The sequence below is a fragment of the Streptomyces lunaelactis genome, from assembly GCF_003054555.1.
GTDB lineage: Bacteria > Actinomycetota > Actinomycetes > Streptomycetales > Streptomycetaceae > Streptomyces > Streptomyces lunaelactis.
The window spans coordinates 7,913,012-7,969,717 of sequence record NZ_CP026304.1 but is presented as its reverse complement, the minus strand read 5'-3'; the positions used below and the strand labels follow the sequence as shown (position 1 = coordinate 7,969,717).

General features: G+C 70.4%; 51 protein-coding genes and 1 pseudogene (1 of these 52 running past the window's edge). 32 read left to right on the top strand and 20 right to left on the bottom strand.

Annotated elements, in window-relative coordinates:
- Positions 1-26: 26 nt before the first annotated feature.
- A complete protein-coding gene (locus SLUN_RS36425) occupies positions 27-203 on the top strand; it encodes a hypothetical protein (RefSeq protein ID WP_371413889.1) in 177 nt (58 codons plus the stop codon).
- A gap of 31 nt (positions 204-234) precedes the next feature.
- On the opposite strand, the gene SLUN_RS36420 is transcribed toward SLUN_RS36425, so the two are convergent.
- Entirely contained in the window at positions 235-1,545 is a 1,311-nt protein-coding gene (locus SLUN_RS36420) for a helix-turn-helix domain-containing protein (RefSeq protein ID WP_108154134.1), read from the bottom strand.
- 177 nt (positions 1,546-1,722) lie between these two features.
- Here SLUN_RS36420 and SLUN_RS36415 point away from each other — a divergent pair, with 177 nt between their 5' ends.
- The 6 genes from SLUN_RS36415 to SLUN_RS36390 all read left to right on the top strand — a co-directional run bounded on the left by SLUN_RS36415 (position 1,723) and on the right by SLUN_RS36390 (position 7,662).
- Positions 1,723-2,325, top strand: coding sequence for a hypothetical protein (locus SLUN_RS36415; RefSeq protein WP_108154133.1), 603 nt, complete (start codon positions 1,723-1,725; stop codon positions 2,323-2,325).
- A gap of 219 nt (positions 2,326-2,544) precedes the next feature.
- Positions 2,545-3,219 carry an alpha/beta fold hydrolase gene (locus SLUN_RS36410; protein ID WP_108154132.1) on the top strand — a complete coding sequence of 225 codons (675 nt, stop codon included), beginning with the start codon at positions 2,545-2,547 and terminating at the stop codon, positions 3,217-3,219.
- Positions 3,220-3,449: 230 nt separating this feature from the next.
- Complete coding sequence (locus tag SLUN_RS36405; protein ID WP_108154131.1) at positions 3,450-5,084, top strand: serine/threonine-protein kinase; 1,635 nt, start codon at positions 3,450-3,452, stop codon at positions 5,082-5,084.
- Positions 5,081-5,806, top strand: coding sequence for a hypothetical protein (locus tag SLUN_RS36400; RefSeq protein WP_108154130.1), 726 nt, complete (start codon positions 5,081-5,083; stop codon positions 5,804-5,806). Before SLUN_RS36405 ends, SLUN_RS36400 begins: the two co-directional genes overlap by 4 nt.
- 140 nt (positions 5,807-5,946) lie before the next feature.
- The gene (locus tag SLUN_RS36395) at positions 5,947-7,179 is read left to right on the top strand and encodes a DUF4032 domain-containing protein (protein WP_108154129.1); all 1,233 of its coding nucleotides are present in this window, start codon (positions 5,947-5,949) and stop codon (positions 7,177-7,179) included.
- A gap of 51 nt (positions 7,180-7,230) precedes the next feature.
- Positions 7,231-7,662 carry a protein-tyrosine phosphatase family protein gene (locus tag SLUN_RS36390; RefSeq protein WP_175314316.1) on the top strand — a complete coding sequence of 144 codons (432 nt, stop codon included), beginning with the start codon at positions 7,231-7,233 and terminating at the stop codon, positions 7,660-7,662.
- 46 nt (positions 7,663-7,708) lie between these two features.
- Here SLUN_RS36390 and SLUN_RS36385 read toward each other — a convergent pair whose 3' ends face one another.
- Positions 7,709-9,199, bottom strand: coding sequence for a UDP-N-acetylmuramoyl-L-alanyl-D-glutamate--2,6-diaminopimelate ligase (locus SLUN_RS36385; RefSeq protein ID WP_108154127.1), 1,491 nt, complete (start codon positions 9,197-9,199; stop codon positions 7,709-7,711).
- Positions 9,200-9,735: 536 nt separating this feature from the next.
- Here SLUN_RS36385 and SLUN_RS42500 point away from each other — a divergent pair.
- The 7 genes from SLUN_RS42500 (at position 9,736) to SLUN_RS36350 (ending at position 17,128) form a co-directional block, all read left to right on the top strand.
- Positions 9,736-10,080, top strand: a complete 345-nt coding sequence (locus tag SLUN_RS42500) for a PKD domain-containing protein (protein WP_371413888.1) — start codon at positions 9,736-9,738, stop codon at positions 10,078-10,080.
- Between the two features lie 123 nt (positions 10,081-10,203).
- Positions 10,204-11,214, top strand: a complete 1,011-nt coding sequence (locus tag SLUN_RS36375) for an SPFH domain-containing protein (protein WP_108154125.1) — start codon at positions 10,204-10,206, stop codon at positions 11,212-11,214.
- Positions 11,211-12,110 (top strand): NAD(+)/NADH kinase, encoded by a 900-nt coding sequence (locus SLUN_RS36370; RefSeq protein WP_108154124.1) that lies wholly within the window; start codon positions 11,211-11,213, stop codon positions 12,108-12,110. Before SLUN_RS36375 ends, SLUN_RS36370 begins: the two co-directional genes overlap by 4 nt.
- Positions 12,111-12,291: 181 nt before the next feature.
- On the top strand, positions 12,292-13,041 hold the full coding sequence (locus tag SLUN_RS36365; RefSeq protein ID WP_159100413.1) for a hypothetical protein: 750 nt from the start codon (positions 12,292-12,294) through the stop codon (positions 13,039-13,041).
- Positions 13,038-13,793 (top strand): two-component system response regulator CseB, encoded by a 756-nt coding sequence (gene cseB, locus SLUN_RS36360; RefSeq protein ID WP_108154122.1) that lies wholly within the window; start codon positions 13,038-13,040, stop codon positions 13,791-13,793. Before SLUN_RS36365 ends, cseB begins: the two co-directional genes overlap by 4 nt.
- A gap of 2 nt (positions 13,794-13,795) precedes the next feature.
- Positions 13,796-15,073, top strand: a complete 1,278-nt coding sequence (locus SLUN_RS36355) for an ATP-binding protein (RefSeq protein ID WP_108154121.1) — start codon at positions 13,796-13,798, stop codon at positions 15,071-15,073.
- A 324-nt stretch (positions 15,074-15,397) separates the two neighbouring features.
- On the top strand, positions 15,398-17,128 hold the full coding sequence (locus tag SLUN_RS36350; RefSeq protein ID WP_257153864.1) for a transglycosylase domain-containing protein: 1,731 nt from the start codon (positions 15,398-15,400) through the stop codon (positions 17,126-17,128).
- A 101-nt stretch (positions 17,129-17,229) separates the two neighbouring features.
- On the opposite strand, the gene SLUN_RS36345 is transcribed toward SLUN_RS36350, so the two are convergent.
- From SLUN_RS36345 to SLUN_RS36335, 3 genes are read right to left on the bottom strand one after another with little or no spacing between them, the layout of a single operon-like run.
- Positions 17,230-18,066: an amino acid ABC transporter ATP-binding protein gene (locus SLUN_RS36345; RefSeq protein ID WP_108154120.1), complete on the bottom strand. Its 837-nt coding sequence runs from the start codon at positions 18,064-18,066 to the stop codon at positions 17,230-17,232.
- 7 nt (positions 18,067-18,073) lie between these two features.
- Positions 18,074-18,874, bottom strand: a complete 801-nt coding sequence (locus SLUN_RS36340) for an amino acid ABC transporter permease (RefSeq protein ID WP_108154119.1) — start codon at positions 18,872-18,874, stop codon at positions 18,074-18,076.
- Positions 18,871-19,638, bottom strand: a complete 768-nt coding sequence (locus SLUN_RS36335; protein ID WP_108154118.1) for an ABC transporter substrate-binding protein — start codon at positions 19,636-19,638, stop codon at positions 18,871-18,873. The genes SLUN_RS36340 and SLUN_RS36335 overlap by 4 nt, the downstream gene beginning before the upstream one ends.
- A 503-nt stretch (positions 19,639-20,141) precedes the next feature.
- On the opposite strand from SLUN_RS36335, the gene SLUN_RS36330 reads away from it, so the two are divergent.
- The 6 genes from SLUN_RS36330 (at position 20,142) to SLUN_RS36305 (ending at position 26,968) form a co-directional block, all read left to right on the top strand.
- Positions 20,142-21,386, top strand: coding sequence for a glycoside hydrolase family 16 protein (locus SLUN_RS36330; protein ID WP_108154117.1), 1,245 nt, complete (start codon positions 20,142-20,144; stop codon positions 21,384-21,386).
- A gap of 176 nt (positions 21,387-21,562) precedes the next feature.
- A complete protein-coding gene (locus tag SLUN_RS36325; protein ID WP_108155145.1) occupies positions 21,563-23,722 on the top strand; it encodes an RICIN domain-containing protein in 2,160 nt (719 codons plus the stop codon).
- A gap of 121 nt (positions 23,723-23,843) precedes the next feature.
- Entirely contained in the window at positions 23,844-24,191 is a 348-nt protein-coding gene (locus tag SLUN_RS36320; protein WP_371413887.1) for a DMT family transporter, read from the top strand.
- Between the two features lie 184 nt (positions 24,192-24,375).
- Positions 24,376-24,774 carry a DUF485 domain-containing protein gene (locus tag SLUN_RS36315; RefSeq protein WP_257153863.1) on the top strand — a complete coding sequence of 133 codons (399 nt, stop codon included), beginning with the start codon at positions 24,376-24,378 and terminating at the stop codon, positions 24,772-24,774.
- Positions 24,771-26,390, top strand: a complete 1,620-nt coding sequence (locus SLUN_RS36310) for a sodium/solute symporter (protein WP_108154115.1) — start codon at positions 24,771-24,773, stop codon at positions 26,388-26,390. Before SLUN_RS36315 ends, SLUN_RS36310 begins: the two co-directional genes overlap by 4 nt.
- Before the next feature lie 65 nt (positions 26,391-26,455).
- Positions 26,456-26,968, top strand: coding sequence for an SRPBCC family protein (locus tag SLUN_RS36305; RefSeq protein WP_108154114.1), 513 nt, complete (start codon positions 26,456-26,458; stop codon positions 26,966-26,968).
- Positions 26,969-26,984: 16 nt separating this feature from the next.
- Here SLUN_RS36305 and SLUN_RS36300 read toward each other — a convergent pair whose 3' ends face one another.
- From SLUN_RS36300 to SLUN_RS36265, 7 genes are all read right to left on the bottom strand, one after another.
- The gene (locus SLUN_RS36300) at positions 26,985-27,899 is read right to left on the bottom strand and encodes a LysR family transcriptional regulator (protein WP_108154113.1); all 915 of its coding nucleotides are present in this window, start codon (positions 27,897-27,899) and stop codon (positions 26,985-26,987) included.
- Positions 27,896-29,077 carry a glycine C-acetyltransferase gene (locus SLUN_RS36295; RefSeq protein WP_108154112.1) on the bottom strand — a complete coding sequence of 394 codons (1,182 nt, stop codon included), beginning with the start codon at positions 29,075-29,077 and terminating at the stop codon, positions 27,896-27,898. The genes SLUN_RS36300 and SLUN_RS36295 overlap by 4 nt, the downstream gene beginning before the upstream one ends.
- A 71-nt stretch (positions 29,078-29,148) precedes the next feature.
- The gene (gene tdh, locus SLUN_RS36290; RefSeq protein ID WP_108154111.1) at positions 29,149-30,177 is read right to left on the bottom strand and encodes an L-threonine 3-dehydrogenase; all 1,029 of its coding nucleotides are present in this window, start codon (positions 30,175-30,177) and stop codon (positions 29,149-29,151) included.
- 273 nt (positions 30,178-30,450) lie between these two features.
- Positions 30,451-30,978 (bottom strand): response regulator, encoded by a 528-nt coding sequence (locus SLUN_RS36285; protein ID WP_254710301.1) that lies wholly within the window; start codon positions 30,976-30,978, stop codon positions 30,451-30,453.
- 425 nt (positions 30,979-31,403) lie between these two features.
- Positions 31,404-32,291, bottom strand: a complete 888-nt coding sequence (locus tag SLUN_RS36275) for a DUF6397 family protein (protein WP_108154109.1) — start codon at positions 32,289-32,291, stop codon at positions 31,404-31,406.
- 118 nt (positions 32,292-32,409) lie between these two features.
- Complete coding sequence (locus SLUN_RS36270; RefSeq protein ID WP_108154108.1) at positions 32,410-32,814, bottom strand: roadblock/LC7 domain-containing protein; 405 nt, start codon at positions 32,812-32,814, stop codon at positions 32,410-32,412.
- A 96-nt stretch (positions 32,815-32,910) separates the two neighbouring features.
- Positions 32,911-33,534 (bottom strand): GTP-binding protein, encoded by a 624-nt coding sequence (locus SLUN_RS36265; protein ID WP_108154107.1) that lies wholly within the window; start codon positions 33,532-33,534, stop codon positions 32,911-32,913.
- Between the two features lie 304 nt (positions 33,535-33,838).
- Here SLUN_RS36265 and SLUN_RS36260 point away from each other — a divergent pair, with 304 nt between their 5' ends.
- Positions 33,839-34,405, top strand: a complete 567-nt coding sequence (locus tag SLUN_RS36260; RefSeq protein ID WP_108154106.1) for a GNAT family N-acetyltransferase — start codon at positions 33,839-33,841, stop codon at positions 34,403-34,405.
- 11 nt (positions 34,406-34,416) lie between these two features.
- On the opposite strand, the gene SLUN_RS36255 is transcribed toward SLUN_RS36260, so the two are convergent.
- The 4 genes from SLUN_RS36255 to SLUN_RS36240 all read right to left on the bottom strand — a co-directional run bounded on the left by SLUN_RS36255 (position 34,417) and on the right by SLUN_RS36240 (position 38,627).
- Positions 34,417-34,818, bottom strand: a complete 402-nt coding sequence (locus SLUN_RS36255; RefSeq protein WP_108155143.1) for a DUF742 domain-containing protein — start codon at positions 34,816-34,818, stop codon at positions 34,417-34,419.
- 5 nt (positions 34,819-34,823) lie between these two features.
- Positions 34,824-35,243: a roadblock/LC7 domain-containing protein gene (locus SLUN_RS36250; protein WP_108154105.1), complete on the bottom strand. Its 420-nt coding sequence runs from the start codon at positions 35,241-35,243 to the stop codon at positions 34,824-34,826.
- On the bottom strand, positions 35,240-37,510 hold the full coding sequence (locus SLUN_RS36245) for a sensor histidine kinase (RefSeq protein WP_108155142.1): 2,271 nt from the start codon (positions 37,508-37,510) through the stop codon (positions 35,240-35,242). The genes SLUN_RS36250 and SLUN_RS36245 overlap by 4 nt, the downstream gene beginning before the upstream one ends.
- A gap of 262 nt (positions 37,511-37,772) precedes the next feature.
- A complete protein-coding gene (locus SLUN_RS36240; protein ID WP_108154104.1) occupies positions 37,773-38,627 on the bottom strand; it encodes an MHYT domain-containing protein in 855 nt (284 codons plus the stop codon).
- Positions 38,628-38,777: 150 nt separating this feature from the next.
- Here SLUN_RS36240 and SLUN_RS36235 point away from each other — a divergent pair, with 150 nt between their 5' ends.
- The 3 genes from SLUN_RS36235 to SLUN_RS36225 all read left to right on the top strand — a co-directional run bounded on the left by SLUN_RS36235 (position 38,778) and on the right by SLUN_RS36225 (position 40,782).
- Positions 38,778-39,377: a class I SAM-dependent methyltransferase gene (locus tag SLUN_RS36235; protein ID WP_108154103.1), complete on the top strand. Its 600-nt coding sequence runs from the start codon at positions 38,778-38,780 to the stop codon at positions 39,375-39,377.
- A gap of 105 nt (positions 39,378-39,482) precedes the next feature.
- Positions 39,483-39,779, top strand: a complete 297-nt coding sequence (locus SLUN_RS36230) for a hypothetical protein (protein WP_108154102.1) — start codon at positions 39,483-39,485, stop codon at positions 39,777-39,779.
- A gap of 148 nt (positions 39,780-39,927) precedes the next feature.
- Positions 39,928-40,782, top strand: a complete 855-nt coding sequence (locus SLUN_RS36225; protein WP_108154101.1) for a hypothetical protein — start codon at positions 39,928-39,930, stop codon at positions 40,780-40,782.
- A 262-nt stretch (positions 40,783-41,044) separates the two neighbouring features.
- Here SLUN_RS36225 and SLUN_RS36220 read toward each other — a convergent pair whose 3' ends face one another.
- From SLUN_RS36220 to SLUN_RS36210, 3 genes are all read right to left on the bottom strand, one after another.
- Positions 41,045-41,587, bottom strand: a complete 543-nt coding sequence (locus tag SLUN_RS36220; RefSeq protein WP_108154100.1) for an MOSC domain-containing protein — start codon at positions 41,585-41,587, stop codon at positions 41,045-41,047.
- Positions 41,588-41,686: 99 nt separating this feature from the next.
- Positions 41,687-41,869 (bottom strand): tail-anchor membrane protein, encoded by a 183-nt coding sequence (locus SLUN_RS36215; RefSeq protein WP_108154099.1) that lies wholly within the window; start codon positions 41,867-41,869, stop codon positions 41,687-41,689.
- A gap of 68 nt (positions 41,870-41,937) precedes the next feature.
- Positions 41,938-43,032 carry a fatty acid desaturase family protein gene (locus SLUN_RS36210; RefSeq protein ID WP_108154098.1) on the bottom strand — a complete coding sequence of 365 codons (1,095 nt, stop codon included), beginning with the start codon at positions 43,030-43,032 and terminating at the stop codon, positions 41,938-41,940.
- A gap of 161 nt (positions 43,033-43,193) precedes the next feature.
- Between SLUN_RS36210 and SLUN_RS36205 the strand changes: the two genes are divergently transcribed.
- From SLUN_RS36205 to exaC, 8 genes and pseudogenes are all read left to right on the top strand, one after another.
- On the top strand, positions 43,194-46,307 hold the full coding sequence (locus SLUN_RS36205; protein ID WP_217505165.1) for an SCO1167/SCO6262 family helicase: 3,114 nt from the start codon (positions 43,194-43,196) through the stop codon (positions 46,305-46,307).
- Positions 46,304-47,587: an SWIM zinc finger family protein gene (locus tag SLUN_RS36200; protein WP_108154097.1), complete on the top strand. Its 1,284-nt coding sequence runs from the start codon at positions 46,304-46,306 to the stop codon at positions 47,585-47,587. The genes SLUN_RS36205 and SLUN_RS36200 overlap by 4 nt, the downstream gene beginning before the upstream one ends.
- Before the next feature lie 184 nt (positions 47,588-47,771).
- Positions 47,772-48,353, top strand: coding sequence for an N-acetylmuramoyl-L-alanine amidase (locus SLUN_RS36195; protein WP_108154096.1), 582 nt, complete (start codon positions 47,772-47,774; stop codon positions 48,351-48,353).
- Positions 48,354-48,380: 27 nt separating this feature from the next.
- Positions 48,381-49,663 (top strand): annotated as a pseudogene (locus SLUN_RS36190) (winged helix-turn-helix domain-containing protein).
- A gap of 211 nt (positions 49,664-49,874) precedes the next feature.
- Positions 49,875-51,344, top strand: coding sequence for an aldehyde dehydrogenase family protein (locus tag SLUN_RS36185; protein WP_108154095.1), 1,470 nt, complete (start codon positions 49,875-49,877; stop codon positions 51,342-51,344).
- Positions 51,341-52,936 (top strand): APC family permease, encoded by a 1,596-nt coding sequence (locus SLUN_RS36180; protein ID WP_108154094.1) that lies wholly within the window; start codon positions 51,341-51,343, stop codon positions 52,934-52,936. The genes SLUN_RS36185 and SLUN_RS36180 overlap by 4 nt, the downstream gene beginning before the upstream one ends.
- A 32-nt stretch (positions 52,937-52,968) precedes the next feature.
- The gene (locus tag SLUN_RS36175; protein ID WP_108154093.1) at positions 52,969-54,531 is read left to right on the top strand and encodes a GMC family oxidoreductase; all 1,563 of its coding nucleotides are present in this window, start codon (positions 52,969-52,971) and stop codon (positions 54,529-54,531) included.
- 99 nt (positions 54,532-54,630) lie between these two features.
- The gene (exaC, locus tag SLUN_RS36170; protein ID WP_108155140.1) at positions 54,631-56,154 is read left to right on the top strand and encodes an acetaldehyde dehydrogenase ExaC; all 1,524 of its coding nucleotides are present in this window, start codon (positions 54,631-54,633) and stop codon (positions 56,152-56,154) included.
- 127 nt (positions 56,155-56,281) lie between these two features.
- On the opposite strand, the gene SLUN_RS36165 is transcribed toward exaC, so the two are convergent.
- Positions 56,282-56,706, bottom strand: partial view of a hypothetical protein gene (locus SLUN_RS36165; protein WP_108154092.1) — the 3' portion only. The gene runs 205 nt beyond the window's last position; only the last 425 of its 630 coding nucleotides appear in the window; the start codon falls outside the window, past its right edge — the gene reads right to left on this strand; it ends in the stop codon at positions 56,282-56,284.

The following is a 56,706-nucleotide window of genomic DNA, read 5'->3' as shown; positions in this document are numbered from 1 at the left end:
TCGACACCTGGGAACTCGACCCCGCCGTGCAGAACGCCGTCGCCGAACGCTGGAGCACCGCCACCAGCGACACCATCACCGAACTCGCCGACCTCGACTGGTTCAGCGACGAAGTCCGCCGCCTCTACGGCTTCTCCGTCCGCGGCTTCGACTACACCGCCGCCGTCGAAACCGACGTCCCCTGGCCCACTCTCACCATCTGACCCGCGCCCGACTTGCATATAGACCGGGTGGCTAGGCGGCCGGGTTCCAACGACCGGAGCCGGTGCCGTAGTCGAAGACGGGCCGGTCCTGAATTCCGCTCGTACGGAAGGGCTGTCCGCTGTCGTCGATCCGTACGGTGCCCGAGCGGTCGCCGCTGCTCCACTCCAACTCCAGGTACCAGTCGCAGTCACAGCCGACCGTACGGCCGGTGACCAGCAGCGTCTCGGGGTCGGTCGCCGAGACCTTGTACGGAAAGGAGACAGCAGGGATCGGCTCACCGGCGTCGTTGCCCGCCATCGAGCGTGCGATCGGTCGGGGCTTGTCGAGGTCGACGTCGAACAGGCGGGGCGTGAGCGCCCCGCCGCACCCGAGGTTCATGCGGAAGGCGTTGTGCTTCGGTGGCGCCCGCCTCGCCGTCACCCGGACGTGCATCGCCTCGAGGACCACCGCCTTGTCGCTCTTGCCCTGCACGGTGATCCGCACTCCGGTATCGGCGCCGTGGACCGCACCGACCGAGCGCGCCCAAGGCTCGGCGTCCGCTTCGGCAGGCGGCGGAGGCACGTGGGCGGGGCCGCGGTTGACGAGGTAGGTGTGGCCGCACCCGTTCTGCCAGATGTGGTCGTTCGTGCTCCAAGTGAACGGCAACCGGCTCCGCTCAGGCTCCGAGGGGGCGGTGGAACGGCCGGAAGCGGTTGCTTCGGGCGGGCGCTGACCGTGGTCGGTGGATACGCGAGGTCCGTCGCCGGGAGCGGAGGCCGTGGCGTCGGGAGACGCGGGCGCGGTGGAACGGGAGCCGTCGGGGTGGGGCTGGGAAGAGTCGTTGGCTCCGCCGCCGAACTGCTCCGCCGCGGACTGCCGCCTGTCCGCTGCCGAAGGGAAGTTCTCAGCGAAGGCGATGAGCAGGACTAACGCGAGGACGGCCGCGGCCAGGACGGTGGCGTACGCCCAGCGGCGTCCCCGCCGTCCGGGCTCGTCGGGTTCCGCCAACGGCTCAGGGGCGGGTGCCGGATCGGCTTCGGGGGCCTCGCCCGGGACGGCCGTGACCTCCCGGCCTGCCGCCCCGGCACCGCTCTCCTGACGCCTGCCGCGATCCGCGTCCGCCCTCACCCACAGCCGGTGCAGCGCGGTGAGTTCCTCACCCTGGCATCCGCAGAGGCGTGCCAGCCGTTCCACCGGCGTGTACTCCACCGGCACCGTCTGCCCGGAGCAGTACCGATGCAGCGTCGACGCGCTGACGCCGACGCGGCGCGCCAGCGCGCCGTAACTGCGGCCGGATCCGTCCCGAAGCTCGCTCAACCGTCGCGCGAACGCTTCCGTCTCGGTCTCTCGCGGTGTGCTCAAGCGCTCCAACTCCCCCCGGCCGTCCCAGGACGGCGTCCCACCCCACTGATAAACCCCACGTCAACCGGGGTGGAATGGTTCCACCGTCCCTGAAGGGCGTGGAGTGCTTGCCGCCGCCCACCGGCGCGCCGAAGCTGGTGATCGCTCAGCCAGCCACGAACCGGGGGAAGCCCTTACATGAACAAGATCCGCACCGCTGTCGTGACCGCGGCAGCCGTGGGCATGACCATCGCCTCGCTCGGCTCGGCCACGGCCGCCGCCCCCGTGGCGCCGAAGTTCCTCTCGGCGTCGCAACTGCCGGCCTCGATCAGTCCCTGGCACGCCGATCCGGTGAAGCAGGGGCTGCCCGACTCCGGCTCGCCGTGCACGGCGGGGATCGCGCCCAAGACTTCCACCGCCTACCGCGACTTCAGGACGGAGCTGGACACCAGCGCCCGTCAGACGACGACGGTCGCACCCAGCACGGCCAAGGCGAAGGCGCTCGCCTCCAGGCTCCGCGCCTCGATCGAGGGCTGCCTCGACCGGCTGAAGGACACCCACCCGGGGCTCGAGGGCGAGGCTTTCTACCACGGCAGGATCAACGTCGAGGAGGGAGCGCACGTCTACAGCATCGACACCGCCGACCCCGACGTCGGCTCAACCGACATCGGCCTCTACTCGGTCGGCCGTGACGGCCGGACGGTGACGGTCATCGAGTGGGGGCAGTTGGGCGACCTCGACGGCGCGCCGCTGAAGGGCTTCAAGAAGACCACGGGCGTCGCGGTCGCCAAGCTCTACTGAGCCGGGCACCACACCGCAGACCTGCCGGTCGGCCGGGCGCCCGCGCTCGGTCCGACGGGCAGTACGGGGGAACGGGGGAACGGGGGAAGCGGGGATACGGGGGAGCGGCGGGCTCCGGGTCGGACACTCCGGCCCGGAGCCCGTTCACTGTCACCATCGCCCGGGAGAGTGAGGTATCCCAGTACTCGCGGAGTAGCCGACAGGACGAAGGCGGTTTGAATGGCAACCTATGTGCTCATCCCCGGCGCTGACGGTCGCGCTTGGTACTGGCACCGGCTCGTCCCCGAGTTGCGCGGGCGCGGACACGAGGTGGTGGCCGTCGACCTGCCTCAGGACAACTCCGCCGGGCTCTCCGAGTACGCCGACTCCGTCGTCCGAGCGATCGGCGATCACCGCGACTTGGTACTTGTCGCGCAGTCGCTCGCCGGCTTCACCGCGCCACTGGTCTGCGAGAGGGTGGCGGTCGATCAGCTGATTCTCGTCAACGCCATGGTGCCGGCCTACGGCGAGACGGCGGGGCAGTGGTGGGACAACACGGGCCAGGCCGCGGCGCGCGCGGCGTACGCCGTGCAGGAGGGACGCGCTCCGGACGCCGAGTTCGATGTGCTGGTCGACTTCTTCCACGATGTGCCGCCGGAGGTGACCGACGAGGCGATGGCGCAGGGCGAGTCCGGCCCCTCGGAGGCCCTGTTCACGCAGCCGTGGCCGCAGCGCGAGTGGCCGAAGGTCCCCACGCGGTTCCTGCAGGGCCGTGAGGACCGGTTCTTCCCCCTTGAGTTCCAGCGCCGGATCGTGAAGGAGCGGCTGGGAATCACCGTCGAGGAACTCCCCGGTGGACACCTCGTCGCGCTCAGCCGGCCGTCGGAGCTGGCCGATCTGATCTGCCGCCGGTGACTGACACGGTGACCGACTGAGGCACCGGCTCACCCGCGCAGCCCAGCAGCTGGCTCTCCGGCGGGAACCAGTCGTGACGGAAATGTGTCTGCCATGGGGACAGCATGTGGGCTACGGTGCGGCCGTCGTGCACAACGACCGCGCACGGATACCCGCGGCAGAGCGGTCGGGCCATCCGTCGGTGGCGGCGCTGACGCCTGCTGGGAACCGCGCAGGACCTAGGGGGCGGGATGAACACGTGGTCGGTGCCGGGGTACACGGAATCCCGGGAGTTGGGCTCCGGCGGCAGCGGGCGTGTCGTCCTGGCCGTCCACGACGCGACCGGCGTGCCGGTGGCCGTCAAATACCTCAGCGAGCGGCTGCGCACGGATTCCGGCTTCGTACAGGAGTTCCGCGCGGAGGCACGTCTGCTCGGCGGACTCGATTCGCCGTATGTGGTCGGGCTGTACGAATACGTCGAAGCGCCGCTGGGCGCCGCCATCGTGATGGAGCTGGTCGACGGGATCGCCCTGCGCACCCTGCTGCGACGCGAGGGAGCCACCGGCCCCGAAGCGGCGCTGGTGGTGCTCAAGGGCTCGCTGCTGGGACTGGCTGCCGCGCACCGGGCGGGTGTGGTCCACCGCGACTACAAGCCCGAGAACGTGCTGGTCGCGGCCGACGGCTCGTCCAAGCTCGTCGACTTCGGCATCGCGGCGGGCCGCGGCACCACACCGGGCGTCGCCGGCACTCCCGCGTACATGGCCCCGGAACAGTGGAACGGCGAGCCCGCCTCCCCGGCCGCCGACGTCTACGCGGCGACAGCGACGTTCTACGAGTGCCTGACCGGCCGCAAGCCGTTCTCGGGCGAGAACTTCGCCGAGCTGGCTCTCCAGCACATCAGCGCGCCGGTTCCCGAGGAGGCGGCGCCGGAACCGGTGCGCCCGTTGATCCGGCGCGGTATGGCGAAGGCCCCGCTGGAGCGGCCCGAGAACGCCGCGGCCTTCGTGGCCGAGCTTGAGGAGATCGCCGGGGCGGCGTACGGCCCGGACTGGGAGGAGCGGGGCCAGCGGAAGCTCGCCGCGCTCGCCGCACTCCTGCCGCTGCTCTTCCCGTCCGCCGCGGGCCAGGCCTCCGGCACCACCGAGCTGGCCACGACGGCACTGGGCGGCGGAGGCAGCGGCGGAGGCTGGGCAGGCAGCTGGAGTCCGGGCCTGCGGGGCGTGCTGGCAACCCTCGCCGCGCTGGTTCTGGCGGTGGTCGTCGCTGTTGCGGCGGGGGCGAGCGGAGGCAGCCCGCAGCGCACGACGGCCCAGGCCCTCGCCACCACCAGCGCGGAACCGGGCGCGGTCGACGACCCGGACGGCGCCGCGTCCGCCGGCCCGTCCACCTCCGGGAGTCCGTCACCGACCGGGAGCGTCCCGGCCGGCAATTCCCCTTCTCCGTCCGACACTTCTGTTCCTTCGGGCAGCGCGACCGCCGCGCCCCCCGTATCCTCCGAGCCCCCACCCACCTCTCCCCCGGCTTCCCCACCCACTACCGAACCCAGCCCTCCCACCACGGCTCCCGTCAGGGTGAGGTCCGTATCCGTCTCGAGCCTGCAGCAGATCAATGCGACGGTCGCCACCGCCTCCATCGACGTCGCCACGGACGGGACCGGTCCGGTGACCGTCGTCATCGCATGGTTCACCAGCAACGCCAAGGGTGAACCGGGCGCCCCGGACGGCTCGCAGACCTTCGAGCGGAGCGGCGCGACGCAGTACACGATCACGCTGGACCACACCTTCCAGGGGAAGGGCTGCTACTGGGGCGTACGGGCGACGACGAACCCCACCGCCCCGAATCCCAGTTCGCAGCAGATCCAGGCCAGGCGGTGCCCCATCGGATGAACGATCCCCGGGTCCCTTACGACGACGGGCGGCGGACCCCGCGCCCGGACGAGGCCGAGAACGAGGGGTACAGCGCGACCGCGCTCGGCAGCCACTGGTTCGAGCGGCCGGAGCCGGAGCCCGCGCCCGAAACAACCGTCCCGGTGCGGGGCGGTCAGCCGGTGAGCGTGGCACCGGACCGCGTGGAGGGCGAGGTGCTCCGCTTCGGCCCGGGAGTGACCGCGGTCGTACGGAACCGGAACCGTGGCAACAGCACGACCGCAGCCGAACTCTGGCACGGCACGTTGCCTGGGCAGCCCGCCGAGCCGCAGCAGGCCCGCGAACCCCGCAGCGGAGGACTCCGCCGGTACGCCCTGGCCGCCATCGTGCTGCTGGCGGTGCTGGCCTTCCTCGCCTGGCAGCGTCACGGGCCCGGCCTGGCCGTGGAGGATGTCGCCGTGCAGAGCGCTCCGGAGGGGCCCGGATGTGACGGCACGGCGGATGTCGTGGCTGTACTGGAGACCAACGGACGGCCCGGCACTGTGACGTATCGCTGGGTGCGCAGCGACGGCACCACCTCGGAGGTGCTGCGGGAGAAGATGACGCGCGGGCAGGAACAGGCACGCCTGCATCTGCTCTGGACCTTCCACGGCCGGGGCGCATACCGGGCCAGTGCGGAACTGCGGATCACCTCGCCGTCCCGGCACACGGTCGCGACGCGTTTCACGTACAGGTGCGTCTGAACCGCGGCCAGGTGCGTCTGAACCGCAGCGCCGCCTGAACCGCAGTGCGGCCATGCCGGTCGCCGCCCAGGGCGCCCGATGAGGTGCGCGACCTCATACGTCACACTGGTGGCCCGTCACCGTCCGACGCGAGGCGATCGATGGCTTTGCAGATCAGCGCCACCAACCCCGAACACCCCGCGCTCCTTCTCGAACTTCCGTGGCACCTGCCGCTCGAGGAATGGCCGGAGAAGTACCTCGTGGCGCTGCCGCGCGGCATCTCCCGGCACGTGGTGCGCTATGCCCGGGCCGGGGCCGACGTGGTCGCCGTCAAGGAGCTCGCCGAGCGGCCGGCGGTACGCGAGTACGAGCTGCTGCGCACCCTCGACCGGCTCGGCATCCCGGCGGTGGATCCCCTCGCGGTCGTTACCGGGCGCACCGACAGCGACGGCGGGCCGCTGGAGCCGGTGCTGATCACCCGGCATCTCAACGGTTCCCTGCCCTATCGGTCGATGTTCGAGACCACGCTGCGGCCCACCACGATGCACCGCCTCATGGACGCGCTCGCCGTACTGTTGGTCCGGCTGCATCTGGCCGGCTTCGCCTGGGGCGACTGCTCGCTGTCCAACACGCTCTTCCGCCGCGACGCCGGCGCCTACGCCGCTTACCTGGTCGATGCCGAGACCGGGGAGCTGCACCCCCAACTCACCACCGGGCAGCGCGCGTACGACATCGAGCTCGCCCGGGTGAACATCAGCGGCGAGCTGCTGGACCTGGAGGCGGCCGGCGCACTCCATCCGTCGGTGGATCCGATCGCCTTCGGCACCGAGATCTGCCGGCGCTACCAGGACCTGTGGGAGGAGCTGACCCGCACGTCCGTCTACCCGGCGGGCAAGTACCACTACATCGACCGCCGTATCCGCCGGCTCAACGACCTCGGTTTCGACGTCGCCGAGATGCAGATCCAGCACTCCTCGAGCGGCGACACCGTCACCTTCGTACCGAAGGTCGTCGATGCGGGCCATCATCAGCGCCAACTCCTGCGTCTGACCGGCCTCGACACCGAGGAGAACCAGGCCCGGCGCCTTCTCAACGACCTCGAGAGCTGGATGGCCACACAGGACGACTACGCACCGGGCGACCCGCTCGGCGCGCGCACGGAGGTGCTGGCCCACCGCTGGGTCCGGGAGGTCTTCCGGCCCACCGTACGAGCCGTGCCTCAGCACCTGCGGGGCTCGATGGATCCGGCCGAGCTCTATCACGAGCTGCTCGAGCACCGGTGGTATCTGTCCGAACGCGCACAGCACGACATCGGTCTGGATGCGGCCGTCAAGGATTTCACCGCCCGCATCCTCCCTCGCCCTGACCCGGAAGCGGCGCCCGTCCAGAGCTGATCCGCCCGCGCACCCGCGGGACACGCGATCGTGGGGCATACGGTGAGCCATGTGAGCGAGACCTGGAATCCGGCCGACACGGGCGTCCTGCGGCTTCCCTCCGGACGCCTCGTCCGAGGCCGTGCGCTGCGCCGGCCGCTGCCGGCCGGAGCGACGCCGTCCTTCGCCGTATATCTGCTGGGCAAGCGGCCCCCCGAGGTCTCGTGGGAGGCACGATGGCTGCGCTGGCCGGACTTCCGGCTCCCCAGCAGCCACGCACAGGCCCGGGCCGTTCTCGGCGAGGCGTGGGCGCGTGCCGGGGACGAACGCGTCGAGATCGCCTGCGGCGGCGGCCGTGGCAGGAGCGGCACAGCCCTGGCCTGCCTGGCCGTGCTCGACGGAGTACCGGCCGGCCAGGCGGTTGACTTCGTGCGTCGGCACTACGACCGCCACGCCGTCGAGACCCCCTGGCAACGGCGCTACGTGCGCCGTTTCGTCCCCTGACGAGACCTCGCCTTCCTCCCGCAGGGGCAGGCCGCGCGGCGTGTAACTACTCCTGGGCGGCGGCGAGTTCGCGCACCGTTGCCATATCGCTGAACGGCAGCAGCTGCTCGCCGACGATCTGGTACGGCTCACTCCCCTTCCCCGCGACCAGGACGATGTCGTCCCGCCCGGCGGTGGACAGGGCCAGAGCGATGGCCTGTCGGCGGTCGGCGCACCGCTCGAAGCGGGCGCCGCTCGACACCAGGCCCGGTGTGATCTGGTCCAGGATCGCCTCGGGGTCTTCGTTCCGAGGGTTGTCGGAGGTCAGGACGACCAGGTCGGAGTGGATACCGGCGATCTCCCCCATCTGTGTGCGCTTGGTGGTGTCCCGGTCGCCGCCACAGCCGAAGACGGTGATGACCTCGCCGGCGGCGAATTCCCGGACGGCGGTGAGGACCTTGTCCAGCGAGTCGGGCGAATGCGCGTAATCCACGATCACAGACGTACCGCGGGGGGTCTGGAAGCGTTCGAACCGCCCCGGGACCGGCGGCATCCGGTCGAGCGCGGCGACCAGCCCCGCCAGGTCGTGCCCCAGAAGGTGGCAGGCCGCCACCGTGGCGAGGGCATTGGCCACCGAGAACCGCCCGGGGACGGGGATCGCCGCCGGGTACTTGTGTCCGTCGTGGTGCAGGGTGAAGCGCGTACCGAAGGCGTCCATGCTCAGGTCGCTCGCCCGGTAGTCCGCCTCGGCGTCCAGGGCGTACGTGGTGACCTCGCCGGGCATCATCGCCCCGATTCCGGCTCCCACCGGGTCGTCCGCGTTGACCACCGCGCGCCGGCACAGCCCCTGGAACAGGCGCAGCTTGGCGTCCCGGTAGTTCTCCATGGTGCCGTGGTCGTCCAGGTGGTCCTGGGTGAGGTTGGTGAAGATGCCGACGTCGATGAAAGCGTGGTCCACCCGGTGGTTCAGCAGGCCCATCGACGTGGCCTCCAGGACCACTGTGCTCACCTCGCCGTCGCGCATCTGTCCCAGCAGGTACTGGAAGTCCGGCGACTCCGGTGTGGTCAGTACTGATCTCGGCATGGGGATCAGTGCGTCGCCGATCCGGTTGCCGGCCGTCCCGATCACGCCCACCCGTGCGCCTTCGGCGAGCCGCAGCACGGACTCCACCATGTACGAGACCGAGGTCTTCCCGTTGGTGCCGGTGACGGCCACCATGTCCATGTCCCGACCGGGCTCGCCGTAGTAGCGGGAGGTGACGACCGCGGCCGCCGTCCGCGTATCGGGCACCCGTACGACACACACGCCGGTGTCCGCCGCCCACACCGAGGCCGGGAGATCGGGCGCCGCGGCGTCTACGAGCACCGCCACGGCGCCGCGCGCCAGGGCCGGACCGACGGCTTCGGGACCGCCCTCACGGTGCCCCGGCACCGCGATGAACAGGGAGCCCGGCGAGACGCGGTGCGCGTCGAAGCACGCTCCCGCGGTGATCTGTGTATGCGGATCGCCCAGAAGAACCTCGTGGTCGTGCCCGGCCAGCAACTCGGTCAACTTCACAGGGGTCCTCTCGAGGGTGCGGCCCCGCCGGACGTCCGGACGTCGCCGAAGACGGCGACGGCACGCCGAGGAGCCGCGGGAATGGTGCGGGAGCGTGCAGGCAGTGCTGGACAGGGAGGTGCGGGACAGGCAGCTCAGTGGTGCGGCGCCCGGCGACCGCAGGATGCGGACGAACCGGAGAAACCGGAAAAGAGAGACGGCGCGGGCGGGGCGGCAGAGCTCCGCAGGCGGAAAGCAGAGCTCCGCGGGCGGAAAAGAGGACCGGACTCGGATCCGTCAGGAAATGGTTAGCCGTGACCGTGCAGCGCACGGCAGCGGGTCCGTGGCGCGATGGGGCACAGCGCGCGCGGGACGCCTCTCAGGCACTCCCTCACCGCATATGTGCAACCCATGGGTGGAGTGTACGTCCCGCAGGGCAGCACTGATCCCGCCCCGGGGGGACCGGCGCACCCCAGTCTTGAGCAGAGCAGAGCCCAGGGCCCACCGCTATCTGCGGGAGACCTCACGGGCGCCCGGGCGGGACTTCATCATGGGCAATGTGCGCCGGTCGACCCGCTGCGCCTCGTGCGCGTTCCGCGCTGCACGCTCCGGCACGGTCGGCAGCGGCGACCGATCCATCGTCGCGCGCGCTGCTGAACGTACCGACGGAGGCGCAGACAGGAGGTCCGGTGCGCCTGAGCGCGACCGTGGACGGCGAGCAGCCACCCGGCGGATACCGCTATCGCCGGCACTTCGGCGACGGCACGCAGCTCGAGACGAGTGAGGCGACCACCACCCACGTCTTCGACCGGGAAGGGCCCTGTCTGCCACGCCTGGTGATGACCGGTCAGGACGGCCGGCAGGTCCTGACCGAGGCGGCGGAAGCCGTCACCGTGGACTGACAGCCCCGCGAGAGGGGCGGTTCGGGGGCGGCTCGCACGGTGCGAGCCGCCCCGCTTTCGTCGCATTGACGATAACCACTGGTTCCCTATATCGTCTGACTGACGAAAAAGGGGGACGCTGTCATGGCCGACATCATCAGGCGCTTCGGCTGGCGCCATCTACGTTCCGCACCCACCGCCCACATCCGCCACTTCAAGCGCGGGCGGCTCGTTCACGACGGACCCGGGCTGAGCTTCTGGTTCCAGCCGCTGACCGCCGCACTCTCCGAAGTACCGGTCGACGACCGGGAACTCGCCATGGCCTTCCATGCCCGTACGTCCGACTTCCAGGACGTCAGCGTGCAGGCCACCGTGACGTACCGGATCAGCGAACCGGCCACCGCCGCCGCCCGCCTGGACTTCTCCGTCGACCCGGACACCGGCGTCTGGCGCGGCGCCCCGCTGGAGCAGCTCTCCACCCTGCTCACCGAAACCGCCCAGCAGCACGCGCTCGACGTTCTGGCCCGCACGCCGCTCTCGGCCGCTCTGACCGACGGTGTCGCGGCGGTACGGGAGCGGATCTCCGGCGGTCTCGCGGCGGAGCCACGACTGCCCGCCACCGGTATCGAGGTGGTGGCCGTACGCGTGGTCGCCCTCCGCCCCGAGCCCGAGGTCGAGCGGGCGCTGCGCACGCCCGCGCGGGAGCAGATCCAGCAGGAGGCGGACCGGGCTACGTACGAGCGGCGGGCCGTGGCCGTGGAGCGGGAGCGGACCATCGCCGAGAACGAGCTCGCCAGTCAGATCGAACTGGCGCGCCGCGAGGAGCAGTTGGTCGAGCAGCGCGGCACCAACGCCCGCCGCGAGGCCGAGGAGAACGCGGCGTCGGACGCCGTACGGGCCGAGGCCGAAGCCACCCGCACGGTGCGGCTGGCGCATGCCGAGGCCGAGGCCGCCCGCGAGGTCGGCGAGGCGCGGGCCCAGGCGCAGGCCGCCTGGCTGCGAGTGCACTCCGAGGCGGCCCCCGCCACGCTGCACGCGCTGGCCGCCACGCGGGTCGCCGAGAATCTGCCCCGCATCAACAGCCTCACCCTCTCCCCCGACGTCCTCACCGGGCTGCTCGCCAAACTCGGACGGGCCGACGGGGAGCGGTCGTGAGCCTCGCGCCGCGCGCGGTGCTGGTACACCGCGCCACCGAGTACGAGGAGCTGCTCGCCCGGCACGGCACCCATGGCCAGGCAGCCTTCTTCCTCTCCTCCCGCGGCCGGAGCATCCAGGAGGTGACCGAGCGGCATCACCGCACCCGGCGGGCGCTCGCCGATGTGGCGGCGGCGGTGCCGCTCCAGTGGCGTGGGACCCGGGTGGAACGCGCGGACCTCGACCGCTTCCTCTTCGGCCCCGAGGACGTGGTGGTCGTGGTGGGCCAGGACGGTCTGGTGGCCAACGCCGCCAAGTATCTGTCGGGCCAGCCGGTGGTCGGGATCGACACCGATCCCGGCCGTAACCCGGGCGTCCTGGTGCGCCACCTGGCGGCCGACGCGGCCAAACTCCTCCCGGCGGCCGCCTCCCGCCGGGGAACCATCGACGAACTCACCATGGTGGAGGCCGTCGCCGACGACACCCAGCGGCTGCTCGCCCTCAACGAGATCTACCTCGGCCCGCCCGGCCACCAGACCGCCCGCTACCGCCTCGGTCCCGACGGCGAAGCGGCGCCCGCCGAGGCGCAGGCCTCCTCCGGCGTCCTGGTCGGCACGGGCACCGGCGCCACCGGCTGGCTGCGCTCCCTGTGGCAGCAGCGCGGCAGTTCCCTGGGGCTGCCCGGCCCGGCCGAACCTCAACTGATCTGGTTCGTACGGGAGGCCTGGCCCTCCCCCACCACCGGCACCTCGTTCGTGGAGGGGGCGCTGACGGACTCGCAACGGCTGCGGCTGACCGTCGAGTCGGACCGGCTGGTCGCCTTCGGCGACGGGATGGAGACCGACGCGCTGCACCTCACCTGGGGTCAGACGGTCCGCCTCGGCATCGCGGACATGGCGCTGCGGCTGCTCAGTTGACCCCCTGCTGCCGCTGAGCCGGGCTCAGCGGCACCAGCGGGCCCGCAGCCGGTGGTCCTTACGAACCCCTGGCGACCGGTGGCCGTGAACCCCCCGGGAGGCGTCCCGCGGCCGCCGGTACGCTGATGTGCCTATGTCCCGCATCCCCCACACGGGCCCCCCTCACCACAGGCGCCCCATCGTGGCCGCCCTCACCGCCCTCACCGCCGGCGCGGCGCTGACCGGGCTCGCCGGCTGCGCGTCGGAGACCGGCACCCGGGACGGCGGCGTCGCACCGAGCCTGTCACCGCCGGTCAGCGCACAGCCGCTGTGGCCGCAGTACGCCCCACCGACCCCGCCCGCAGGGGACGAGACCAGCCCCACCGACAAGCGGTATCTGACGGTCGAAGGCATCACCGTGCCCGCGGGCGGGCTGAAAAAGGTGCCGGTGAAGCAACTGCTGCAGCACGACCCCAATGTGCCGAAACTCGTACTGGCCGCGATGGAGGACTGTCCCGGCAGCCGCTGCGGGCTGCGCCGGCCCGTCTACCGGGACCTGACCGGGGACGGCCGGGACGAACTGATCGTCGCGCTGGACGAGGAGTCGGCCGGGCTGACACTGATTCAGGTCTACTGGACGCGTGACGGCACCGTCCGGCCGGTGCTGATCAGCTGGGGGCCGCTCGGGCTCACCGGCGAAACCTTCGGGCACGACCTGCTGCTCACCTCGACGGGTGACGACGGCCTGTACACCACGCGCTACCGGTGGAACGGCGCGGTGATGGCCGCCGGCGCCCCGCAGGGCGGGAACGGCGACACGGCGGGCACGGGCCGGGCGCAGGCCCCTGACCCGAGTTCGGACGCGGATGCGGACCCGGGCGCGGCACCGTCGTCCACGCTCCCTCAGACCCCGCCCGCGCAGACCCCACGCCCGCAGACGAGGACCCCATGACCCCCGCACCGCCGACGATCCCGTCCTTCGCCCCGCCCGGCTCCGCGGCCGAGGCGCATCTGCTGCTCGTCGAGGACGACGAGGTCATCCGCAACACCGTCCGTATGCTGCTTGAGCGCTACGGCTTCACCGTGTCCACCGCCGCCGACGGTCTCACCGGCCTGGAGATCTTCCGCGAAACGAGCCCGGACCTGCTGCTGCTCGATGTGATGCTGCCCGAACTGGACGGCATCGGCCTGTGCCGCAGAATCCGCGAACTGAGCCTCGCGCCGATCCTGATGATGTCCGCCCGTGGCGATGCCCTCGACGTCGTGTCCGGACTCGAGGCCGGCGCCGACGACTACGTGATCAAGCCGTGCGAGAGCGCGGTACTCGTCGCCCGCATCCGCTCCCTGCTGCGCCGCGCCTCCTTCACCCCCGCCCCCGGAACGGGGACAGGCACCGGCTCCGGGACGGCGGACGGCCCGAGCACCATCGCCTTCGGCGACCTGACCATCGACACCCGCGGCATGGAAGTACGCCTCGCCGGCCGCGTGCTCGCCCTGACCCCGACCGAACTGCGGATGCTGCTCGAGTTCGCCGCCTCACCCGGCGTCGTCCTGGAACGCAGGACCCTGCTCAGCCGGGTGTGGGACCACGCCTGGCACGGCGACACCCGCGTGGTGGACCTCCATGTGCAGCGCCTCCGGGCGAAGATCGGCGCCGAACGGATCGAAACGGTCCGCGGCTTCGGCTACAAGCTGCGGCGCTGACCATGCCGCTGAGATGGCGGATCGCCGCCCTGGTCGCCGTGGCCATCTGCGCCGTCGCCGCGGCCGTCGGTGTCCTCGTCCACCACGCCTCCCGCGACCGCGAGCTCTCCCAGGCCCGCGACAGCGCCCGAACCACCCTCGACCGGGCCGCAGTCACCTATGCCCGCACCGGTGCCGTACAGGGCACGGGCGCCGCCCTGGACGCGCCCGACGTGCCCGACGGCCTGCAGGGGATCGTGAAAAAAGGGCGCTGGGGAACGGAGTTCACCGCCGGCCCGGACGGACCCGCGATGTGGGCGGCGCGCCCCGCCGGGAAGCGGGTACTGTCCGTCCGCGTCGACATGACCACCACGATGCGGGACATCAGCGCCCTCGACACGAGCATCGCCTGGGCCGGAGTGATCACGACCGCGGTGGTGCTCCCGCTCGGCGTCCTGACCGCCGGACGGATGAGCCGTCGGCTGCGTACGGCCGCGGGCACCGCCCGGCGTATCGCGGCCGGAGACCTGGACGCCCGCATCCGTACCGCTTCCCGGCCCCGCGACGAGATCGCCGAGATATCCGCGGCCGTCGACACGATGGCCGGCGCCCTCCAGGAACGACTGCGCGGCGAACAGCGCTTCACCGCCGATGTGGCCCACGAACTGCGTACGCCGCTGATGGGCCTGGTCACGGCCGCCGAACTGCTCCCCGATGGGGAGGCGGCCGGCTATGTCCGCGACCGCGTACGGGTGCTCGCCGCCCTGGTCGAGGAGCTGCTGGAGATCTCCCGGCTGGACGCCGGAGCGGAACAGGCCGATCTCTCCCCGTGCCCGATCGTCTCCCTGGTCGAGGAGATCGTCACCCGCGCCGGCCTCTCCGTACAACTGACTGCCGCTGAGCCACCCACAGCGGGCAGGGCGGCGGTATGGACGGATCCGCGCCGCGTGGAACGCATCCTCACCAACCTGATCGTCAACGCACACCGGCACGGCCGCCCTCCGGTCACCGTCACGGTGGCCTCGGACGGCCGGACCGTGACCGTACGCGACCACGGCCCCGGCTATCCGGACACCCTGCTCACACGCGGGCCGCAGCGATTCCGGACCGGCGCCCGAGCCCGAGGCACCGGCCACGGGCTGGGACTGACCATCGCGCTCGGCCAGGCCCATGTCATCGGCGCAACCCTCGAGTTCGGCAACGCGCCCGGCGGCGGCGCCGTCGCCGTCCTCCAACTCCCCATCTCCGGACCGGAGGCAGCGCCCGGCACGGATCAGGAGCACGGTCCGATACACGACTGATACAACTCCGCGTCACAGCCGATGTCTTCCTTCGGGCCGACGAAGATCTTCGGCGCTGAGGATGGCGCCATGCGTATCAGGCACAGTCCCGACCGGACGGCAGAACAGCTAACAGCACGTTGGTCCTCCGGGGCCGACGAGGTCGGTGAGGCCGGCGCGGCGAGAGAAGCGGAGGGGAACGGCGGCAACAGGGCTCGCAGCGGCGGGTTCGGACGGCTGGGACGGTTCGGACGGTTCGGACCGCGCAGGCCCCGGAAGTCCGGAAAGCCCGGGAAGCGAACGGGACTTCGCCGCCTGTTCAGCTGGCGGAAGGTACTCGCCGGCGTGATCGCACTGTGCGCCCTGGTGACGGGCTCCTTCACCGTTCTCTACTTCGCCATCGACATCCCCCGGGCCAACGACCTGGCGAAGGCGCAGAGCAATGTCTACCTGTTCAGCGACGGCAGCCGCCTCGCCCGCACCGGCGAGATCAACCGGGAGACCGTCCCGCTCGGCCGGGTGCCCGAGGGCGTGCGGCACGCGTTCGTCGCGGCGGAGAACAAGGACTTCTACAGCGACTCCGGCGTCTCCCTGAGCGGCACTGCCCGCGGCATCCTCAGCACGCTGACCGGCCAGGGCACGCAGGGCGGTTCGACCATCACCCAGCAGTACGTCAAGAACTACTACCTCAGCCAGGAACAGACCGTCACCCGCAAGGTGAAGGAACTGGTGATCTCCCTCAAGGTCGACCGGCACAACTCCAAGGACGACATCCTCGCCGGATACCTGAACAGCAGCTACTACGGCAGGCTCGCGTACGGCATCCAGGCCGCCGCCCGCGCGTATTACGGCAAGGAGGTCGAGGACCTCACCGTCGAGCAGGGCGCCTACCTCGCCGCACTGCTGCAGGCACCCAGCCAGTACGACTGGGCCATCGCCGCCCCCGCGGCCAAAAAGCTGGTCCAGCAGCGCTGGGGCTACGTCCTGGACAACATGGTCAAGGAGGGGTGGCTCGACAAGGACGCACGGCAGCAGATGCGTTTCCCGGTGCCGGTGACCGGCCGGCTCGGCGCGGGACTCGCCGGGCAGACCGGCTATCTGGTGGACGCCGCACGGCGGGAACTGACGGCCTCGGGCATCAGCGAGCAGGAACTGGCCGGTGGCGGCTGGCGGATCACCCTCACCATCGAACCGGACAAACAGAAGGCACTGGAGCAGGCGGTCAAGGCCGCCGACGGCGACACCGGCCCGAAGGCGCCGTCCGGCGCGGCGGAGCCGGATCCGGACCGGCAGACCGGAGCGGTCTCGGTCGATCCCCGCAACGGCCACATCGTGGCGCTCTATGGCGGCCGCGACTACACCAGCCACTACCTCAGCAACGCGACCCGCGCCGACTACCAGGCCGGCCCCACCTTCGAACCGGTCTCGTACGCCGCCTCGATGGAAGCCAAGCAGGACAGCGGCAAAGAGTCCGGCCCGGCGCAGATCAGGCGGACCGCCGCGGACCTCGGCATCGACCCCGACGCAGCCGGCTTCTCCACGCCGGGCGCCACATCGCTGGGACTCATGGGGGTCAGTCCGATGGAAATGGCGGGTGTCTACGCCTCCTTCAAGCATGCGGGCAAGAAGGTCACCCCCTCGATCGTGAAGTCCGCGCGGCGCGACGACGCGAGCACCCACCTGGCCGGCGCGGTGGGCGGGCAGGCCATCGACCCCAGGACCGCCGAACTGGTCTCCTCGTACCTCACCTTCTCGCCGGGCGGAACCGCCGACCGGCGCGACGGCTTCAGCTCGGTGGCACCCGGCAGCAGCAAGCAGAACGTGACAGCGGCCTCCGGGCGCTCCGACGACAGGAAGGCCGAGTGGTTCATCGGCGCCGGCCCGGAACTGGTCACGACGATCGCCCTCTTCGGTGAGGACGCCAAGTCCAAGAAGCAGGTCACCCTGAGGAACGCCGACAAGGGCAACTCCGAGAGGATCTGGACCCAGTACACCCAGCAGGCACTCGGCGACCGGTTCGCTCCCGAGCCGGAGGTCACGCCCGGAAGCGAGGACGAGACGGCCGGCGGCTACTGACAGCAATGAGCCGAGTCCGGCGACCCTTCGATGCTCACGGGGCCGCGAACCCGATACTGCTGGAGGCACCGGGCCGCCCGCGCGGCCCGCAGGAAGAGCCCCTACGTCTTGTCCGTCCCGGAATCGTCGGCCGCGGCATCGGAGCCCGGCTTGTCCGTGGCGGCCGGGTCAAGGATGCGGGTCAGGAAGTTCCGGGTCCGCTCGTGCTGGGGAGCACCCACCACTTGAGCGGCCGGGCCCTGTTCGACGATCACTCCGCCGTCCATGAACACCACCCGGTCTGCGACCTCCCGGGCGAAGCTCATCTCATGGGTGACGACCATCATCGTCATGCCCTCCGCGGCCAGCAGTCGCATCACCGCCAGCACCTCCCCCACCAGCTCGGGGTCGAGTGCCGAGGTCGGCTCGTCGAAGAGCATCACTTCCGGGCCCATGCTCAGCGCCCGCGCGATCGCCACCCGCTGCTGCTGTCCCCCGGAGAGCTGCGCGGGGTACGCGTCCGCCTTGTCGGACAGCCCGACGCGTTCCAGGTTCTCCCGGGCGACCGCCGCCGCGCGTGACTTGTTCCGGCGCAGCACCCGCCGCTGGGGCAGCGTGAGGTTCTCGGTCACATTCACATGGGGGAAGAGGTTGAACTGCTGGAAGACCATGCCGATCCGGCGGCGTACCGCGTCGATGTCGACATCGAGGTCGGTGACTTCCGTGCCGCCGACGAAGACCTGGCCCGCGGAGGGCTCCTCCAGCAGGTTCACACAGCGCAGCAATGTCGACTTGCCCGAGCCGGAAGGGCCGATCACGCAGACCACCTCGCCCCGTGCCACCTCCAGGTCGATGCCGCGCAGCACCTCGTTGTCCCCGAAGGACTTGTGCAGGCCCCGGATCTCGATCTCCGGCCCGCCGGCTCCCGTGCTCTCCACTGTCTCCGCCTTCTGTGACATCTCGTCCTCACCTGGCCTTGTCGGCGCGGGCCTCGAGGCGGCGCACCACGAAGCTGAGCGGCACGGTCACCAGCAGATAGCAGAGCCCCGCCACCAGGATCGGCGTCGAGTTCGCGGTCTGACTCGCCAGGTCCCGGCCGAACTTGGTCAGTTCCCGTTCCTCCAGCGTCACGCCGAGGAACAGCACCAGCGACGAGTCCTTGAAGAGCAGCACCATCTCATTCGTCAGCGGCGGAATCACGATCCGGAACGCCTGCGGAATGATCACCGACACCATCGCCCTGGCCCGGGAGAAGCCCAGCGAGCGGGCCGCCTCCATCTGCCCCTTGGGCACGGCCTGGATACCCGCGCGGATCGTCTCCGCCATATACGCCGCGGCGACCAGGCCGAGACCGAGAGCGACCTTCCCGTACGTACCGCCCGGGATCTGCGTACCGGGGAACGCCAGCGGCACCGCCACACCGACGAAGATGAAGATCAGCAGGGCGGGCAGCCCACGGAAGAGCTCGATGTAGACGCTGGCGACCCAGCGGTAGGGAGCCACCGACGACAGCCGCATCAGCGCGACGATCAGGCCCAGCACCAGCCCGAAGATGAAGCCGGAGAGCGTGTACACCACCGTGTTGCGCAGCGCGATGGTGATGATGTCCGGGAAGAGCTCCTTGGCAAGGTCCTTCTGCGCGAACTGGTTCTGCAGGCGGTCCCAGTCGGCCAGCACGCCGACCAGGACGAGCACCGCCACGAACACCGCGTACTGGACGCCCTGCCAGACGCGGCGCCGCTGCCGCCTCGTGAGCCGGGACGTCACGACTTCGCCTGAGGCAGCGGACCGATCCACTGCTTGTACAGCTTGTCGTACGTGCCGTCCGCCTTGGCGTCCTTGATCGCCTTGTCGATCGCCGCGAGCAGCTTGCTGTTGCCCTTCTTCACCGAGAAACCGTACTGCTCACCGGTGTCGATGTTCTGGCCGAGGACGAATTCGGCCGAGTTCGCCTTGTCCTTCAACCAGCCCTGGACGACGGGGTAGTCGATGACGACAGCGTCGACCTGCCCGGTCCGCAACCCGTTGAGCACCGCGTCAGAGCTCTCGAACGCGACGGGGTCGAAGCCCTGGCTCTTGGCGTAGCTCTCGCCGGTGGTCTCCGCCTGGGCGCCGAGCTTCTTCTTCTGCGACTTGACGTCTGCGAGCGACGTCACGCCGCTCTTCTTCGTGGCCAGCAGCGCCTGCGTGGCGTCGAAGTAGGGGACGGAGAAGTCGACGTTCTTCTTGCGCTCGTCGGTGATCGTCATGCCGGCGGCGGCCAGGTCGCACGCGCCGGAGTTCAGGAACGCACCGGTCTTGAAGTTCTCGAAGGGGGTGTCGAGGATCGTCTGCTCGACCTTGAGGTTCTTCGCCACCAGGTCGATGAGGGACACGTCGAAGCCGACGACCTTGCCGTCCTGCTCGAACTGGAACGGCGGGTAGGGCAGGTGGGTGCAGGTCGTCAGCTTGCCCTTGGCGACAACGGGAACGCCTCCCGCCGCCTCAGCGGGACCGTCGTCACCGGAGGAACAGCCGACGGCGAGGAACATCCCGGCAGCAACTGCACCGGCGGTGATGACGCGGGCCCGGCGGGAAGAGCGAGTGCGACGAGCACCGACCGACCACAACACAGCTGACCTCCATCAGAGTGGGAGCGGGCGGTGGAGAGATACGGAACCGCCCGCCGAGATCGTAAGCCACCACGGCCGTGGCACGACGACGCTGTCCACGATGCGTACCGGCGCCCCGCCGGCACCGCACAGCCCCCCATCGCTTTGACTCCTGTTCACCGCATCCGCTTCCCCGCGCCCTCGCGCGAGAAGAGTCGTCGCGCCGTTCTCGCACGCCAGACGATGTGCCAGGACCCCAAAGACCAGTGGTACATACCAAGGCCTTGACAGGGTCTTAGTTCACTTCTTAAATCACGTAGTGAACTAAGTACCCCCCACCTCAGTCGGCGCATCATCCGCACACCCCACTTGCGCCCCTCGTCTGTCATATTCATGACAGACCCCCTTCCTCCCTCATGCACCGCATACCGGAAGGGAGAGTCATGGACTCCCCGCGCTTCTCACGGCGCTTGCTGCTGTCTGTTCTGTCCGTTCTCACACTCGCGTCGCTGACCACAGGCCCTGCGAGCGGCAGCGAACCAGCACCCGCCGCCGCGCCCGCCGCCGTGACGTTCGCCGACGACTTCGACGGTCCCGCGGGATCCGCCGTCGACGGCGGAAAATGGCAGATCGAGACGGGCGACAACGTCAACAACCACGAGCGGCAGTACTACACGGCAGGCAATCGCAACGCCGCTCTCGACGGCCAGGGCCACCTGGTCATCACCGCCCGCCGGGAGAACCCGGACAACTACCAGTGCTGGTACGGCAGATGTGAGTACACCGCCGCCCGGCTGAACACCGCCGGCAAGTTCACCCAGACATACGGACATGTCGAGGCCAGGCTGAAGGTGCCGCGCGGCCAGGGCATGTGGCCGGCCTTCTGGATGCTGGGCAATGACATCGGGCAGGTCGGCTGGCCCAACTCCGGCGAGATCGACGTCATGGAGAACGTCGGCTTCGAGCCCTCCACCGTGCACGGCACCCTGCACGGGCCGGGATACTCCGGCTCCGGCGGCATCGGCGCCGGGTACACCCTGCCCGGCGGTCAGGCGTTCGCGGACGCCTTCCACACCTTCGCCGTCGACTGGGCACCCGACTCGGTCACCTGGTCCGTGGACGGCAACGTGTACCAGCGCCGCACCCCCGCCGACCTCGGCGGCAAGCAGTGGGTGTTCAACAAGCCGTTCTTCCTGATCCTCAACCTCGCCGTCGGCGGCTACTGGCCCGGCGACCCCGACGGCAGCACCGTCTTCCCCCAGCAACTCGTCGTCGACCATGTGCGGGTCAGCACGAGTGACAGCCCCGGTACAGGCAGGGCCATCACCGGTCTCGGCGGTAAGTGCGTGGATGTCGCCGGAGCGAACAGCGCCAACGGCACAGCCGTACAGCTCTACGACTGCAACAGCACCGCCGCCCAGCAATGGAGCGTCGGTACGGACGGCACGATCCGGGCTCTGGGCAAGTGCCTCGACGTCACTTCCGGCGGTACGGCCGACGGCACCACGGTCCAGCTGTGGGACTGCAACGGCTCGGCCGCCCAGCGCTGGAGCGTCAGCGCCGCACACGACATCGTCAACCCGCAGGCGAACAAGTGCCTGGACGCCACCGGCAACAGCTCGGCCAACGGCACCCGCCTGCAGATCTGGACCTGCACCGGAGCCGCCAACCAGAAGTGGACGGTGTAAGGCTGATGAATACGCAACTCCTGCGCAGACCCGCCCTGCTGAGCGTGCTGGGCACCGCGGCCGCCGCGGCTCTCCTCACCTTGCGAACGCCCAGAGCGGGCCGCCACAGCTCGTCGCCGTCCCGCCGCAGACGGCCCCTGATCGCGGCATTCGTGGTCGTGGCGTCGGCCGGCTCGATGCTGGCCGCCGTCCCCACCCAGGCGAGAACCCCGGACTCCGGGACGGCGGCCGTCGCCAAGGCCGCCGCGCTGCCGACCAGTTGGGCCACCGTGGTCAACAGCGGCAGCGGCAAGTGTCTGGACGCGCGCTCGGCCGCGACGGTGAACGGCACCGCCGTCCAGCAGTACACGTGCAACAGGTCCACCGCCCAGCAGTGGAGCTTCACCGACACCGGCGACGGCTATGTGCGGATCAACAACCGCAATGACGCGGGCCAGGTCGTGGACGTGAGCGATGTGTCCACCGCCGACAACGCCGCCGTGCACCTGTGGTCGTACGGCGGCGGCAACAACCAGCAGTGGCAGGCAGTGGACGAGGGCGGTGGCGCGTACCACTTCATCAACCGCAACAGCGGCAAGTGCCTGGACGTCCCCTCCGCCTCGACGGCCGACAGCGTCCAGCTGGTGCAGTACACCTGCAACGGCTCGGCGGCCCAGCGCTTCCAGGTCGCGCCGGTGACCACCGCTCCCGGTGATGTGGACCTCGGCCCGAACGTGGTCGTCTTCGACCCGTCGATGCCGTCCGCGACCATCCAGAGCCGGCTGAACTCGATCTTCCAGCAGCAGGAGCAGAACCAGTTCGGCTCCCAGCGCTACGCCGTGATGTTCAAGCCGGGCACCTACAGCAACGACGTCAACGTCGGCTTCTACACCCAGGTCCTGGGCCTCGGCCAGTCGCCCGACTCGGTGACGATCAACGGCGCGGTACACGTCGAGGCCGACTGGTTCCCGCCGCAGAACGCCACCCAGAACTTCTGGCGCGGCGCGGAGAACCTGTCGGTGAACCCGACCGGCGGCACCGACCGCTGGGCGGTCTCGCAGGCGTCCGCGTACCGCCGGATGCACGTCCGCGGCAATCTGGCGCTGGACGACGGCGGCTGGGCCAGCGGCGGCTTTACGGCCGATACCAAGATCGACGGTCAGGTGCGGTCCGGTACCCAGCAGCAGTGGATCACGCGTAACTCCACGCTCGGCAGCTGGACCGGCTCCAACTGGAACATGGTCTTCGTCGGCAGTCAGGGCGTCCCCGCCACCAGCTTCCCCAGCCCGCCCTACACGGCCGTGAACCAGACCCCCACGGTCCGTGAGAAGCCCTTCCTGTACGTGGACAGCGCCGGCGCCTACCAGGTGTTCGTGCCGTCCGTGCGGGCCAACTCCACCGGTACGACGTGGGCCGGCGGCGCCGCGGCCGGCACCTCGCTCGGCATGGACTCGTTCTTCATCGTGCGGGCCGGCACCACCGCCGCGCAGATCAACGCCGCGCTGGCCGAGGGCAAGAACCTGCTGGTCACCCCCGGCGTCCACCACCTGAACCAGACCCTGCAGGTGACCCGTCCCGACACCGTGATCCTGGGCCTCGGCCTCGCCACCTTCGTCCCGGACAACGGCATCACGGCGATGCGGGTCGCGGACGTCGACGGCGTCAAGGTCGCCGGCCTCCTCTTCGACGCCGGTCCGGTCAATTCGCCGACCCTGGTGGAGATCGGCCCGTCCGCCTCCTCCGCCGGCCACGCGGCCAACCCGACCTCGCTGCACGACGTCTACTTCCGGGTCGGCGGCCAGACGGTCGGCAAGGCCACCACGAGCCTGGTCGTCAACAGCGACAACGTCATCGGCGACCACATGTGGATCTGGCGCGGTGACCACGGCAACCCGGGCACGATCGGCTGGACCGTCAATACCGGCGATACGGGCCTGATCGTCAACGGCGACAACGTGACCATGTACGGCCTGTTCGTCGAGCACTACCAGAAGCACCAGACGATCTGGAACGGCAACGGCGGCAGAACGTACTTCTACCAGAACGAGATGCCCTACGACCCGCCCAACCAGGCCGCCTGGATGAACGGCTCCACCCAGGGCTATGCCGCGTACAAGGTCGCAGGCTCGGTCACCAGCCACCAGGCGTTCGGCCTCGGCAGCTACTGCTTCTTCAACGTGAATCCGAGCGTCGCCGCCGAGCGCGCCTTCGAGGCCCCCGACAACCCGAACGTGCGCTTCCAGAGCATGGTGACCGTCTCCCTCGGCGGTACCGGAACGATCCGCCATGTCATCAACGGACGGGGCGGGCCCTCCAACTCGTCCACCAATGTGGCGAACCTGGTGAGTCACCCGTGAGGCAGCTCGGAGCACGACTGCTCGTGCTGCTCGCGATGCTGCCGGGAACCAGCGCCGTCCCCGCCCATGCGGGCAGAGAGGACTGACCAGCTGGGGCGCGCTCGCCATTCTCGCGGCGGCGGTGAGCTACGCCGTCGCCTTCGCCTACATGGGACGCAAGCTCACCGGGAAGGGCACCGCCCCCACGCATATTCTGGGGATCTTCGGTACTGGATTCACCTTTGCCCTCAACTACCGGCTCATCGCGGATGAAGGGGCGACAAACGCCGCCACCGTCGTATACCTGCTCCCCGTGGTCTCCATCACGCTCGGGGCGATCGCGCTCGGCGAACAGCTCACTTTCCGTGTCGTCGCGGGCATGGTCGTGGTGCTTGTGGGAGTCGGTCTGACACGGTGGCAAAAGCGGACATCGTCGCCGTCGGCACAGGTCACGACGGAGGCGTCGCCGAACGGGCAATCGGTTGTGTGACGGAGCGGCGCCTCGCTCGCTGCCGGCGCCGTATCTCGGGGGGTCCGGACCCGTCCGGACGAGGCAACTGACCGACCGGACAGTCGTGCAACAATGCACCGGCTGCGCTTACCCGTGAGTAACGTAGCCGCTCCGCGAGCATGTCCTGCCCAGCCGTCCGCGAAGGCATTCGAGGAACCCCGCCGTGTCGTACTACCCCTCACAGCCCTCATATCCCGAGCAGCCAGGACAACCCCACCACTCCTGGCAGGAGCCCCCGCCGCCGTCCCCCGCACCGCCGGCCGACCCCCGCCGGGAGATACGCGCGCTCAGTGACGCCTACCGGCGGCTGCGCAGAGTCGCCAGCCTGACGGCCCTCGGCTACTTCGTGCTGTTCCTCTTCCTCTCCGCGTACGCGCCGGGGCTGATGACCAGCAGGATCACCGGCGGTCTCAGCATCGCCCTGCTGCTCGGCCTGCTCCAGCTCCCGGTGACCCTCATGGCCGTCGCCGCGTACGAGAGGTCCGCGCGGCGCCGGGTGGACCCGCTCGCCGAGGCCGTCCGCGCACTGTCCGACCAGAGCCCGCAGGGAGCACGCCGATGACCGGATTCGGCTCCGAGGCCCAGACGATGTCCCTGGTCGCCTTTATCGCGGTGACGACGGTGACCCTGCTGCTGTGTGTGATGACCGGGCCCGACCGCGAGGACCTGGACGAGTTCTACACCGGCTACCGCTCACTGACCCCGATGCAGAGCGGCCTCGCCATCGCCGGCGACTACATATCGGCCGCGAGCGTGCTCGGCACCATCGGCGTCATCTCGCTGGTCGGCCAGGACGGACTCGTACTCGCCCTGAGCACCGCACTCTCGCTGGTGCTGCTGATGTTCCTGCTGGCCGAACCCCTGCGCAACGCGGGCCGGTTCACGATGGGCGACGTGCTCACCCGCCGCACCCCGAGTCCCGCCGTCCGCATCACGGCGTGCATCGTCACACTCCTCGCGCTCTTCCCTCTGCTGATCTTCCAGCTCGCGGGCGCGGGCGATCTGCTGGCCTTCGTCCTCGGCATGGACTCCCCCGGGTTCAAGACCGTCTCCATCGTGCTGCTCGGCCTACTGATGATCATCTACGCGGCCATCGGCGGCATGAAGGGCACCGCCTTCATCCAGATCGTCAAGACCGTGGTGCTGCTCGCCGCGGCCGTCGCCATCGCCTCGCTCATCCTGAACCGCTTCGACTTCAGCATCCCCTCGCTGCTGGACGCCGCGGCAGCCGGCAGCGGTCTGGGCGACGCGTATCTCGCGCCGGGGCTCCAATTCGGCGGCGACGGGCTCGACATGATCAGCGCCCAGCTGACCGTCGTACTCGGCGCGGCCTGCCTCCCGCACATCACCATGCGTATGTTCAGCTCCCGCAGCGCGCCGGCGGTACGGCGCTCCATGTCCTGGGCCGTCTCCACCGTCGTGGTGATGGCGGTGCTCAGTGCCGTGATCGGCTTCGGCGCGGCCGCGATCGTCGGGCACCAGCAGATCAGCGCCGGTGATCCGCAGGGCAAGATCTCGATCCTGCTGGTCAGCCAGGCGATCATGGGCACCGAAGTCTCCACATTCGAGACGCTGTTGTTCACGGCGATGGCCACCGCGATCTTCCTGACGCTGCTGGCCTCCGTCGCCGGCATCACGCTCGCCTGCGCCAACACCCTCGCCCACGACCTGATCACGCACGGTCTGCGCCGCAAGCAGGCCCTGCGCGACAGCACCGAGATGACGGTCGCCCGTGCGACGGCCGCGGCGGTCGGTCTCGCCGCGATCCTCCTCGCGGCGGCCTCCCGGCACGTGAATCTGCAGGCGATGGTCACGCTGTCGTTCTGCCTGGGCGCGTCGGCGGTCGCACCCGCGCTCGTCTACAGCCTCTTCTGGCGCCGGTACAACCGCACCGGGCTGCTGAGCACCCTCATCGGCGGCACGCTCAGTGTCGTCATACTCATCACCGGCACCACGCTCGTCTCCGGATCCCCTCAAGCCATCTTCCCGGACGACGACTTCACCTGGTTCCCGTACACCACCACGGGCCTGGTCTCCATCCCGGCCGGATTCCTCGCGGGCTGGCTCGGCACGGTGGCCGGCCGCAACAGCGCGAGGGCGCGCCAGCAGCAGGAGTACGCCTACGAGGCGGTCGAGGCGTCCATCCTGGCGGATGCCGCACGGCCTCCGGGTCAGTAACCAATGACGGCGGCGTCGAGCCGGCATCGACAACGTCCCGCACCCAAGGATCGGATTCGTACCCCATGGCACGTACCTTCTCGGTTGTGGACAGCATCGTCATCGACGCCGCCCCCTCAACGATCTACGAACAGGTCAGCAATCCCGCGCTGATGGGCCGCTGGAGTCCGGAGAACCGCGGCGCGACCGTGCGCGACGGCGGTGAACAGGCGTACGTCGGGATGGTCTTCGACGGCTACAACAAGCGCGGGCCTCTCCGCTGGACGACGCGGTGCACGGTCACCGCCGCGGACGCGGGTGAGCGTTTCGCCTTCAAGGTTCGCGCGATAGGCGGGCGCAGGCCGCTGGTGCCGGGCCGCATCGCCAGCTGGGAGTACCGCTTCGAGGCTGCCGGGGGCGGGACGCGGGTGACCGAGACGTGGACCGACGACCGGAGGTCCTGGCCCGACTTCCTGGCCAACGCCTTCGACAGGATGGCGACCCGCGGGGATACGTTCGCGGACTTCCAGCGCAGGAACATCAGGACCACGCTGACCAACCTCAAGACCGCGATGGAGTCGGCGCCCTCCTCGTCGTGACGGCCCGAGGCCGTGGTCAGCCGGTGGAGAGTCCGGCCGCGGTCCGCGCCAGAGCGTCGAGCACCGGCCGGATCAGCGGGTGCAGCTCCGCACCGCGGCGTACGGCGGCGAACACCCGGCGCGTCGCGGCGGGGCCCACCACGGGCCGTACGACAGTGTCCTTCAGCTCCATTCCGCGCAGCGCCGAGCGGGGCACCAGCGCCACGCCGGCGCCGGCTCCGGCGAGGGCCACGACGGCGCGGAAGTCGTCCGAGGAGTGCACAAGACGCGGCTGGAACCCGGCGAGCTCGCAGGCGAGCAGCACCATGTCGTGGCAGGGGTTGCCGGGGTAGGGGCCGATCCAGTCGCTGTCCGCGAGCTCGGCCAGCTCGACGTGTTCCCCCCGGCCGAGAGGGTGGTCGGCATGAAGAACGGCGTCGAACGGCTCCGCGTAGAGCGGCACGCGGGCCAGCCGCCGGTCGCCCTCGCCGGGTGCGCCCCGGTACTCGACCGCGACGGCCAGATCCGCCTCGCCGTCGAGGACCAGCGGCAGACTCTCGTCGCCCTCGGCGTCCCGCACCCGCACCCGGATGTCCGGGTGGTGCGCGGCGAGGCGCCCTATGGCCGGTGCGACGACCTCGGCGATGCCGGTGGCGAAGGCGGCTACGGAGACCTCGCCGGCGGCGCCGCCCGCGTAGGCCGCGAGCTCGGCCTCGGCCCGCTCCAGCTGGGCGAGGACCGCGTTGGCGTGCTCCAGCAGGATCTCTCCGGCCGCCGTGAGCCGTACGCCTTTGCCACTGCGGATCAGCAGAGCGTGGCCGGTCTCCTGCTCCAGCGCGGCGAGCTGCTGGGAGACGGCCGAGGGGGTCAGATACAGCGCTGCGGCTGCGGCGGTCACCGTACGGTGGTCTGCCGCAGCTCGAAGGATGCGGAGCCGGCGGGGGTCGATCACCCAGCCATTGTCGCCCGTGCGTCGACGAACGCCGCCACCGCCCGCTCCACGTCCTCGGTGGAGTGCGCGGCGGAGAGCTGGACCCGGATCCGGGCCTTGCCCATCGGGACGACGGGGTACGAGAAGCCGATGACGTACACGCCGCGCTCCAGCAGGAGTTCGGCCATGCGGCCGGCCTCGGAGGCGTCGCCGATCATGACGGGGGCGATGGCGTGGTCGCCGGGCAGGATGTCGAAGCCCGCTTCGGTCATCTTCGTACGGAAGAGGGCGGTGTTCGCGGCGAGCTTCTCGCGCAGGTCGCCGGCGGACTCCAGCAGGTCGAGGACCTTGAGGGAAGCGGCGGCGATCACCGGGGCGAGGGAGTTGGAGAAGAGGTACGGGCGGGACCGCTGGCGCAGCAGGGCGACGATCTCCGCGCGGGCCGCGACATAGCCGCCGGACGCGCCGCCGAGCGCCTTGCCGAGGGTGCCGGTGATGATGTCGACGCGGTCCATCACGCCGTGCAGCTCAGGGGTGCCGCGGCCGCCGGGGCCGACGAAGCCGACGGCGTGGGAGTCGTCGACCATGACCATCGCGTCGTAGCGGTCGGCGAGGTCGCAGATCTCGGCGAGCGGGGCGACATAGCCGTCCATGGAGAAGACGCCGTCGGTGACGATGAGCCGGCGGCGGGCGTCCTGGGTCTCCTTGAGCTGCTGCTCCAGGTCGGCGAGGTCGCGGTTGGCGTAGCGGTGGCGGCGGGCCTTGCACAGGCGGATGCCGTCGATGATGCTGGCGTGGTTCAGGGCGTCGGAGATGACCGCGTCCTCGGGGCCGAGGATCGTCTCGAAGACTCCGCCGTTGGCGTCGAAGCAGGAGGAGTAGAGGATCGTGTCCTCCTGGCCGAGGAACGCGGAGAGGCGTGCCTCCAGCTCCTTGTGGACGTCCTGGGTGCCGCAGATGAAGCGGACGGAGGCCATGCCGTAGCCCCAGCGGTCCAGTGCTTCCTTGGCCGCCGCGACGATCTCGGGGTGGTCGGCGAGACCGAGGTAGTTGTTGGCGCAGAAGTTCAGTACGTCTCCGGAAGCGACGGACACGGTGGCACTCTGCGGGGTGCCGATGACGCGCTCGGGCTTGTAGAGACCGGCGGCGCGGATCTCGTCGAGGGTGGTGCGGAGGTCGTCGCGGACGGACGCGTACATGGTGGGGCTCCTAACGAGATGCGCGGACGAGAAGGCTCGGGCTCGGACCGGATGGCTCGGACGGGAAGTCCTCAGACGGTCCAGTCGAGGATGATCTTGCCGCTGCGGGCGGTGGCGGCCTCGTCGAAGGCGGCGTCGAAGTCCTGGTAGCCATAGCTGCCGGTGATCACCGGGCTGAGGTCGAGTCCGCCTTCGAGCAGAACGGTCATCGCGTACCAGGTCTCGAACATCTCGCGTCCGTAGATGCCCTTGATGGTGATCATCGAGGTGACGATCTTCGACCAGTCGACGGCGAACTCCTGCGCGGGCAGGCCGAGCATGGCGATGCGGCCGCCGTGGGTCATGTTGTCGACCATGTCGCGCATGGCTTCGGGGCGGCCGGACATCTCCAGGCCGATGTCGAAGCCCTCCTTCAGCCCGAGCTGCCGCTGCGCCTCGGCGATGTCGTGCTGGGCGACGTTCAGCGCGAGGGTGGCGCCGGCCTTGCGGGCGATCGCGAGGCGGGACTCGCTCACATCGGTGATCACGACATTGCGGGCGCCGGCGTGCCGGGCGACGGCAGCAGCCATGATCCCGATCGGTCCGGCGCCGGTGATCAGCACGTCCTCGCCGACCAGCGGGAAGGAGAGAGCGGTGTGCACGGCGTTGCCGAACGGGTCGAAGATCGCGGCGATGTCCAGGTCGACCTGCGTCCGGTGCACCCACACATTGGACGCGGGCAGGGCGACGTACTCGGCGAACGCGCCGTCCCGGCCGACGCCGAGGCCGATCGTGCTGCGGCACAGATGGCGGCGGCCGGCGAGACAGTTGCGGCACCTGCCGCAGACCAGATGCCCCTCGCCGCTCACCACATCGCCCACCGCGATGTCCTGGACGTCCGCTCCGACGGCGGCGACCTCGCCGACGAACTCATGGCCGAGGACGCGGGGCGTGGTCACCGCCTGCTGGGCCCAGCCGTCCCAGGACCTGATGTGCAGATCGGTGCCACAGATCCCGGTGCGCAGGACCTTGATCAACACATCACCGGGGCCGGTCTCCGGCTCGGGCACGTCCATGAGCCACAGCCCGGGCTCGGCATGCTGCTTGACAAGGGCCTTCATGGGGTGGCTCCAGGCATCGTGGTGGGCTGACCGGAGTCGGCGTCGACAACACCGGTCAGTGGACCTGCACCAATCTGCCCAGCCCTGACTGCAGAGTCCATCGAGGATTTCTTAAGCGGGCCAACAGCGGAGCTTCATGGGCTTCACAGAACTCCGGCTGGACCCATTGGACCAGGTAGGGGCCTGGGCCGCACCTCATCCAGGGGCGGCTCTTCATCTTTGAGCCGGCCGGCTACGGCTGGCGGCTCGCCAAGGACCTGACACGGCGGCCCCTCAGTCCGCGCCGCGGACGCTCCGGGCATGGTCTGTGCTGCCGCCCGGCCGGCGTGGCACGCGCGCCTCGACGAGGTCGGGATGGTGCGCCGTGGACGTGCCGGTGCCGGTCCGGCGTTCGGTCAGGGCGTGGAGCTGCTCGCGCAGACTCTGGTTCTCGATGTACAGATCGGCGAGCGCCCTGACCTTCGTACGCACCACCCATGGATCGACCGGCTTGACCAGGAAGTCCGATACACCGAGGTCGTAGGCGCGGGCCGCCAGGTCGTCGTCCCTGCCGAGGCCGGTCATCAGTACGACGGGCAGATTCCTGGTGTGGTCAAGTCGTTTGAGATAGGCGAGCACTTCGAGGCCGTCCATCCGAGGCATGACCACATCGAGAATGATGACCGCAATGCCGCCGCGCAGAACGGTTTTCAGCGCTTCGTCCCCGCTGTGTGCACGGACCACGGGACGCCCCACGGGGCGTAACAGGCTCTCTATCGCGAAGAGGTTGTCCTCGCGGTCGTCCACCACAAGGATCTTCAAGGCACAGCCCGCATCCCCATAGTGCCTCCCTCGACAGTCGGCCACATCAGCGTACGCCGCATGCTGCGGCAAGGGCTGCCCCGTCCCCGTGTCCTCCGGTTCCCGCGGGGCTTCGGGCGTACGGGCAGTATGAAGCCTCGGGCGGTGCGAAGCACGTGGTTCGGACATGACCCTGTTGTCCGGCAACCCCGAACTGAGCGGTTTGTCATCGCATCTGCCGCACCAGCAGAAACGCCACCCACCGTGGGCTTGCACGCGCAATCCCCCGCCGTCTCCGCTACGACGCAACACTCAACTCTGCGGTGCGGATGTGAACACCCCGCTCACGCCTGACCAGTTGGCTGATGATCTCCCGTCGCGCCGTCGATGAGCTCGCGCACGATGTCCATATGACCCGCGTGCCGCGTGGTCAGCCGCAGACGTCGTCAGGACACCGGGCCCGCCTTTCTGAGGCGCAGTCGGGTCAACAGGCCGCGACCGTACGGACTTCGGCGTACCGGCATCAGCCGCGGTCCCCTGCGCACCGCCCGCGGGTCGGTCTTGGGAGCGGGCCGTGGTGCGGGACGGCGCTCCCGTGCCTCCCTCAGCGCCTCGGCCAGGCTCACCCGGTGCCAGAGGATCTCGTCCGGGTGGTCCGCGAGCAGCAGCCGCTCCGCCACCTCGTGGGCCGCCGGCGATTCCGGGCGGCCGGGGACGAGTTCGGGCCGGAGCACGCGCAGATAAGAGCGTTCGTACGGATCTGTCGCCACCTCGGCCACCGTGATCGGGTCGAGCACGGAGGCGATCGCCGCAGCGCGCTCCCAAGGGTCTTCGGTGCTGCGCAGCAGCAGTCCGAGCCGTCGGCTCCGCCAGTTACGTGCGCGCCGGTCCTCGCCCGCGTCCAGTACGGCCCGCAGCGCGGCCGGGGTCCTGCCGCTGAGGAGATCGGCGTGGGCGAGAGCGAACTCGCTCACCTCTTCGGCGAGATAGAGCCAGACGACCGCGCGGTAGCGGTTCAGATAGAACCGAACCGGGGTGAAGTGGCCCGTGCGGGCGAGCCGGGCGAATCGCGCGGGGCTGATCGAGATGAGCCGTGCGCCTTCCGCCGCCCCGACGGTCCGCACCCGCTCCCGCAAGGCACCCGGGAACCCCCTGGCCCCACGCAGCCGGTCGATCTCCTGCTGCGCGACCATCGGCGGGCTGCCGCTCGCCCCCGACGTGGTGCGGATATGCCCCAGTTGGAGCGCGAGATCGAGCTCTCCCCGCTTGAGATCCAGAGCCTGTGCGGCCCGGCCGAGTGCCAGGCTTCGCGTCGCCGATTCCTTCACCGTCATGACGGTCTCCCCCGTGAGGTGTGAATACTCTCGGTGACGACCGTAGCCCGACCCACGCACTTTCCGCCCGGCCTGTGGATAACCATGCCTCCACGCTGCCGAGCACGGTTCCCGCAGCTCAGCGGGTGGTGCCGCCCGGCTGCCTGGCGGCGACGCCCAGATGCTCGCCGACCCGGTTGACCATCAGCGTCATCTCGTACGCGACCTGGCCGACGTCGGCCTCCGCCGAGCTGAGTACGCACAGGCAGCTTCCGTCGCCCGCCGCCGTGACGAAGAGCAGCGCTTCGTCGAACTCGACCATGGTCTGGCGCGCCTTGCCCGCACGGAAGTGGCGGCCGGATCCGCGGGCGAGGGAGTGCAGACCGGAAGAAACCGCGGCAAGGTGCTCCGCGTCCTCCCGTGCCAGCCCCGTGCTCGCTCCGGTCACCAGCCCGTCGTTGGACAGCACCAGTGCGTGACGTATGTGCTCGATCCTCTTGGTCAGGTCGTCCAGCAGCCAGTCAAGTCCCTTGTCCAACGGCATGGTGTCGGTCCTCCCCGTTCATACGTTCCCCGTGGCCCCGTTTATTGTCCGTAAGCCTTTCGTACGGGGGACGGCAGGGCAAGGTGCGGCTAGGCCCTAGGCCCTGTCCGGGGCGTGGCCGACCGAATCGAGCAGCCGGGCCGTGTGCATCCGTCCCGCGTACTCGACGAGTCGTACGAGCACCTCCTTTCCGGAATCCCGGTCACGCGCGTCGCACAGCACAACAGGCGTCCCACGGTCGAGGTCGAGAGCGCGTGAGACTTCGTGCGCCCCGTACATACGGGCGTTGGAGAAGCAGTTGACCGCCACCACGAAGGGGATCCGGCGGTGCTCGAAATAGTCGACAGCGGGGAAGCAGTCCACGAGGCGCCGGGTGTCGGCGAGGACGACGGCGCCCAGGGCTCCCTGGGACAGCTCGTCCCACAGGAACCAGAAGCGGTCCTGTCCCGGCGTCCCGAAGAGGTAGAGGGACAGGCCCGAGCGGATGGTGATCCGTCCGAAGTCCATGGCGACGGTCGTCGTGGTCTTCTGGTCGACTCCCCCGATGTCGTCGACCGTGCTGCCCGCCTGGCTGAGTTGTTCCTCGGTACGCAGGGGACGTATCTCACTGACCGCGCCGACCAAGGTCGTCTTGCCCACGCCGAACCCGCCGGCGACAAGGATTTTCAGAGCGAGGGCGGTGGTCTCCCCACCGGTGCTGTCGGAGCTCTCGGAGGCCATGGGTCACTTCTCTCAAGAGTGAGCCTCAAGATATCGAGACCGGCGGTGAATTCGCAGGTCAGGACCGTCTTTGAGGTCTCGGGGCGAGCTGTTTCTCAGCATTGGTACGTGCCAGTAAGCAGTCAGCATGGCAAGCGTGGCCCTGCCTCGAGGGAAGGGATCGCTTTTTGAGCGTTGTGACCGTCAGGGGCCCATTCGATGCCCACTTCTGTAGCGATTAAGCCTGCGCCCACGGCGATTCCCCGCGGCGGGGCACGGTGGATATTCGCTGGCGGACGGGGTCGAGGGTGTCGAGGATCGGATCATGGCCAACTTTCTGGAGACCGAGCGTCTGTCGCTTCGCCCCTTCGGCGAAGCCGACGTGGACCGTCTGCTGGACCTCGACAGCGATCCCGAGGTCATGCGCTTCATCAACGGCGGGCGGCCGACCACTCGGGAGGCTGTCCGGACCGATGCCCTGCCGCGCTTTCTGCATCGCTATCCGTGTATCGGCAACCCTGCTCTCTGGGCAGCCGAGGAACGGACCACGAAGGAGTTCGTCGGCTGGTTCGAACTGCGGCCGCTGGACGAGAACAGTGCGGCCGTGGCCGAACTGGGATACCGGCTCGCCAGAGCCGCCTGGGGCCGCGGCTTTGCGACGGAAGGTTCGCGCGCGCTGATCCGCAAGGGGTTCACGGAGTTCGGCGTGCAGCGGGTGACCGCGAACACCATGACGGTCAATGCCCGTTCGCGGCGTGTGATGGAGAAGGTGGGTCTCACCTACGTCCGGACGTTCTTCGAGGAGTGGCCCGAGACGATCGAGGGTTCCGGGCTCGGGGATGTCGAGTACGCGCTGACCAGGGCCGACTGGGAGCTGAATTCGACGGGTTGACCGGACAGGACCTAGAGAGCTCTCAGTCCCTCGATCACCTCCCTGAGGATCTTCTCGTCGGGCAGCTGCGCGGGCGGTACGGGTCGGCTGACCCGCACGTACCCCGCTTCGAGGAGATCGCCGAGGAGGACGCGTACGACACCGACGGGCAGATCGGCGTCGGCGGCGAGTTCCGCGACGGACTGGGTCTCCGCTCGGCAGAGGGTGAGCAGAGCGCGGTGTTCGGGCCCCAGGAGCGACTCCTCGGCGGAGCCGGGTGCGTCGGCGGCGATGTCGACGAGCGCGATGAGGTCGAACCGTACGTCGCTGGGGCCCGGCTTGGTCCGCCCGCCGGTCATCGCATACGGGCGGACGAGCGGGCCGGCTTCCGCGTCGTACCACTGGCTGCCGCTCACATCGCCGGTATCCGTCATGACCGTCACGTCGCGATGATGCGCGGCGGGGTCCGCAGATGCTCGCCGACACGCTTGACGAGGCGGGCCATCTCGTAGGCGATCAGGCCGATATCGGCGACGACGGAGGTGAGTACGGCGAGGCAGGAGCCGTCCCCCGCGGCCGCCACGAAGAGGAAGCCGTCGTCCATCTCGACCATCGTCTGACGCACGCCCCCGGCGTGGAAGTGGCGGCCCGCGCCCTTGGCGAGGCTGTGGAATCCGGAGGCGACGGCGGCCAGGTGCTCGGCGTCCTCGCGGGTGAGTGCGGTCGATGCGCCCACCGGGAGGCCGTCGTTGGAGAGCACGACCGCGTGGCGGACTTCGGCGACCCGCAGTGCGAGGTCGTCCAGCAGCCAGTCGAGGTCGCCGAAGGGGTGGCGGGCGGCTGACTCGGGCTCGGTCATGCTTCGGCTCCTTCGCTGCCGGGGGCGGCCGTGCCGGGTGCGGCGCCGCCGCCCCGGGTCCAGCCGTTGCGGTACGCCGTCATGCGGTCCCGTACTTGTTCGGGGGTGCGTTCGGGGGTGTGGTCGTCTGCTGCCGGGTCGTCCGGCTCCTCGGCCGGTGGCTCTTCGCGCAGTTGCGGGACGAGGTGCGCCTGCCTGACCCGGCGTGGGAGTTCGCCGTCCTGGGTCTGCGGCGGGGCGCCGCGCAGGCGCAGCGACGTGACGCCGGGCGGGACAGGCGTCTCTGTCTGTGCTTCGAGCACCGGGCGGGGCGCGGCGGCCGGGACGGGTGTGCCGTTGGTACGCGGAACCGGCTCGGTGGCGGCGGCGGGGCGCTTCTCGTCGGCCGGGTCGGGGCGGGGGGCCGGCGGGACGGTGAGGGCGCTCTGCAGGAGTGAGGTCGGCAGGAGTACCACCGCGGTCGTGCCGCCGTACGGAGAGGTACGCAAGTGGACCTTGATCTCGCGGCGCAGGGCGAGCCGGCTGACGACGAAGAGGCCGAGCCGGTCGCTGTCGAAGAGGTCGAGGGCTTCCGACTCCTCCAGTCGGCGGTTGGCTTCGGTGAGCACCTCCTTGCCCATGCCGAGGCCGCGGTCCTCGATCTCGAGGGCGTAGCCGTTCCCGACGGGTTCACCGCTGACGCGCACCTTGGTGTGCGGCGGGGAGAACTGTGCCGCGTTCTCGACGAGTTCGGCCAGCAGATGGGTGACGTCGGCCACGGCCGCTCCGGTGATGGCGGTCTCGGGGAGTTGCCGGACCTCCACGCGCGCGTAGTCCTCGATTTCGGAGACCGCGGCTCGTACGACACTGGTCAGCGGGACGGGCATGCGCCAGGCGCGCCCGGGCGCGGCGCCGGACAGGATGATCAGGCTTTCGGCGTGCCGGCGCATACGCGTCGTGAGGTGGTCGAGGCGGAAGAGGTCGCCGAGTTCGCTCGGGTCGTCGGCGCGGCGCTCCATGGTGTCGAGCAGGGTGAGCTGGCGGTGGACCAGGATCTGGCTGCGGCGGGCGAGGTTGACGAAGACGCCGGAGATGCTGCCGGCGAGTTCGGCCCGTTCGACGGCGGCGCTCAGTGCCGCCCGGTGGACGGTTCCGAGCGCCTCACCGACCTGGCCGATCTCGTCCTGGGCCGCCGGTCCCGGCGGGGCTTCGGCCTGGATGTCGATCTCTTCGCCGGTACGCAACCGGCGCATGGCGTGCGGCAGTTTGTGCCGGGCGATCTCGAGGGCGCTGTTGCGCAGGCTGATCAGTTCCACGACGAGGGCGCGGCCGATGCGTACGGAGATGACCAGGGAGGCGGCGACTGCTGCGAGTCCGAGGAGCACGGCGGCTCCGGCCGGGGTGAGGATGCCGCCGGAGACGGGGTCGGCCCTGTCGGCGGCGACGCGGCGGGCGTCCGTCTCGATGGCGCGCAGCCGGGTGCTGACGGCGGTGTGTGCCGTGTCCCAGGCGGTGGCCGGGACGATCTCCGCCGCCTTGAGGCCGGCCGGGGCGGCGAGCACCTTGTCCTCGGCCGCCTGGAGTTGCCGGTAGGCGCTCTGTGCGGTGAGTTCGCGCCAGGCGGTGCGCTCCGGGCCGCGCAGGTCGGTGGCGGCCGATTCCGCGAGGCTCCTGCGGGTCCAGACGGCTCCGGTGAAGAGCCGCAGCCGTTCGGCGCCGAGGGACCTGGTGAGGTGGGCCGAGGTCAGGAGTGCGTCCTCGCGGGCGAGCATCTCGCCGGACCGGGCGAACTCGAGCAGTACGCGGGCGTCGGAGCCGGGGCCGGTGTCCTGGATGCCGGTGAGCGCGCCGAAGACGCCGAACGCGGCGGTGACGGACCCGGTGTACTGCTCGTAAGTCGCGTCCCAGGTGGCCTTGCGGCCGATGACCGCGGTGCGGAGGGTGCGCAGTTTCTCCACGCGGGTGACGAATTCCGCGAGCCGTCCTGTGACGGCGGCCGGGACGTCACCGCCGGCGACGACCGTGTGCCGGTCGTCGAGGCGCAACCGCTGCACGGCGGCGTCGGTGCGCCGGGCCTCCTGCTGGAGTGCGGCGGCGCGCTCCTGCGACGGGGCGGCCACCTGTCGTACCGCCGCGCGCCGTTCGGCCTGCAGGGCCACGACGGCGTCGCTGACGGGTTCGCGGACCTGGGTGTCGACGCGCTGCAACTGGCGCAGTCGCGAGACGTCCTGGGCGGTGGTGACGGTGGCGAATCCCCAGAGGGCGAGCAGCGAGACGACGGGCACCATCAGCAGGGAGATGATCTTCGCTCGTACGGTCCCGGGGCGCAGCAGCCATCGTTCTCGTATCGGGGCCGGGGGCAGCGGTATGCCCTCCCGCGGTTCCTGTCCGGTGTGTTCGACGGCGGGCGGCCCGGCGTGCGCGCGCCGCCCTCGGGTTGCCACCGGGGGCGCGGGTGGCAGCGGGGCGGGCGTCAGTGCCCGGGTCCTGCGGTGTGCGCATGGCCTCCTCGTTCCGGATACGGGGCTCGGGGTGCCGCAGCCGGGCCGGCTAGGCGGTGGCGTTGGTGGTGATGTTGGTGACGTTGGTGGTGCTCGCGGGACGGGCCGCGGGGGCGGTAGCGGCTGCCGCGGGCACGGCTTCGGCCGGCCGCTCGGCCGAGGTGTAGGCGGCGCGCTCGCGCTCCGTCGGGGAGAGCGCGACAAAGGCCGAGGTGACGAAGAGATAGGACCCGAGGCCGACGGCGAGGGGGAAGATGAACTGCATCGCCGTGGCCCCGGGCAGTTCGCCACCGGACGGCTCGACCTGCACGCTGACCGCGAGCATTCCGGTGTAGTGCATGCTGCTGACCGCCGCTCCCATGACGAGCGAGGCGACGGCGACAGCGATCGGCGACTTGATGTTGAGCGCCGCCCACAGGGCCGCGGTCGCCGCGACCACGGCGATGCCGACGGACAGCGCGACGAGCAGCGGGTCGTAGTGCACGGAGCCGTGCAGTCGCAGGGCGGCCATGCCCAGGTAGTGCATGCTGGCGACGCCGAGCCCGGTGGTGAGGCCGCCGACCAGCAGGGCGGTGACCCGGTCCCGGCCGAAGCCGTAGCCGACGCAGAAGACTCCGGCGCCGACGACCAGCATGGCGACGAGCAGGCTGAGGATGGTCAGCGGCACGTTGTAGCGGATGTCGGTGCCGCGTACGGCGAAGCCGAGCATGGCGACGAAGTGCATCGTCCAGATGCCGGTGCCGATCGCGGACGCGGCGGTGATCAGCCAGTTCCGGCGGGAGCGTCCGCTCGTGCCGAGCGCGCGCACGGTACAGCGCAGCCCGAGGGCGGCGCCGATGACGGCCATCGCGTACGACAGCACGGGTGTCAGCAAACCGAAGGCGGCGTGGTCCAGGTGTCCCATGGCTCAGCGACGCTAGACCCAAAGGGGGCGTGCGCCTGGGGCGCATTTCGAAAGCTGATGGAATATGACAGAGAGAGGTGTCAGAACGATCGTGCCGCGCTCGAACGTGTGCACCGTACGGTCGCCTGATGGCTGAGGGATCATGTCCTCATGGCCGACGACCACACGCATGTGCAGGAATTCTTCAGCGCCCGCGCCGCGGACTGGGACACACGCTTCGCCGGCGACGGTCCGGCCTACGCCGCCGCCGTCGCCGAGCTGGGGCTGCGGCCCGGCGACGCCGTACTCGACGCGGGCTGCGGCACCGGTCGCGCCCTTCCCCCGCTGAGGTCCGCCGTGGGACCGCGGGGCACTGTGCTCGGGGCCGATCTGACGCCCGCGATGCTGGATGCCGCGCTGCGCGCCGGGCGCGGGGGCAGCGGACTGCTGCTGCTCGCCGATGTGGCCCGGCTGCCGCTGCGTACGGAGTCGCTCGACGCGGTGTTCGCCGCGGGCCTTATCGCCCATCTTCCTCAACCCGAGGCGAATGTACGGGAGTTGCGACGGGTGGTGCGGCCGGGCGGGCGGCTGGCGCTGTTCCACCCCATCGGCAGGGCGGCCCTCGCCACCCGCCAGGGCCGGCAGATCAGCGAGGACGATCTGCGCGCCGAGCCCAGGCTCCGCGCCCTGCTGACCGGTTCGGGCTGGCGGCTGACCTCGTACGTGGACGAGGACTCCCGCTTCCTCGCTGTCGCCGTCCGTCAGGACTGAGCGCCTCCCGTTTCGGCCGCTTTGCCACCTCTGTTCCAACTCCGCGCAGGGATGCGAAACTTGGATGATCGGCGGCAGCCGCCGCACTGGGGGAAGGTGGTCCGGGTGTTCAACAGAATCCGCAGGCTCCGCAAGTTCGTCGCGAACCGGCCCGAGGACGTGCCGGTCGTCCGGCCCCCGGCCCGGCAGCACAACATCTTCGAGGCCGCGGCGGTCTATGTGTCGGGGTGCGCGGAGGAGGACCAGGAGCAGATCGACGAGGCGGTGACCTGGGTGTCCCCCGAGGCGCTCAGCTTCGGCGTCAACGAACTGGCCTGCCGCGCGGTCATCGCCCTCGCCCGCGAGCGGGACGAGTCCCCGCAGACCGTGGCACGCAGTCTCCTGGGACTGCCCGCCGCCTGACACCCGGCCTGCCCGCCGCCCGACACCCTGCCCGCCCGCCTGGCACCGGCCGGTCAGACCGGAGCATTTTCCTGCCCTGAGGCACTCGACGACAGGGTTACCCACTGGTTAAGGTGCGCCGACGAACGATCGGGACAGGGAGGGTGCTGTGGGCGGGACGGATGACGCCGTCGACGAGGACGCGCTGTATGTGCTGACCGCAGTGCTGCTGACGCCGGCGCAGTTCCCGAGCGTGCTCGGCGACGACTTCCCGGCCGCGTGCGCGGCGCTGAACCTCGAGCCTTGCGCCGAGGGGTACGGGCTGGTGCTCGGCCAGGACTCCGAGGGCGCCCGGTGGACGGTCGTCGTCGACGATGTGTCGCTGGTCGCCGTCGCGATCGCGTCCTGGGACTGCGGCATGGAGTACGACCTGTCGCCCGGCGAGCGCACGATGATCGCCGCGCTGCCCGGCTGGCCGCTGGCAGTCGCGGTCGCCGCGCCCGGCGTGCCCGCACCGCACGATCCAGCGCCCGAGGAGGGCGACCGGCCGCCGCTGGCGCCGCCCGACCCGGATGGCTGGGGGCCTGCGCAGCGCCGGCTCGGGGCGGACGAGATCGCGCTCCAGTGGGCGCAGTGGCGGCAACAGATCGGCGACGACGAGATGATCGGCGCCTCGGCCACTCCGGACACGTCGGATGTCTCCGGCACGTCCGAGGGCGACCGGAAAGAGGAACCGAAACCGGAACCGAAGGCGGGTCATGCGGGTGTGCGGCGCGCGCTGAAGGAGGCGCGCGAGTATCTGGAGTCGGCCCCGCCGACCGGACGGGTCCGCTCCAGTTTCGCCCCGAACGGAGCGCGGACCCTGCGGGCCGACGGTCCTGGCTGGTCCATGGTCGCCAGGACCGACGACATCGCTTTTGTGCTCCTGGACGACGAGCCGTGCGAGGTGCTGCCGGTGGGCCGGGGACCCGAGCTCCCGGGGCTGCTCGAATCACTCGACAAGATCGCCGTACGCCCCGCCTGAACCGGCCCGAGCAACACCTCGCACCTCGGACTCGAGGCCGGACAGGGCCTAAGCGGTGTCGGGGAAGTCCGGGTGGTTGAAGGTGGGGGCACCCCCGTGTCCGCAGGGCTACGGGGGAGGGCCGAGTCCGGCAAGGCGGAGGATGGGGGTCCCCCCGCCGAAGGCAGGGGGAGAGTCCACGCGGAGCGTCGGCGACTGACGACAACGCAGCCAGGCGACAGCCATCGGCCCGCGAACGCCGCCCGGGCTTCCCCGTGGCCGCTCAGACCCGCTCGAGCGGCCGGTGCGCCCCGGTCGGCAGCTCGACGGTGATCGGGTCGCCGGGCCGGATCACTCCGCCCGCCCTGACGACGCTCATGATCCCCGCCTTGCGTACGATCTCGCCGGCTTCGTCCCTGCCCACGACCTGCTTGAGCAGACCGTCCTGGAAAGCGTCGATCTGCAGGCACGGATTGCGCAGGCCCGTGACCTCCACGACCGCTTCCTCGCCGAGCCGCAGCACCGTGCCCGTGGGCAGTGCGAGCAGGTCGATGCCGCTGGTCGTGATGTTCTCGCCGAGGTCGCCGGGGGCGACCTCGAAACCGGCCTCCGCCAGCTCCGCGAAGAGCTCTTGGTGGATGAGATGGACCTGACGCAGATTCGGCTGGGTCGGGTCCTGCGCGACCCGGGATCGGTGCTTGACCGTCACCCCCGCGTGGACGTCCCCCGCCACCCCGAGTCCGGCCAGCAGCGTGATGCTGTCCCGGTTCGGCTTGGTGAACGAGTACTCGCCGTTGCTGCTGACCGTCGTGACCGCTGCACCCATCACGTGGAGCTCCCCTCTCCCGAACCAGTGATCGTTTCCGACCCTATACCGGCACGGTCAGGGAGCTCCAGTCAGGGAATCCGGCTCAGGGAGCCCCGGTCAGCGGCCGATCTCCTTGCGGGAGATACGGCGGAGCCTGCGGCGCTGGCTGGGGTCAAGTGTCAGATACGCCACCGCCGGCACACCGAGCACCACCAGCAGCGACAGCCAGAAGCCGATCAACGGCCACAGGAGCAGGCCTACGGCCACTCCCCCTATCACGATCTTTGTACGTGTCGACATCTCGACGCCTCCTCCGCGGCCGTGGCCGCTCCTGCTGTGAGAACGCGCGCACGCGCCCCACGGTTCCACTATGCGTCGGCGCGCAGCGGTTCGCCGACCTCGTGCATATGAGTCAGTGCCTGCCGGTACGAGTCGATCAGCCCCGTCTCGGTGTAGGTGACGCCGAGCGAGCGGCAGTGGGCCCGCACCAACGGCTGGGCGAGCCGCAGGTGGGGACGCGGCATGCTCGGGAAGAGATGGTGCTCGATCTGGTAGTTGAGTCCGCCGAGGAACCAGTCCGTGACGAGGCCGCCGCGAATGTTGCGCGAGGTGAGGACCTGCCGGCGCAGATGCCCCCAGCCCTGGCCGCTCTCCTCGTCGGCCATCTCCATCCCCTTGTGGTTCGGCGCGAAGGCCATTCCGAGGTGGAGTCCGAGGAGCATCTGGTGAATGAGCGCGAAGACCACGGCGTGGCCCAGGGCCATGGTGGTCAGCAGCAGGGTGACGTAGGCGGCGGCATGCGCGATGAGCAGCAGGCCTTCGACGGCGCGCTCGCGGGTGGTCTGGCGGGTGCGCGCCTCCTTGGAGAACACGGCCTGGAATCCGTAGATCTTCAGCGCGATGCCCTCGAGGGTGGTCAGCGGGAAGAACAGCCAGGCCTGGTGGCGGGTGAGCCGGCCACGGAAGCCGGCACGGCCCGTGGCCTGCTTCTGCGTGAAGACCAGGATGTCGGCCGCGACATCGGGGTCCTTCTCTATGTGGTTCGGGTTGGCGTGGTGCCGGTTGTGCTTGTCGTTCCACCATTCCTGGCTCATGCCGAGCAACAGGTTGGCGTGGACGAGCTGGATGGCGCGGCTCTTGCGGCGGTCGCCGGTGATCTGCGCGTGTCCGGCGTCATGGCCGAAGAAGGCCGTACGGGCGGACAGGACGGCCAGCAGCGGTGCGAACAGCAGCACCCACCACGAGCCGCCGATCAGGGCCATGCCCGTGATCACGGCGGCGAGGCCGAGAAGATTCACGATGATGCCACGGGCGTACCAGCCTGCGCGGCGCTCGAGGAGACCTTGCTCCCTCACGGTCCGCAGGAGCGGTGCGAAGTCGCTCCCGGCGCCTCGCCGCGCCCCAGCGCCGGGGGCGGGTGGCGCGGGTGCGGGGGCCGCGAGGGTGGCGGTGGCCTGAGGCATGGCTGACTCCGGTCTGTAGGGCCGTACGGCTGCTGTGCGTACCGCGCTGACCTCAGCAAACGTATGTTTCAGTGCCCCTTCGCGACCATGACGCCACCACCCGGACACCTCTGGGGCCAGCCCGTGTCGGGGGGTGGTGCTGGCTCCACCCCGGGCGTCCCATGTGGGTGAGGTCACAGACCTGCCGCCTCCGTCGGGGCTATGGCGTGGGGTACCCTCGGCGATTCCGGTCCGCAGTAGTCAAATTTGAGGAATGCGTCATCGCTGTGCACAGGCTCCCCGCGGCAACGCCCTCCCCGACCACCGAACTCCGTCCCACCAAAGACCGTCCCACCAAAGACCGTCCCGCCGAAGACCGTCCCGCCGACCCTCGTCCCATCGAACCCGCTCTCGGCGAACTCGCCCGCTGCTCCACGGTCTTCCTTCCCGGTGACCCGTCCCGCGCCGGCCGGATCGCCTTCTGGCGTCCCGACGGCGGCGAGCTCCCTGCTCCGCCCCACCCGGCAGCGCGCGGCTCCGTCGAGCCGCTGACCGTCGTCGGGGACGATGCCCGCCCCCGTGCCGTCCCGGCGCTGCTGCTGTCCGTACGGGACGCGCTGCCGGTGCTCACCAGGGCGCGCGCCTCGGCGAACGCCTCCCCGGCCACCGCCTTCTGGGGCGCGGCCACGGTCCTCGCCCTCCAACTCGTCGCACGCGGGCTGCTGCTGCCGGGTCTCACCGCCACCGAACAGGACGCCTGGCGGGTCGGACCGCTGACTCACGAGGACCTGGAGCGGGTGCGGACGCTCGCGGCCTCGATGCCGCCCGCCGCGCACGCCGTGCCCCTGGACGCCACCGCCGATCCCGTTCCGCTCCCGGAACCGGAACGGCTGCTGCGGGCGTTCCTCGACGCGGTGGCCGACGGACTGCCGCGCACGCCCGCGGCGCCGATCGCCGCGGGCGGCCCCGCCTTCGCGGCACGCGAGCCGCAGCATCTGCCCGACCAGCGTGCCTGGGCCGCGGACATCGCGGCAGGAAATGACGCGGGTGTACGGCTCTCCCTGCGCATCGAGCTCCCGGGGCTTGAGCAGGCCGAAACGGAGGGCGTGGGACCTGGCTTCCGTGCCGTCCTGCAGATGCACAGCGTCAGCGACCCGGCCCTCGTAGCGGACGCCGCCGAGGTCTGGGCGGGTGCGAGCCGGGCGGCCGCGGGCGCAGGCCGGTCGGTTCCGGTGTTCGGGCCGCGCGCACGGCTGGACGCCCTGCTGGCGCTGCGTCGCGCCGCCCGCGCCTGGCCCCCGCTCACTCCGCTGCTCCACGCAGCCGTGCCGGACGCGATCGAGCTCGCCGACGAGGAGGTCACCGAGCTGCTCGGCGAGGCGGCCCGGACGCTGGCGACGACCGGTGTCGAGGTCCACTGGCCGAAGGAGATGGCGCGCAAACTCACCGCGCGTGCCGTGATCGGCCCGCCCCACGGCGAGATCGAGGGCAACGGCTCCCGGACGAGGGGCTCGCAGAAGGACGAGTCCGGGCTTCCTTCCTTCCTGTCCGCGGATGCCCTGCTCGCCTTCAACTGGTTGTTCGCGCTCGGCGATCAGCAGCTCACCCGCGCCGAACTCGACCACCTCGCCGAAGCCAACCGCCCCGTCGTGCGCCTGCGCGACCAATGGGTGCTCATCGACCCCGAGGAGGCCCGGCGCGCCCGCGCGAGCCAGGACCGCAAACTGACCCCGGTCGACGCGCTCGGCGCCGTACTGACGGGCTCGGCCGAGGTCGACGGCCGCCGTATCGACGTACAGGCGTCGGGGTGGCCGGCCCGGCTGCGCGACCGGCTCGCCGATCCCGAGGGCGGTCGGCAGGAGATCGGGCAGCCCGCGGCCCTCGCGGCGACCCTGCGCGACTACCAGCTGCGCGGCCTCAACTGGCTGAACCTGATGACCTCGCTCGGCCTCGGCGGCTGTCTCGCCGACGACATGGGCCTCGGCAAGACCATCACGCTCATCTCGCTCCATCTGCACCGGCAGACCGACGATTCGGCCGCGGGCCCCACCCTCGTCGTCTGTCCGACATCCCTGATGGGCAACTGGCAGCGCGAGATCGAGAGATTCGCGCCCGGCACCCCGGTGCGACGCTTCCACGGCGCCTCGCGCGGTCTCGACGCCCTGGCGGACGGGGAGTTCGTACTCACGACGTACGGCACGATGCGTCTTGACGCCGAGAAGCTCGGCGGGGTGGCGTGGGGCATGGTCGTCGCCGACGAGGCACAGCACGTGAAGAATCCGTACTCCGCCACGGCCGGGCAGCTGCGCACCATCGGCGCGAAGGCGCGCGTCGCACTCACCGGCACGCCCGTGGAGAACAACCTCTCCGAGCTGTGGGCCATCCTCGACTGGACCACGCCGGGGCTGCTCGGGAAGCTCGGCACCTTCCGTACGCGCTACGCACAGGCGGTGGAGAGCGGCAACGATCCGGCCACCGCCCAGCGACTCGCCGCGCTGGTACGGCCGTTCCTGCTGCGCCGGCGCAAGTCCGACCCGGGCATCGCGCCCGAGCTGCCGCCGAAGACCGAGACCGACCGGGCCGTGTCGCTGACCACGGAGCAGACAGGTCTGTACGAGGCGGTGGTGCGCGAGACCCTCGCGGCGATCTCGGAGGCCGGCGGCATGGAGCGGCGCGGTCTGGTGGTGAAGCTGCTCACCGCGCTCAAGCAGATCTGCAACCACCCGGCGCAGTACCTGAAGGAGGAGCGGCCGCGTATCCCGGACCGCTCGGGCAAGCTGGAACTGCTGGACGAGCTCCTCGACACCATCCTGGCCGAGGACGCGAGCGTGCTGGTCTTCACGCAGTACGTCCGGATGGCGCGGCTCCTCGAGCAGCATCTGGCGACCCGCGGCGTGCGCACCCAGTTCCTGCACGGCGGCACGCCGATCGCCGAGCGCGAGGCGATGGTGAACCGCTTCCAGGACGGTGAAGTGCCCGTCTTCCTGCTGTCGTTGAAGGCCGCGGGCACGGGTCTGAACCTGACCCGCGCCGAGCATGTCGTGCACTACGACCGCTGGTGGAACCCGGCCGTCGAGGCGCAGGCCACCGACCGTGCGTACCGCATCGGGCAGGACCGCCCCGTGCAGGTCCACCGGCTGATCGCCGAGGGCACCATCGAGGACCGGATCGCCGACATGCTCGCGCGCAAGCGGGAGTTGGCGGACTCGGTCCTCGGCTCCGGTGAGGCCGCGCTGACCGAACTGACCGACGCCGAGCTGGCGGATCTGGTGGAGCTGCGAGGGAGCGGGCGATGAGCTGCAGGGACGAGAATGAGCGGACGTTCGCGGCGCTGCCGCCCGCGCGGGGCCGGGGCTTCGCGCTGACCTGGTGGGGCCGGGCCTGGCTCAAGGCGCTGGAGGACACCGCGCTCGACGGCGAGCAGCTGAAGAAGGGCCGCAGGCAGGCGCGCGAGGGAGCCGTCGGTGCGGTCTCGGTACGTCCCGGGCGGATCACCGCGGTCGTACGGGACCGGGACGGCACCGCCCAGCGCAGCGATGTGCTGCTCCAGGAGCTGAGCGAGGAGGAGTGGGATCGCTTCCTGGACATGGCGGTCGACCGCGCGGGGCATATCGCGGCGCTCCTCGACCGGGAGATGCCGCCGCACCTGGTGGAGGACGCGGCGGCCGCCGGGGTCGAACTGCTCCCGGGCATCGGTGACTTGGAGCCCGAATGCAGCTGCGAGGCGTGGGACCACTGCCCGCACACGGCGGCGCTGTGCTACCAGGTGGCGCGGCTGCTCGACCAGGATCCGTTCGTACTGCTGCTGATGCGCGGGCGCGGGGAGCGCCGGCTGCTGGACGAGCTGCAGATACGGAGCGTGGCGCGGGCGACCGCCGGGGCGCCGGAGGCCGAGGAGGCACAGGAGACGCAGCAGACTCAGGGCGTGCGCGCCGACGAGGTGTTCGCGGCGCGGGACATCCTGCCGCCGCTGCCCGCTCCCCCACCGCTGCCGGGTGAGCCCGGAGCGCCACCCGCCCTGGACACGGAGACCGCTCCGGCGCCGGGGATCGACTCCGCGGCCCTGGAGTTCCTGGCCGCGGACGCGGCGGCGCGGGCGTATCGCGCCCTCTCGGACGCGCTGTCACCCGGGCATGAACAGCAGCCGTTGGAGCCCGAGTTGACGCTCGACCAGGATGCGGTACGGCTGGCGGCAGCGGCCGGCCCGGCGATCGCGGGTCGTCTCGCCACCGGCACCGACCGGCAGCGCGCCGAACTGGACCTGGCCGTACGTGCCTGGCACTACGGCGGCGCTGCCGCGCTCTCGGTGCTCGAGGAGGAGTGGACACCGGAGCCGGAGGCACTCGCACGGGCGCGGACTCTGCTCGCCGAGGCCTGGGAGGAGGCGGACCGTCCACAGCTGCGGGCGGGCGGTTCGGGCCGCTGGACGGTGGTGGGCGCGGAGGCCCAGCTACGGGTGGGCCGTGACGGCCGCTGGTGGCCGTACCGCAAGGAGCGCGGCCGCTGGGCACCGGCCGGTCCGGCGGACCACGATCCGGCGGCGGCGCTGGCGGGGGCGCTGGGCGAGACCGGCTGAACGGCCGGACCGCGTACGCGTGTCCCGGGCGGGGCTCCGCTCCCCCATGTCCGCGACACCAATTGCACCGGTGTCGCCAGATCCGCAAGGAGTGGCTGCCGACGGGAGATCCTCATGGCGGCCTCCACCGCCATCCGCGGACGGTCGCCGCCGTACTTCCCTGACCCCCACCAGGAGAGGTCCCATGGACCGTCGAGGACTGATCCGGGGCGCCGCCGCCGCGGCCGCCACCGGTGTACTGCTGCCCGCCGCCCGCGCACAGGCCGCCGCCCGAGCCGACACCGACCATCCGTCGGCCCACTGGACGCCCGCCACGAGCGTCAACTACACGGTGTCCGACCGCCCTGCGGAGTATCCGGTCCAGTACGTGGTCATCCATGTGACCCAGGAGGCCTTCGCCGACACCATCGGGATCTTCCAGAACCCGGCGAAGCAGGTCTCCGCGCACTATGTGGTCCGCTCGTCGGACGGCTGTGTCGCGCAGTGCGTACGGGAGAGCAACGTCGCCTGGCACGCGGGCAATTGGGACTACAACACGCGCAGCGTCGGCATCGAGCACGAGGGCTGGGTGGACAAGCCGCAGTACTTCACCCACGCGATGTACGAGCGGTCGGCAGCGCTCACCGCCCGGGTCTGCGACCGGTACGGCATTCCCAAGGACCGGGAGCACATCATCGGCCACAACGAGGTGCCGGGCGCCGACCACACCGACCCCGGCCTGTTCTGGGACTGGGTGCGCTATATCCGGCTGGTCAACTTCGCCTGACGCGGGGACGCTTGTCGGTCCTCGCGTATGGGTTCACGATGGGTGAGGGAGGCCGAGTTGAGCGACGCATGGGTGGCCCTGGAGTCCGGCGCGGATCCGGCGGAGCGGCTCGCCGCACTGCGGCGGGCGTACGACGCGTATCTGACGGCGGGCCGGTGGAGCGGCCGGTTCGTTCCGTGGTGGCCGATTCCTGGCGGCGTTCGGCCCGTGCTCATGTCAGCCCGGAGGGTACGGCGGGTGTCGAGCTGGCCGCCGACGACCTGGGGGCGTACCGCGAGAGTCATCCGCTGGCACGGGTGATGCCGCTGGTCCGGGAGCTGATGGGCGCGTACGCCAGGGACGGCGAACATCTGGTCGCGGTCTGCGACGCGAACGGGCGCCTGCTGTGGGTGGAAGGCCCCGCGGCCACCCGCCTCCAGGCCGGCCGGATGAACTTCGTGCCGGGCGCCCGCTGGGCCGAGGCCGCCGCCGGGACGAACGCCCCGGGCACGGCGATCACGGTGGACCGGCCCGTGCAGGTCTTCGCCGCCGAGCACTTCCGGCGGCCGGTGCACCCCTGGACGTGCGCTGCGGCTCCCATCCACGATCCGGCCACCGGGCGGCTGCTCGGCGCGGTGGACATCACCGGTGGTGACCGGCTGGCGCATCCGCACAGTCTCGCGTTCGTCGGGGCGGTGGCGCGGGCCGCCGAGTCGCAGCTCGCGCTGCTCGCCCCACCGCCCGCGGCCGGCTGTGTGCGACTGTCGGCGCTGGGCCGGGACGAGGCGCTGCTGGTGGCCGACGGGCGCAAGGTGCGCCTCAGCCGCCGGCACAGCGAGATCCTCGTGGTACTGGCCCGCCACCCGGAGGGCATCGGCGGCGACGAGCTGCTGGTGGAGCTGTACGAGGACGAGTCGGTCACCCCGGTCACGCTGCGGGCCGAGCTCTCCCGGCTGCGCGGCCTGCTCGGTCCTGAGCTGCTGCGCTCGCGCCCGTACCGGCTCGCCGTGGCGGTGGACGCGGACTTCGACACAGTGGGGCGGCGGCTGGCGTCGGGTGCGGTGACCGGGGCGCTGAGCGCGTACGCCGGTCCGCTGCTGCCGGCCTCTCAGGCTCCGGCGGTGGCCCGGCTGCGCGGCCGTCTGGAGGACCAGCTGCGGGCGGCACTGATCGCGCGCGGGGATCCGGGGCTGCTGGCCGACTGGGCGTACAGCCCGTGGGGCGAGGACGACCTCCCGGTGTGGCGGGCGCTGGCCTCCGTACTGCCCGTACCGCAGCGTCCGGCCGCGCTCGCGCGCGTGCGCGAACTCGACGGCTGGCAGGGTTCGTAGCGGCTGCCGCACCGCGCCGAGCGGGCGGTGTTCGAACATGTGGACAGTGGACAATTCCTGACCCGTCCCGACCCTTTCCTCACCGGATGACGGCTCCCACACTGCGAACACGGCCCGATCTCCTTACTGTCAGTGGGTGGAGCACCACAAGGGCATCCCCCGGCCTGGCCGCTGGCGGGTGCCCCGCCCATCCGAGCCCGGAGGAGCCCCCATGCCGGAGCTGTTCATCGGCGGTAAGTGGACCGCCGCTGCCGACGGGCAGGTTCGTGAGATCCGCTGCCCGGCGGACGGCACCCTGGTCGCGACGGTCGACGAGGCAGGGCCGAAGGACGCCGCCGCGGCGATCGCCGCCGCCCGCGACGCCTTCGACCGCGGACCCTGGCCCGGCACTCCCGCCGCCGAGCGCGGCCGCCTGCTGCTGCGCGTCGCCGACCTGCTGGAACGAGACAAGGACGCACTCGCCCGCGCCGAATCCCTGGACACAGGGAAGCGGCTCGTGGAGAGCGAGTACGACATGGACGACATCGCCAACTGCTTCCGCTACTTCGGCAATCTGACGGCCTCGGGCGGCAGCGACCGGATCGTCGACACCGGCAACTCCGATGCGGACAGCCGAGTGGTGCACGAGCCGGTCGGCGTGTGCGCGCTGATCACTCCATGGAACTATCCGCTGCTGCAGACCGCCTGGAAGGTCGCCCCGGCACTCGGCGCGGGCAACACCTTCGTACTCAAGCCCAGCGAGCTCACCCCGCACACCGCCATGATCCTGATGCGGCTGCTGACCGAGGCCGGACTGCCCGACGGCGTCGCCAACCTGGTGCTCGGCGCGGGCCCCACCGCGGGCGCGCCGCTCAGTGAGGACCCCCGGGTCGACCTGGTCTCCTTCACCGGCGGGCTGGTCACGGGGCGCCGCATCATGGCGGCCGCCGCCCCCACCGTGAAGAAGATCGCCCTGGAGCTGGGCGGCAAGAACCCGAACATCGTCTTCGCCGACGCCGATTACGAAGCAGCGGTCGACTACGCGCTGATGGCGGTGTTCCTGCACTCCGGCCAGGTCTGCTCGGCCGGGGCGCGGCTGCTGGTCCAGGACGAACTGCACGACCGGTTCGTCGACAAGCTGGTGGTCAAGGCTCAGCAGATCCGGCTCGGCGGCCCGTTCGACGAGAACGCCCGCACCGGACCGCTGATCTCCGCCGCGCACCGCGACAAGGTCGAGGCATATGTGGCGGCCGGCCTGGCCGAGGGCGCGGTGCTGCGCTGCGGCGGCGCGCGGCCCAACGACCCGGCCCTGCGGGACGGCTTCTACTACCCGCCGACCGTCCTCGACGAGTGCGCGCCGGGCATGTCCGTGGTGCGCGACGAGTCGTTCGGCCCGGTGCTGACCGTCGAGCGGTTCCACGACGAGGCGGAGGCGGTCGCGCTCGCCAACGACACCGTCTACGGGCTGGCCGGAGCGGTCTGGTCGCAGGACGTCGCCCTGGCGCACCGGGTGGCGTCCCGGCTGCGCGCCGGAACCGTGTGGATCAACGACTTCCATCCGTATGTGCCCCAGGCGGAGTGGGGCGGTATGAAGCAGTCCGGCTTCGGCCGTGAACTGGGCCCGGCCGGACTGGCCGAGTACCAGGAGGCCAAGCACATCTGGCGCAATCTCTCGCCGAGTCCACAGAGGTGGTTCGAATGAGTACGGACGCCGGCCCAGGGCCGGACCCCACAGGCCCCACAGGCCCCGCCGGCGCCGCCCGGACGCAGAGCCAGCACGACGACGACGCGCTCGGCGAGCTCGGCTACAAACCCGAGCTCAGGCGCACCCTCGGCAACTTCCACACCTTCGCCGCCGGGATCAGCTACATCTCGATCCTGACCGGCACCTTCCAGCTGTTCTACTTCGGCGTCGCCTTCGGCGGTCCCGCCTACTGGTGGTCCTGGCCGATGGTCTTCGTCGGTCAGCTGATGGTGGCCCTGTGCTTCTGCGAGCTCGCCGCCCGCTTCCCCGTCGCCGGTTCGATCTACAACTGGGCCAAGAAGATGGGCGGCCCGCACGTCGGCTGGCTCGGCGGCTGGATGATGATGACTGCGACGATGGTGACGCTGTCCGCCGTGGCGCTCGCGTACCAGATCACGCTGCCGCAGATCGACGACTGGTTCCAGTTCGTCGGCGACGGCTCCGGCGAGAACGATGCGGCCGCCAACGCCGTCCTGCTCGGCTCGGTGCTCATCCTCTTCTCCACGGCGATCAACGCCTTCGGCGTCAAACTGATGGCCCGTATCAACTCGTCGGGCGTCTTCATCGAACTGATCGCGGCCGTAGCCCTGATCATCTTTCTCGCGGCGCACATCACCCGCGGCCCGAGCACCGTCCTCACCGACACCTACGGACTGGGTGGCGACCGGACCCTCGGCTACTTCGGCGCGTTCCTGACCGCGTCACTGGCCTCGGCCTATGTGATGTACGGCTTCGACACGGCGTCCTCGCTCGGCGAGGAGTCCCACGATCCGAGCCGCAACGCCCCGCGGGCCATCCTGCGCGCGCTGGTGGCGTCGTTCATCATCGGCGGTCTGATCCTGCTGTTCGCGCTGATGGCCGTGAAGGACCTGGCCGCCGAGGAGCTGTCGACGGTCGGTCTGCAGTTCGTGGTGCTGGACACGCTGGGTTCGACGATCGGCGAGATCTTCCTGTGGTGCGTGGTCGTCGCGATTTCGGTCTGCGTACTGGCGGTGCAAGCGGCGGGCATCCGGCTGATGTTCGCGATGGCACGGGACAACAACCTCCCCGCCGGCTCGGTGCTGGCCAAGGTCAGCCCGCGCTTCAAGACGCCGGTGGTGCCCTCCGTGGTGATCGGCGTGATCGGCGTCGTCATCCTGGTCATCAACATCAACCAGCCGCAGATCTTCTCGGTGATCACGAGCATCGCGGTCATCATGATCTATCTGGCCTATCTGATGGTCACTCTCCCCATGCTGGTGCAGCGGCTGCGGGGCAAGTGGCAGCCCGCCGAAGGGAAGTTCTCGCTCGGCCGGTGGGGACTGCCCGTCAACATCGCCGCCGTGCTGTGGGGCGCGGCCATGTCCTTGAACCTCGCCTGGCCGCGCGCCGAGGTCTACAACGCGACCGGCGCGCAGCACTGGTATCTGCGCTGGGGCGCCTTCGTGTTCATCGGTGTGGTCGCTGTGGGCGGCTTCGCCTACTACTGGTTCGTACAGCGGCACCGTACGGGCGTGCTCGAGGAGCACCGAGCCGTCGTCACGGACGAGCCTCCCGCCGCCAGCCGCTGACTCCCCGAACGACTCCCGAACCTGGAGACGCGATGCCCGCAGAGAGCCCCGTCCACGAGTACGACTATGTGGTGGTCGGCGGCGGCACGGCCGGCGCCGTCATCGCCGCGCGACTGACCGAGGACCCGGCCGTCAGCGTCTGTGTGCTGGAGGCCGGTCCGTCCGACGTCGGCGACGACAACATCCTCCGGCTGGACAAGTGGATGGCCCTGCTGGAGTCGGGCTACGACTGGGACTATCCGGTGGAGCCGCAGGAGAACGGCAACAGCTTCATGCGGCACGCCCGCGCGAAGGTGCTCGGCGGCTGCTCCTCGCACAACTCCTGCATCGCCTTCTGGGCCCCGGCCGAGGACCTCGACGAGTGGGGCGCGCTGGGCTGTACGGGGTGGAGCGCCAAGGACTGCTTCCCGCTCTACCAGCGCCTGGAGACCAATGACGCGCCCGGTGACCACCACGGCCGCTCGGGCCCGGTCACCATCCGTACCGTTCCGCCGAACGACCCGTGCGGTACGGCGCTGCTGGCCGCCTGCGCGGCGGCGGACATCCCCACGACGCCGTTCAACACCGGCACCACGGTGGTGCGCGGCGCCCACTGGTTCCAGATCAACTGCCGTGAGGACGGGACGCGTTCGTCAGCGTCGGTGTCGTATCTGCACCCGGTCCTCGGCAAGCGGCCGAACCTGGAGGTGCGTACGGGGCTGCAGGCCAAGCGGCTGCTGTTCAACGGGACCCGGCGCTGCACGGGTGTGGAGTATCTGGAGCCCGACACGGTTCACAGCGGTACGGTCTCGGCGCGCCGCGAGGTGATCGTCTCCTGCGGTGCCATCGACTCGCCGAAGCTGCTGATGCTCTCGGGCATCGGACCGGCCGAGCATCTGCGGGAGTCGGGCATCGAGGTGCGGGTGGACTCCCCCGGTGTCGGCTCGCATCTCCAGGACCATCCGGAGGGCGTGATCATGTGGGAGGCGAAGCAGCCCATGGTCACCTCCTCCACCCAGTGGTGGGAGATCGGCATCTTCGCGGACACCGAACCGGGCCTGGACCGGCCGGACCTGATGTTCCACTACGGTTCGGTGCCCTTCGACATGAACACCTACCGGCGCGGTTACCCGACTGCCGACAACGCCTTCTGCCTCACCCCCAACGTCACCCGCGCCAGGTCCATGGGCACGGTGCGGCTGCGCACCCGCGACTTCAGGGACAAGCCGAAGGTCGACCCGCGCTACTTCACGCACGAGCACGACATGCGGGTGATGACCTACGGTCTGCGCCTCGCCCGCAAGATCGCCTCGAAGACCCCGATGGCGGAGTGGGCGGGCAAGGAACTCGCTCCCGGCCCGGCGCTCCAGTCCGACGACGAGCTGTTCGGGTACATCCGCGAGACGCACAACACCGTCTACCACCCGGCGGGCACCGTACGGATGGGCGCGGCGGGCGACGTGGACTCGCCGCTCGACCCGCAGCTGCGGGTCAAGGGAGTCACCGGACTGCGGGTGGCCGACGCGTCGGTGATGCCGTTCCTGCCCGCGGTCAATCCGTGCATCACGACGATGATGATCGGCGAGAAGTGCTCAGACATGATCAAGGAGTCCTGACCCTCCCGGCACCGCAACCTGGTTGCAACGTCCGGGCTCCTAGCCTCGCGGCGAGCGCCGTCCAAAGGCGGGCGGCACCCTCACCGGGAGGCCATGGAGATGACCCGATACGCAGCGCCGGGCAGTGACGGCGCGATCGTCTCGTACGAGTCCCGCTACGACCACTGGATCGGCGGCGAGTACGTCCCGCCGGCTCGCGGCGAGTACTTCGAGAACCCGAGCCCGGTCAACGGCCGCCCCTTCACCGAGATAGCCCGCGGCACCGCCGATGACGTCGAACGCGCCCTGGACGCGGCGCACGCGGCAGCCCCTGCCTGGGGCCGCACCTCCGCCGGCGACCGCGCCACGGTCCTGCTGCGGATCGCCGACCGGATGGAGGCTCATCTGGAGGAGCTGGCGGTCGCCGAGAGCTGGGAGAACGGCAAGCCGGTCCGCGAGACCCTGGCCGCCGACATCCCTCTCGCCATCGACCACTTCCGCTACTTCGCCGGTGCTCTGCGCGCCCAGGAGGGCTCGCTCAGCGAGGTCGACGACGACACCATCGCGTACCACTTCCATGAGCCGCTGGGCGTCGTGGGCCAGATCATCCCCTGGAACTTCCCGATCCTGATGGCGACCTGGAAGCTGGCGCCCGCGCTGGCCGCGGGCAACGCGGTGGTGCTCAAGCCGGCCGAACAGACCCCGGCGTCCATCCACTTCTGGCTGAGTCTGGTCGCCGATCTGCTGCCGCCGGGCGTCGTCAACATCGTCAACGGCTTCGGCGTGGAGGCGGGCAAGCCGCTCGCCTCCAGCCCGCGCGTCGCGAAGATCGCGTTCACCGGCGAGACCACGACGGGGCGGCTGATCATGCAGTACGCCTCGGAGAACATCAAACCGGTCACCCTGGAACTCGGCGGCAAGTCGCCGAACATCTTCTTCGACGACGTCTGGGCGGCCGACGACGACTTCCGCGACAAGGCGCTCGAGGGCTTCACGATGTTCGCCCTCAACCAGGGCGAGGTGTGCACCTGTCCTTCGCGGGCGCTGATCCAGCGCGGGCACTACGGCGAATTCCTGGAAGCGGGCATCGCCCGCACCGAGAAGATCGTGCCGGGTCACCCGCTCGATACGGACACGATGATCGGCGCGCAGGCCTCCAACGACCAGCTCCAGAAGATCCTTTCGTATCTGGACATCGGCCAGCAGGAGGGGGCGAAGATCCTGACGGGCGGCCGGCGGATCGAGCACGACGGCGAGTTGGCGGGCGGCTACTACGTCCAGCCCACGATCTTCGAGGGCGACAACCGGATGCGCGTCTTCCAGGAGGAGATCTTCGGCCCGGTCGTCGCCGTCACGTCCTTCGCGGACTTCGACGACGCGATCAGGACGGCGAACGACACGCTGTACGGGCTCGGCGCGGGCGTGTGGACCCGGGACATCAACACGGCCTACCGGGCGGGGCGTGCCATCCAGGCGGGCCGGGTCTGGACGAACTGCTACCACGCCTATCCGGCGCACGCGGCGTTCGGCGGCTACAAGCAGTCCGGCATCGGCCGCGAGAACCACAAGATGATGCTGGAGCACTACCAGCAGACGAAGAATCTGCTGGTGTCGTATTCGCCGAAGAAGCTGGGGTTCTTCTAGACGCACGAAAAAAATGGCGGGAGTGCGGACCGTTTCCTGAGGCGTCGTGGTGCGGGGCGGACTGTGTGTCGGTGCGCCCCGCCCCGATCGTGCGCCAGGAGGCGCGTGCGTCAGAGACACACGCGCCTCAGGTCGTACCGGCCTGCTGGATGCTGTCGCCGCTGTTGCCGATGGCGACGTGGGTGGCGATGCGCCGGAAGGCGTTCATCACGCCGAACATGCTCTTGTTGGACGGCAGGAGGGCCTGAAGGGCCTGGAGCGCAGTGTCTCCCGCCAACTGGGCCTGGAACAAGTCCTTGTAGGCGTTGTAGACCCGCGCCGTGTAGTTTGGCTCCTTCGCCGCGTTCGTCCGGTGGTCGTTGGTGAGGGCGATTGAGGCCAGGTCCATCAGATAGCAGTCGATCAGGTCGGTGACGTCCTGGGCCTTGGCACCCTCCTCGCCGGCCTGCGCGTCCTCCGCCAGGATCTTGGCCATTCCCAGGACGATGTCGCGGTAGATCCGGTGCCTTGTGCTGCTGGGGAAGGCGGCCATGATGTGGTCGGCCTGACCCG

Excerpts from the sequence above, each read along its gene's own strand:
- SLUN_RS36180 (WP_108154094.1), top strand. The coding sequence starts at position 51,341 with ATGAGTACGGACGCCGGCCCAGGGCCGGACCCCACAGGCCCCACAGGC.
- SLUN_RS36185 (WP_108154095.1), top strand. The coding sequence starts at position 49,875 with ATGCCGGAGCTGTTCATCGGCGGTAAGTGGACCGCCGCTGCCGACGGG.
- SLUN_RS36305 (WP_108154114.1), top strand. The coding sequence starts at position 26,456 with ATGGCACGTACCTTCTCGGTTGTGGACAGCATCGTCATCGACGCCGCC.
- SLUN_RS36410 (WP_108154132.1), top strand. The coding sequence starts at position 2,545 with ATGGCAACCTATGTGCTCATCCCCGGCGCTGACGGTCGCGCTTGGTAC.
- SLUN_RS36375 (WP_108154125.1), top strand. The coding sequence starts at position 10,204 with ATGGCCGACATCATCAGGCGCTTCGGCTGGCGCCATCTACGTTCCGCA.
- SLUN_RS36200 (WP_108154097.1), top strand. The coding sequence starts at position 46,304 with ATGAGCTGCAGGGACGAGAATGAGCGGACGTTCGCGGCGCTGCCGCCC.
- cseB (WP_108154122.1), top strand. The coding sequence starts at position 13,038 with ATGACCCCCGCACCGCCGACGATCCCGTCCTTCGCCCCGCCCGGCTCC.
- SLUN_RS42500 (WP_371413888.1), top strand. The coding sequence starts at position 9,736 with ATGTGCGCCGGTCGACCCGCTGCGCCTCGTGCGCGTTCCGCGCTGCAC.
- SLUN_RS36250 (WP_108154105.1), bottom strand. The coding sequence starts at position 35,243 with ATGACCGAGCCCGAGTCAGCCGCCCGCCACCCCTTCGGCGACCTCGAC.
- SLUN_RS36195 (WP_108154096.1), top strand. The coding sequence starts at position 47,772 with ATGGACCGTCGAGGACTGATCCGGGGCGCCGCCGCCGCGGCCGCCACC.
- SLUN_RS36335 (WP_108154118.1), bottom strand. The coding sequence starts at position 19,638 with ATGTTCCTCGCCGTCGGCTGTTCCTCCGGTGACGACGGTCCCGCTGAG.
- SLUN_RS36400 (WP_108154130.1), top strand. The coding sequence starts at position 5,081 with ATGAACGATCCCCGGGTCCCTTACGACGACGGGCGGCGGACCCCGCGC.
- SLUN_RS36220 (WP_108154100.1), bottom strand. The coding sequence starts at position 41,587 with ATGGGTGCAGCGGTCACGACGGTCAGCAGCAACGGCGAGTACTCGTTC.
- SLUN_RS36235 (WP_108154103.1), top strand. The coding sequence starts at position 38,778 with ATGGCCGACGACCACACGCATGTGCAGGAATTCTTCAGCGCCCGCGCC.
- SLUN_RS36265 (WP_108154107.1), bottom strand. The coding sequence starts at position 33,534 with ATGGCCTCCGAGAGCTCCGACAGCACCGGTGGGGAGACCACCGCCCTC.
- SLUN_RS36205 (WP_217505165.1), top strand. The coding sequence starts at position 43,194 with ATGTGGGTGAGGTCACAGACCTGCCGCCTCCGTCGGGGCTATGGCGTG.
- SLUN_RS36245 (WP_108155142.1), bottom strand. The coding sequence starts at position 37,510 with ATGGTGCCCGTCGTCTCGCTGCTCGCCCTCTGGGGATTCGCCACCGTC.
- SLUN_RS36345 (WP_108154120.1), bottom strand. The coding sequence starts at position 18,066 with ATGTCACAGAAGGCGGAGACAGTGGAGAGCACGGGAGCCGGCGGGCCG.
- SLUN_RS36175 (WP_108154093.1), top strand. The coding sequence starts at position 52,969 with ATGCCCGCAGAGAGCCCCGTCCACGAGTACGACTATGTGGTGGTCGGC.
- SLUN_RS36255 (WP_108155143.1), bottom strand. The coding sequence starts at position 34,818 with ATGACGGATACCGGCGATGTGAGCGGCAGCCAGTGGTACGACGCGGAA.
- SLUN_RS36240 (WP_108154104.1), bottom strand. The coding sequence starts at position 38,627 with ATGGGACACCTGGACCACGCCGCCTTCGGTTTGCTGACACCCGTGCTG.
- SLUN_RS36275 (WP_108154109.1), bottom strand. The coding sequence starts at position 32,291 with ATGACGGTGAAGGAATCGGCGACGCGAAGCCTGGCACTCGGCCGGGCC.
- SLUN_RS36355 (WP_108154121.1), top strand. The coding sequence starts at position 13,796 with ATGCCGCTGAGATGGCGGATCGCCGCCCTGGTCGCCGTGGCCATCTGC.
- SLUN_RS36270 (WP_108154108.1), bottom strand. The coding sequence starts at position 32,814 with ATGCCGTTGGACAAGGGACTTGACTGGCTGCTGGACGACCTGACCAAG.
- exaC (WP_108155140.1), top strand. The coding sequence starts at position 54,631 with ATGACCCGATACGCAGCGCCGGGCAGTGACGGCGCGATCGTCTCGTAC.
- SLUN_RS36325 (WP_108155145.1), top strand. The coding sequence starts at position 21,563 with ATGCTGGCCGCCGTCCCCACCCAGGCGAGAACCCCGGACTCCGGGACG.
- SLUN_RS36395 (WP_108154129.1), top strand. The coding sequence starts at position 5,947 with ATGGCTTTGCAGATCAGCGCCACCAACCCCGAACACCCCGCGCTCCTT.
- SLUN_RS36415 (WP_108154133.1), top strand. The coding sequence starts at position 1,723 with ATGAACAAGATCCGCACCGCTGTCGTGACCGCGGCAGCCGTGGGCATG.
- SLUN_RS36210 (WP_108154098.1), bottom strand. The coding sequence starts at position 43,032 with ATGCCTCAGGCCACCGCCACCCTCGCGGCCCCCGCACCCGCGCCACCC.
- SLUN_RS36405 (WP_108154131.1), top strand. The coding sequence starts at position 3,450 with ATGAACACGTGGTCGGTGCCGGGGTACACGGAATCCCGGGAGTTGGGC.
- SLUN_RS36330 (WP_108154117.1), top strand. The coding sequence starts at position 20,142 with ATGGACTCCCCGCGCTTCTCACGGCGCTTGCTGCTGTCTGTTCTGTCC.
- SLUN_RS36295 (WP_108154112.1), bottom strand. The coding sequence starts at position 29,077 with ATGTACGCGTCCGTCCGCGACGACCTCCGCACCACCCTCGACGAGATC.
- SLUN_RS36260 (WP_108154106.1), top strand. The coding sequence starts at position 33,839 with ATGGCCAACTTTCTGGAGACCGAGCGTCTGTCGCTTCGCCCCTTCGGC.
- SLUN_RS36215 (WP_108154099.1), bottom strand. The coding sequence starts at position 41,869 with ATGTCGACACGTACAAAGATCGTGATAGGGGGAGTGGCCGTAGGCCTG.
- tdh (WP_108154111.1), bottom strand. The coding sequence starts at position 30,177 with ATGAAGGCCCTTGTCAAGCAGCATGCCGAGCCCGGGCTGTGGCTCATG.
- SLUN_RS36310 (WP_108154115.1), top strand. The coding sequence starts at position 24,771 with ATGACCGGATTCGGCTCCGAGGCCCAGACGATGTCCCTGGTCGCCTTT.